We start from the raw sequence: 57,671 nt of genomic DNA, 5'->3' as shown, positions 1-57,671 counted from the left end.
GGCCTCGCGCCGGTCGAACCGGCGGTCGCGGGCGTAGATCGGTTCGGCGACGGCTTCGCCCACGGTCAGGTCCGGGCTGAGCCGGTCGGCGCCGTCCTGCGGCAGGTACCCGATCCGGCCGCTCAGCCGTTCGAGCTTGCGCGACGAGGGACGGAGGCCCCGGGTCTTCTGGCCGAGCACGGTCAGCTCGCCGCCGACGATGTGCCGACGGAGGGCGCCCTCGCCCTCGCCGTGGGATCCGAGCTGGCCGGCGATGGCGGCGGCGAAGGTCGACTTGCCCGATCCCGACTCACCGAGCAGGGCGAGGATCTCCCCCTGCCGGACCGTGAGGCTCAAGCCGTCGACGGCCCGGATGGACTCGCCCCCGCGTCCGCCCCGGTACTCGATCGACACGTCGTCCGCGACGACCGCCGGTCCGTTGACCGCGATCATGGGTCCCCTTCCACGCCGCCCCCTGGCGGCGGTTCGCGACGGGCCGCCCTGGCAGGTCCGTCGTGCGTGCAGCAGTGGAGACGACCGCCCTGGAGGCCCGGCGTGCGTCGACGACGCTGGCCGGGCCTCCAGGGCGGGTCACGTCGGGTCAGGACCCGACGTTCTCCAGTCGCTCCAGCGTACGCCGTCGCTCCGCCTGCTCCGCTGGGTCCGGCACCGGCAGCGACGCGAGGAGCCGCTGCGTGTAGGGGTGCTGCGGCGCACCGAGGACCTGCGCCGTCGTGCCCGTCTCGACCAGGTCACCGCGGTACAGCACCGCGATCCGGTCGGACAGCGCGCCGACGACCGCGAGGTCGTGGCTGATGAACAGCGAGGCGAAGCCGAGGTCCTGCTGGAGCTCGAGGAAGAGCTCGAGCACCCGGGCCTGCACGGAGACGTCCAGCGCACTCGTCGGCTCGTCGGCGATGAGCAGCTTCGGCCGGAGCGCGAGCGACCGGGCGAGCGATGCGCGCTGGCGCTGCCCGCCGGAGAGCTCGTGCGGGTAGCGGTCGCCGTACGCGGCCGGCAGCTGCACGGCCTCGAGCAGCTCGTCCACCCGCTTGCGCGCGGCACGGGGGCTCGAGACCTCCTTGTGCACGACCAGCGGCTCGGCGACGCACTCGGCGATCGTCAGCAGCGGGTTGAACGAGGTCGCCGGGTCCTGGAACACGAACCCGATGTCCTTGCGCAGGTGCTTGAAGTCGCGTTCGCGGTACCCGAGCATCTCGGCGCCGAGCACCTTGAGCGAGCCGCCGGTGACCTTCGTCAGGCCCGCCATGGCCCGGCCGATGGTGGTCTTGCCCGAGCCGGACTCCCCCACCAGGCCGAGGACCTCGCCCGGACGGATCGCCAGGTCGACGCCCTTGACGGCCTTGAACGCTGGCGAACCGAGCCGCCCGGGGTACTCGATCTCGAGCCCCTTCGCCTCCACCAGCGGTGTGACGTCCTCGGAGATCGCGGCGCGCCGGGCCACCCCGGTGGACGCCTCGAGCCGGGGCACCGCCGCGAGCAGCCGCTTGGTGTAGTCGGCCTGCGGCGTCGCGAACAGTGCCGTCGCCGTGGCCTCTTCGACGATCTCGCCCTGGTACATCACGGCGACGCGGTCGGCCAGGTCGGCGACGACGCCCATGTTGTGCGTGATGACGACGATCGCGGTGCCGAACTCGTCGCGGCAGCGACGCAGCAGGTCGAGGATCTCGGCCTGCACCGTGACGTCGAGTGCCGTTGTCGGCTCGTCCGCGATGATGACGCTCGGCTCGAGAGCCAGTGCGCTCGCGATGACCACGCGCTGCTTCTGCCCACCGGAGAACTGGTGCGGGTAGTGGTCGACGCGGGTCTCGGGGTCGGGGATGCCGACGCGGCCGAGGTAGTCGATGGCCTTCGCCCGTGCTTCCTTCTTGGACACGCCGCCGTGGGCACGGAGCCCCTCGGCGATCTGCCACCCGACGGTGAAGACCGGGTTGAGCGCGGTCGACGGCTCCTGGAACACCATCGCGCCGGCGGTCCCGCGGAGCTCGCGGAGCTTCTGCGAGCCGACCGACACGACGTCGGTGCCGTCGAGCAGCACCGCGCCGCCGAGTGTCGCCGTCTCCGGCATGAGCCGCAGCATGCTGCGGGCCGTGACGGACTTGCCGGAGCCGGACTCGCCGACCAGGGCGAGGACCTCGCCGGGGCGGACGTCGAGGCTGACGCCCTTGACCGCGTCGACGGCGCCGCCGTCGGTCGCGAAGGTGACGGTCAGGTCGTCGACGACGACGACCGGCTCGGTGGTGGTGTCGCCCGGTTGCAGGCGGGTGGTCGGGGTCATGCGCCCGTCCCTTCCGTGTCGTTCCCGGCGGTGCGCGGTGCCTCGGGGTTGCGCGTGTCGCGGGGTGTGCCGGCGTCGCGCGTTTCGCGCGTCTCGCGCGTGTCGCGCGTTTCTCTCGTGGACACGAGCTGCTTCAGGCGTCGGCGTGCCCGCAGGCGGGGGTCGGAGATGTCGTTCAGGCTCTCGCCGATGAAGGTCACGCCGAGCACGAGCACCACGATCGCGACACCCGGGTAGACACCGGTCCACCAGACGCCGCTCGCGACGTCCGAGAGCGCGCGGCTCAGGTCGTAGCCCCACTCGGCACCGGACGTCGGACCGATGCCGAACCCGAGGAAGCCGAGGCCGGCCAGGGTCAGGATCGCGTCGCTCGCGTTGAGCGTCAGGATGAGCGGCAGCGAACGGGTCGAGTTCCGCAGGACGTGCCGCGTCATGATGCGCCACGGGTTCGTGCCCATCACGCGCGCCGACTCGACGAACGCGTCGTTCTTCAGCCGGACGGCCTCGGCACGGACCACGCGGAAGTACTGCGGCACGTACACGACGGTGATCGAGATCGCCGCCGCGATGATGCCGCCCGAGTAGCTCGAGTTGCCGCCGGAGATGACGATGGACACGATGATCGCGAGCAGCAGCGACGGGAACGCGTAGATGGCGTCGGCCACGACCACCAGGACGCGGTCGAGCCAGCCGCCCAGGTACCCGGAGACCATGCCGAGCAGGACACCGACGATGATCGAGACGATCACGGCGACGATGACGACGAGCACGGCCGTGCGGGCGCCGTAGAGCACGCGACTGAACACGTCGAAGCCGCCGACCGTCGTGCCCCAGATGTGCTCGGCACTCGGTGCGCCGGTGCGCGGGAAGCTCTGCCCGTCCGCGCCCTGCAGCTGGCCGAAGCCGTACGGGGCGAGGAGCGGGGCGAACACCGCGACGAGCAGGTAGAGGGCACAGATGACCACGCCGACGATGAGCATGGCGCGCTGCCAGCCGGTGCTCCGGCGCAGCTGGACCACCACGGGGAGCCGCTTCCAGAGCGGCTCGTGGCGGTCGACGAGGGTGGTGTCGGCCATCGTCAGAACCTCACTCTCGGGTCGATCAGGGCGGCGACGACGTCGACCATGAAGTTGGTCACCGCGACGATCACCGCCAGCATCGCGACGATGCCCTGCACCGCGACGAAGTCACGGGCCGACAGGTACTGGTTGAGCTCGAAGCCCAGACCGCGCCACCCGAAGGTCGTCTCGGTGAGCACCGAGCCGCCCAGGAGCATCGCGATCTGCAGCCCCATCACGGTGATGATCGGCACGAGGGCCGGACGGAACGCGTGGGTGCGCACCAACCGCGACTCGCGCACACCGCGGGACCGGGCGGCGTCGACGTACTCGGAGCCGAGCGACCCGATCATGTTCGCGCGCACCAGGCGCAGGAAGATGCCGGCGGTGAGCAGGCCGAGCGTCAGCGCGGGCAGGACGGCGTGCTGGAGCACGTCGCCGATGACCTGGGCGTTGCCGGTGCGGAGCGCGTCGATGATGTAGATGCCGCTCGCGCCGGGGATGCCGTCGAGGATGAGCGACACCCGGGTCGAGGCCCGGTCGCCGAGGGGCAGCCAGCCGAGCCACACCGAGAAGACGAGCTTGAGCAGCAGACCGCCGAAGAACACCGGCGTGGCGTAGGTCAGGATCGCCAGCGCGCGGAGCAGCACGTCCGGCCACTTGTCACGCGTGTACGCGGCGAGCATGCCGAGGGGGATGCCGAGCACCAGCGCGACGATGAGCGCGTAGAACACGAGCTCCGCGGTCGCACCGCCGTACGTGACGATGATGTCGGTGATCGGACGGTTGTCCGTCGACGAGGTGCCGAAGTCGCCGCGCAGGATGTTGCCGAGGTACTCGAAGTACTGCACGAGCACCGGCCGGTCGTACCCGGCGGCGTGCAGGCGTTCCTGCAGCTGGCTCGGCGTGAGTCGACCGCCGACCGACGCGGTGATCGGGTTCCCGATGACGCGCATCAGGAAGAACACGAGCGTCACCAGGATGAAGACGGTCGGGATGATGAGGAGGAACCTGACGAGGATGTACCGGCCGAGTCCGCCACCACTGTTCTTGGCACTGCGTTGTGCCTGTGGCTTGGTGGGATCGGTGCCGTTCACGTCCTGCGTCGCCTCGGGAGTGCTGAGGGTCACGGGGTGTGTGCCTTTCGTCGCCGTTGCACAGGCACGCGGGCGTTCCTCGTGGGAACGCCCGCGGCCTGCACGTGGGGCTTGGTGCTACTTGCTCAGGGTGGCGTACCGGAACTTGAACGAGGCGTCGAGGGTCAGGCCCTTGACGTCCTTGCCGGCGACCGCGACGGACTTGCCCTGCAGCAGCGGCAGCGTCGAGATCTGGGTGGCCTCGCGCTCCTGGGCCTGCTCGATCAGGTCAGCACGCTTGTCCGGGTCGGACTCGGCCTGCTCCTTCGCGATGAGGTCCTGGATCTCCGGGTCGTCGTAGTGGTTCTGGACGAAGTTCTCCTTGGTGAAGAACGGCGACAGGTAGTTGTCGGCGTCGGAGAAGTCCGGGAACCAGCCGAGCTGGTACACGGGGTAGGCGTCCTTGGTGCGCTCCTGGGCGTAGGTCGTGTAGACCGTCGACTGGATGTTGACGGTGAACAGACCGGAGTCCTCGAGCTGCTGCTTGAGCAGCGCGTACTCGTCGTCCGAGGCCGAACCGTAGTGGTCGGGCGCGTACTGGATGTCGAGCTGCACCTTGCCCTTGACGCCGGCGTCAGACAGCGTCTTCTTCGCCTTGGACACGTCCGCGCCGCCGTCGCCGTCGCCGTACATCTCCTTGAACGGCTGGACCGCGCCGGTCAGGCCGTCCGGGACCATCGAGTACAGCGGGGTGAAGGTGTCGTTGTAGACCTCCTTCGCGAGCTGGGCGCGGTCGACCACGTCGGCGGCTGCCTGACGCACGGCCAGGGCCTTCGCCTCGTCGGCGTCGTCCTGCCCGGTGCCGAACGGCTGCGTCTTGAAGTTGAAGACCACGTAGCGGATCTCGCCGCCGGGGCCGTCGGTGACCTTGAGGGAGTCGTCCTTGCGCAGGTCCGAGATGTCGGTCGGCGTCAGGGAGCGGTACGCCACGTCGACGTCGCCCTTCTGCACGGCGAGCTTGAGGTCGGTCTCCTTGGTGTAGTAGCTGGCGGTGACCTCGTCGGTCTTCGCCTTGCCGAGGAGGCCGTCGTACTTCGGGTTCGTCTTGTACTGGATCGTGTCGTTCTCCTTGTAGGAGCTGATCTGGTACTGCCCGGCGAACGCCTTGCCCTTGACGATGTCGTCGGCGCTGGTGAGCTTCGTCGCGCTGAAGACGTCCTCGTCGACGATCGGACCCGCGGGGCTCGAGAGCACCTGCGGCCAGGTCTGGTCGGCGTGGTCGAGGTTGAACACCACGGTGGTGTCGTCCGGGGTGTCGATGCTCTTGAGGTTGGCCAGCAGCGACTGCGGACCGTTCTCGTTGTTGATCTTCAGCTCGCGGTCGAACGAGAACTTCACGTCGCTCGACGTGAGCTTGTTGCCGTTCGCGAACTCGAGCCCGTCCTTGAGGGTGACCTCGTAGGTGGTCGGGTTCGTGAACTCCGCCTTCGTGGCGATGTCCGGTTCGACGTCCGGGCTCCCCACGGGCGTGTTCATCAGGAACGGGAACACCTGGTTCTGCACGGCGAAGGAGCCGTTGTCGTAGGAACCGGCCGGGTCGAGGGACGTGATCTTGTCCGTCGTCCCGATGCTCAGGCCGTTCAGTTCGGTGTCACTCACGCTGCTGCTCGCGCAGCCGGTCAGCACCAGCGCCGTCGCTGCTGCACCGGCGCCGAGCGCGATGCCGCGCTTGCCCCACTTGGTCACGGATGCCATGTCCGCTGCCTCTCTGGTCATGATTGCAAGAGTCCTGAGCCGGAGGGTGGAACGTCTGTGTGCCCGGCCAGGAACGCTCATTGGTATCACCCTGTCACGGAACAGAACGAACCGGGGGCGATTTGTTTACACCGCTGTAATGCACGGGCCCGCCGCGTGATGCATGATTCCGCCGGAGTCGAGCGGCGCGTCACGCACGAAAGTTGCGTGGTGCAACCGGGGCAGTCTGGCGCTCGAGAGCGCCTGTCGAGCGACGGTTCGTGCGATCACGCCCGCCCGGCCAGGAGGCCCGCCCCGCGACCGCCGCGCCCCCTCGCCCCCGCCGACTGGTCACGACTCACCGCCCGCCCCACCACGCGCGGTCACGTCCCGTCGGCCGGACCCCGGCCAACCGACACCCTGCGACCACTCGAGGCCCGACAGACGGCACGTCCTGACCACTCACCCTCGCCGAGGTCGCACGAACTGCCGCTCGCAGCCCCACCGTGCGACAGTTCGTGCGACCTCGGCGCGCACGCGGCGCGTCGTGCGACCTCGCCCCCTCGGCCGGGAGGCCCGCCCCGCGTCCGCCGCGCCCCACACCCCGCCGACTGGTCACGACTCCCCGCCCGCCCCACCCCACGCGGTCACGTCCCGTCGGCCGGACCCCGGCCAACCGACACCCTGCGACCACTCGAGGCCCGACAGACGGCACGTCCTGACCACTCACCCTCGCCGAGGTCGCACGAACTGCCGCTCGCAGCCCCACCGTGCGACAGTTCGTGCGACCTCGGCGAAGCGCACGCGGCGCGTCGTGCGACCTCGCCCCCTCGGCCGGGAGGCCCGCCCCGCGTCCGCTGCGCCCCTCGCCCCCGCCGACTGGTCACGACTCACCGCCCGCCCCACCGCGCGCGGTCACGTCCCGTCGGCCGGACCCCGGCCAACCGACAATCTGCGACCACTCGACGCCCCACACGCGGCACGTCCTGACCACTCACGGACCGCCGAGGTCGCACGAACCGCCGCTCACGGGCCTGCCGCGCGACAGTCCGTGCGACCTCGACGACACGCACGCGGCGCGTCGTGCGACCGGGGCCGACCGGGGCGACCTCGCGCACGCCCGGCACCAGCCGCGCGAAGAGCCCTAGGACGCCTCGGCGTCGGCGCGCAACCGCATCCGCTGTCCGTCGATGTCGACGAGCTGCCGCTGGATCTCGGCGCGACGCTCGGCCTGCTCGTGCGGGTCGGCGCGCTGCAGCTGCCCGAGCAACGAGGCCTTGCGGGCGAGCAGGTCGCGCTCGACCAGGGCCACGACGATGCTCCGGCAGTAGGCCGCCAGGTCCTCCGCGTTGCGCGCGGGGATGGGTGCGAGGGCGAGTTCGTGCGTCAGGGTTCGCAGCGGCGCCGGCACGTCGGCGAGCAGCCGGTCGAGCCAGTCCCCCGCGCCGATGACGTCGACGTTGGCGACCACGGCGTCCCGCACCGCGGCGAGCATCGGCGTCGAGAACGTGGCCGACGCGGCGAGCCCGAGCATCGGTGCGCCGACGGACGTGGGCTGCTGCACCATCGCCATCACGGCGTCGCGCTCCATGCGGCTGATCGGGTCGTTCGGCAGCGAGCGGATGCCGGCGACGGGCTCGTCGGGGGTGTCGGCCCCGTCGGTGCCGTTCCCGTTGCGGCCGTCGCGCCCGGCGCCTCCGGACCGGTCGTCCTGCCCGGCAGAGCCCGCACGGCGCCTGGCCGTCTCGACCGACCGACGGACCTCGGGGATCTCCATGCCCAGCCAGCCGGCGAGTTCGCGGACGTAGCCCTGCGTCAGCGAGCGGTCGCGGATGCCGGCGAGCACGGGCGCGGCCGCACGCAGGGCACCGACGCGCCCCTCGACGGTCTCGAGGTCGTGGCCGTCGAGCGTGCGGCGGATCATGAACTCGAACATCGGGCGCTTGTTCGTGACCAGGCGGCGGATGGCGTCGTCGCCGCGGGCGAGCCGGAGGTCGCACGGGTCGAGCCCGCCGGGTGCCACGGCGACGTAGGTCTGCGCCGCGAAGCGCTGTTCCTCCGCGAACGCACGAGAGGCGGCACGCTGCCCGGCCTCGTCGGGGTCGAACGTGAACACGACCTCACCGTTGGCGTTCGGGTCGGCGCCAGCCAGGTCGCCGAGCATCGGGCGGAGCACCTTGATGTGGTCGACGCCGAACGACGTGCCACAGGTGGCGACCGCGGTCGTGACGCCCGCGACGTGACACGCCATCACGTCGGTGTAGCCCTCGACGATGACGACCTGCTTCTGCTTCGAGATGTCGCGGCGGGCCAGGTCGAGCCCGTAGAGCACCTGGCTCTTGTGGTAGATCGGGGTCTCGGGCGTGTTGAGGTACTTGGGACCCTTGTCGTCCTCGAGCAGGCGGCGCGCCCCGAAGCCGATGGTGGCCCCGGTGACGTCGCGGATCGGCCACATCAGGCGCCCGCGGAACCGGTCGTACGGCGAGCGGTCACCCTGGCTGACGAGGCCGGCGGACACGAGCTCTTCCATCGTGAAGCCGCGCCCGCGCAGGTGGTCCTTGAGCATGTCGTAGGACTTCGGCGCGAACCCGACGCCGAAGTGCTGGGCGGCCGAGGGGTCGAACCCGCGCTCCCCCAGGAACCGGCGGGCGGGGTCGGCGGCGGCCGTGGTGAGCTGCCCCGTGAAGTACTCGAGCGCGGCTTCGTTCGCCGCGATCAGCCGGGCACGGGTGTTGTAGTCGGTGCGCGGCCCGTCGCCCTCTTCGTAGTGCAGGGTGAAGCCGATCTTCGCGGCCATGCGCTCGACGGCCTCGGCGAAGGTGGTGTGGTCCTGCGCCATGATGAAGCTGAAGACGTCGCCGTCCTCGCCGCAGCCGAAGCAGTGGTAGCGGCCGACCTGGGGCCGGACGTGGAACGACGGGGAGCGCTCGTCGTGGAAGGGGCACAGGCCCTTCATCGACCCGACGCCCGCGTGCTTCAGCGTGACGTAGTCGCCCACGACGTCGGCGATGTTGACACGCGAGCGGACCTCGTCGATGTCGTTCCGCGCGATCCTGCCAGCCACCCCTCGATCCTAGTTCGTGGGACCGACGTCGGCGGACCGGTCAGACGGCGATGTGGACCGGGTCACGGTCACCCACCACCAGACGTCGGTGCCAGGCGAGTGCGCCCTGGTCGGTCAGGCTCGCGACCTGGTCGACGACGGCGCGCAGTCGGCCGGTGTCGTCGTCCGCAGCGTGCCAGTCGGCGGCGAAGCCCGGCTCGAGGTCGGACGCACCGGTCGCCGCCAGCGCGTCGAGCAGTTCGGTGAGCACGCGACGCTGGTCCTCGTACACGGGCTGACGGTCGCCCTGGGTCATCACGAAGGCCGCGACGATGCCCTTGAGCACCGCGATCTCGCCGATGATCTCGGGCGGGGTGACGACCGACGCGGCGAACCGCACGAGCGATCCCGAGGCGTAGGACTCGCGGGTGGCCGTCGTGGCGGTGCGCGCGAAGCGTCCGATCAGCTGCGACGTCAGGTTCTTCAGGCGTGCGGCGTCACGGCGGGAGCCGTCGTACGCGGTCATCCAGAGCGGCAACTCGCGCAGGCGGTCGAACGCCTCGAGCAGCTCGTCGCGGCTCAGGTCGTCGCCGACCCAGGCGTGCATGGCGGTCACGATGTCGTTCTCACCGACGCGGTCGCCCAGGGCCGCGACGTCGATGAACCCGGCGACGACGGCGTCCTCGAAGTCGTGCACCGAGTACGCGATGTCGTCGGCGAGGTCCATGACCTGCGCCTCGATGCACCGCTGGCGGCGCGGCGCGCCGGCACGGAGCCACTCGAAGGCGTCGTGGTCGTCGTCGTAGAAGCCGAACTTGGTGCGCCCGGACGACGACTCCGACACCCCCTGCGCAGCGGGCCACGGGTACTTGCAGCTGGCGTCCAACGACGCACGGGTCAGGTTGAGCCCGAACGGACGGTCGACGTCGGCGCCGGGCCGGACGCCGTAGACCTTCGGCTCGAGCCGCGTCAGCAGCCGGAGCGTCTGCGCGTTGCCCTCGAAGCCACCGATGCCGGTCGCCCAGGCGTTCACGGCCGTCTCGCCGTTGTGCCCGAACGGCGGGTGCCCGATGTCGTGCGCCAGGCACGCGGTGTCGACCACGTCCGGGTCGAGTCCGAGCGAGTCGGCGAGCTCGCGGCCGACCTGCGCGACCTCGAGCGAGTGGGTCAGCCGGTTGCGGGCGAAGTCGAGCCCCGCGGTCGGGCTGAGCACCTGGGTCTTCGCTGCCAGGCGCCGGAGCGCACTGGAGTGCAGTAGTCGGGCGCGGTCACGGGCGAAGTCCGAGCGGCGGTTGCCGTGCTCCTCGGGGAGCCAGCGCTCCGCGTCCGCCGGGCCGTACGAGGCGGTGGCGCTCATCCGCCGCTGTGGTGCAGCTCGGCGGCGGCCAGGACCTTGCGGAACTCGGAGTCGACGTCGCGGCTCTCGAGCCAGCGGTCGGGCAGGGCGGTGCGCTTCGGGTGCCCGGCACGACCGCGCGGCCCCTCGGCGTCGGCACCCGGGTACGGCGCGTCGTGGTCGAGCTGGCCGAGGAAGTCGTCGATCTCCTGCAGGCTCGACGCCATCGCCAGGCCGGCCCGGACGTCGCTGCCGATCGGGTACCCCTTGAAGTACCAGGCCACGTGCTTGCGGATGTCGCGGCAGGCGTGCTCTTCGTCGCCGAAGAACTCGACGAGCAGCTCGGCGTGCCGGCGGAACCCGTCGGCGACCTCGCCCAGGGACGGCATGTACCGCAGCCCCTCGCCGCGGAACGCCGCGGCCAGGTCACCGAACAGCCACGGACGGCCGAGGCAGCCACGGCCGACGACCACGCCGTCGGCACCGGTCTCGTCGATCATCCGGAGCGCGTCGGCGGCCGACCAGATGTCGCCGTTGCCGAGGATCGGGATGTCGGTGACGGTCTCCTTCAGCGCGGCGATCGCCGACCAGTCGGCGTGCCCGGAGTAGTGCTCGCTCGCGGTGCGGGCGTGCAGCGACACCGCGGCGACACCGGCGTCGCGCGCGATGCGGGCGGCGTCGAGGTAGGTCAGGTGGTCCTCGTCGATGCCCTTGCGCATCTTCACCGTGACGGGGACGGCACCGGCGGCGCGCACGGTCTTGGTGACGAGTTCGCGGAAGAGGTCGAGCTTCCAGGGCAGGGCCGCGCCGCCGCCCTTGCGGGTGACCTTGGGCACCGGGCACCCGAAGTTCAGGTCGATGTGGTCGGCACGGTCCTCGCCCACCAGGATCGACGCCGCCTCGGCCACGGTCTTCGGCTCGACGCCGTACAGCTGGATCGACCGCGGGGTCTCGGACTCGTGGTGCTGGATGAGCTGCATCGACACGGGGGTCCGTTCGACCAGCGCACGCGAGGTGATCATCTCGCACACGTAGAGCCCGGCGCCGTACTCGCGGCACAGCCGGCGGTACGCCATGTTGGTGATCCCGGCCATCGGCGCGAGCACGACCGGCACGTCGACCTCGATCGGGCCGATGCGCAGGGGGCCGCCGACTCGCGAGGCGGGTGCTTGTGTGATCGTCATACCTGTCCCATCTTCCCACGTCGGTGCGCGCCGGTAGCGTTCTCCACATGACGACCGACGCCAGCACCCGGTTCGACGCCGACGCCCAGGCCCGTGGCCTGCCGGTCGAGGTGGTCGAACGCCCGGCCGCGGACTCCCTGCACGAGGCCGCCGGACTGCTCGGCATCGAGCCCGGCGACATCGTCAAGACCCTGGTGGTGAAGCGCCACGACGGCGGGTTCCTGCTCGCCCTGGTGCCCGGCGGCCGCAGCATCGCCTGGAAGAAGCTCCGCACGGTCGTCGGCGTCAACAAGCTCTCGATGCCCGACGCCACCACCGCGCTCGGGGCGTCCGGCTACGAGCGCGGCACCATCACGCCGATCGGTGCCACGGGCGACCTGCCGGTGTACGCCGACGAGCGCATCGTCGGCCGCCGCGTCGCCCTGGGTGCGGGCCGGCACGGCGCGAGCGCCTTCGTCGACGCCGATGCGCTCGTCGCCGCCTACGGCGCGACCGTCGCCGACATCACCGACGAGGAACCGCAGCGCGACTGACGCAGCCGTCAGTCCGGCACCTCGGACCAGTCGCCCTCGGCCCCGGCGAACGAGCCGGCGTCGATCAGGCACGCGTCGCCCTCGCAGACCGGCGCACCGCCGGGCGTGACGAGCGTCAGCAACGCGGGACGGGCCTCCAGGCCGGGAACGCCGGGAACGCCGGAAGCGGCGGAGAAGGCGCGAACGCCCGGCAGCCCCGTGAGCGCGTCCGGCACGGACGGGACCGACGTCACGGCCTGGAGGCGCACCGCGCCCTGGTCGCTGATGGTCATGTCCGTCATCGGGTCACCGCCACGTCCGCGCTCGCGTCGTCCGCGGCGCGCTCGGCCGCCGACGCGACCTCCTCCGGCGTGGTCTCGCGGAGCGCGACCACCTGGCGGAGCACCTGCTCGAACGCCGTGGGGTCCTGGGCGCCGGAGACGCCGTACTTGCCGTCGATCACGAAGAACGGCACGCCGTTGATCCCGTACGCCTCGGCCTGGGCCTGGTCGGCGCGGACCGCGGCGAGCTGGGCGTCGTCGCGCAGGGTGCTGAGGACCTCGTCGCGGTCGAGACCGATCTCCGCCGCCAGGTCGGCGAGCGAGGACTCCTGTCCGACGTGCTCACCGCGCTCGAAGTAGGCGGTGAACAGGCGCTCGACCATCTCGAGCTGCTTGCCGTGCTGCTTGGCGAGGTGGATGACCTGGTGGGCCTTCACGGTGTTGGTGTGGTGCATGGCCTCGAAGTCGTACTCGAGGCCGACGCCCGCGGCGATGGCAGTGACCTGGTCGAGCATCTGCTGCGCCTGGTCGACGGGCATGCCCTTGTGGCCCGAGAGGAACTCGGCCTCGGTGCCCTCGAAGTCGACGGGGGTGTCCGGGCTGAGCTCGAAGGAGTGGTACTCGACCTCGACGGGGCGGCCCTCGCTCGAGGCGCCGAACGCGGCGACGCCGGCCTCGAACTTGCGCTTGCCGATGTAGCACCAGGGGCAGGCGATGTCCGACCAGACATCGACCTTCACGGAGTCGTTCATGCTGACCCCAACGCGCTTGTGCGGCGCGCATTCCCGTCGCTGGCAGCAAGACACCGGTGTTCGCAGGTCGAACACCCGATTGGGGGTGTGCAACGCACGAACACCGGTGTCTTGCGGAGCCGCCGAACCCCTACGCGCCGAGCAACCGCTGCGCCAGGTACCCCTGCAGCTGGTCGAGCGAGACGCGCTCCTGGCTCATCGTGTCGCGCTCGCGCACCGTGACGGCCTTGTCCTCGAGCGTGTCGAAGTCGACCGTGATGCAGAACGGCGTGCCGATCTCGTCGTGGCGACGGTAGCGACGGCCGATGGCACCGGCGTCGTCGAAGTCCACGTTCCAGTTCTTGCGCAGGTCGTCGGCCAGGCCGCGGGCGACGGGCGAGAGCTGCTCGTTGCGCGACAGCGGCAGGACGGCGGCCTTCACCGGGGCCAGGCGCGGGTCGAGGCGCAGGACGGTGCGCTTGTCGACGCCGCCCTTCGCGTTCGGGGCCTCGTCCTCGTGGTACGAGTCGAGCAGGAACGCCATGAGTGCACGGGTCAGCCCGAACGACGGCTCGATGACGTACGGCACGTACTTCTCGTTGGCGGCCTGGTCGAAGAACCGGAGGTCCTGGCCGGACGCCTCGATGTGGTTGTTCAGGTCGAAGTCGGTGCGGTTCGCGACGCCCATCAGCTCGCCCCACTCCGAGCCGGTGAAGCCGAAGCGGTACTCGATGTCGGCGGTGGCGTCGGAGTAGTGCGCCCGCTCGCCGTCGGGGACGTCGAAGCGACGCAGGTTCTCGGGGTCGATGCCGAGGTCGGTGTAGAACGCCACCGAGTCGGCGATCCACTGCTCGTAGTGCTCCTGGGCCGAGGCCGGCGGGACGAAGTACTCGATCTCCATCTGCTCGAACTCGCGCGTGCGGAAGATGAAGTTGCCGGGCGTGATCTCGTTGCGGAACGCCTTGCCGACCTGGCCGATGCCGAACGGGGGCTTCATGCGGCTGGTCGTGACGACCTGCGCGAAGTCGACGAAGATGCCCTGGGCCGTCTCGGGGCGCAGGAAGTTCAGGCCCTCTTCGGACTCGACCGGGCCGAGGTAGGTCTTGAGCATCCCGGAGAACTCGCGGGGCTCGGTCCACTCGCCGCGGGTGCCGCAGTTCGGGCAGGCGATCTCGGCCATGCGGCCTTCGGGATCGCGGCCCTTCTTGGCGACGAACGCCTCGATCAGGTGGTCCTCGCGGAACCGGTGGTGGCAGTGCAGGCACTCCACCAGCGGGTCGGTGAAGGTCGCGACGTGGCCGGAGGCCTCCCACACCTTGCGGGGCAGGATCACCGCGGAGTCGAGGCCGACCATGTCCCCGCGGCCGCGGACGAACCGCTGCCACCACTGGCGCTTGATGTTCTCCTTGAGCTCCACACCGAGGGGCCCGTAGTCCCATGCGGAGCGGGAGCCTCCGTAGATCTCACCCGACTGGAAGACGAAGCCGCGGCGCTTGGCCAGGGCGATGACGCTGTCGAGACGGGAGGGCTGTGCCAAAGGGTGCTCCAGAGGTCGCCGAGCTGGGTGCTCGGTGCGGAAACGGTCCGGGCAAGACTACCGGCGTTCGTGGCCCGGGAGGCCCGCCACGGGTCCGCCCGCCCCGCTCACCTGCCCGACGTGGTCGGCCCCACCCCGCCCAGTGCGGCCACGACGTCGGTCACGTCGGACTCGTCGTTCCACAGGTGGAACGCGATGCGCAGCCGCCCGACACGCCCCGAGGCGGTGAGCCCCGAGGCAGTGAGGGCCCGGAGGGCCGACCCGTCGGCGTCCGCGAACGTCACGATCGCCTGCCCGTCGCCCTGCCGAGGCGACCCGAGGGCGTCGCACAGCCGATCCGCGAGACCGGTGGCGTGCCTCCAGACCGCCTGCTGGTCGAGCGCGACCGCGTGCTCGAGCGCGGCCACGGCACCGGGCCACGCCTGCCAGGCCGGCGAGACGTCGAAGCGACGCGCGTCGTCGGCCAGGTGCATGGCGGGGCCGTAGCAGGAGGACCACACGTCCGCTCCCGCGTACCAACCGGCCTGCACCGGGCGGAGTCGGCCGAGGGCGGTGTCGGAGAGCGTCATGAAGGCGACGCCGCGCGGCGCGCAGAGCCACTTGTAGGTGTGCGTGAGCGTCACGTCGAACGGTGTGGCGTCGACGGGCAGGACGCCGGCGGCCTGCGTGAGGTCGCAGAGGGTCAGGGCGCCGACGCGTCGGGCGGCGGCCACGACCGGGTCGGGGTCGGTGACCACGCCGGTCGCGGACTGCACCGCGGACCACGCGACGAGGGCGGTCTCGGGCCCGACGGACGCCGCGAGCCGCTCGAGCGGGACGCTCCGGACCCGGACGCCGCGGTGTGCCTGGGCGAGGAACGGGAAGACGACCGAGCTGAAGTCCCCGTCGGGGACGACCACCTCGGCGCCGTCCGGCAGCGCGTCGGCGACGACCGCGGCCATCACCGAGGTCTGCGAGCCCGTCGCGACGCGCTCCGCCGGGACGCCGACCAGCGCGGCGAAGAGCGCACGTCCCTGCTCGACCAGCGCGCCGTACCGGGCGGGCGACGTCTCGGCCCGGGACCACGCGTCGAGGTCGGCGCGCTGGGCGGCGAGGGTGCCGCGGGTCGGCAGGCCCGCGGTGCACGCCGCCAGGTAGCCGCGGCCGGCGGGGAAGGAGTCCATGCGGACAGCGTCCCGGTTCCCGAGCCATCACACCAGAGCCGGTTCGTTGTGCCACCGATAACATCGGATGATGGACGAGATCGATCCCCAGTTGCTCCGGGTCCTCCGCGCCGTGGCCGACGGCGGGTCGATCACCCGCGCTGCCGCCGCAATCGGGTCGAGCCAGCCGGCCGTCAGCCAGCTGCTGGCCCGGGCCGAGCAGCGTCTCGGCCACGCGCTGGTGCTGCGCGGCGGACGGGGCGCGACCCTCACGCACGCGGGGCAGGTGCTCGCCGACCACGCCCTGCACGTGCAGGCCGCGCTGACCGCGGCGCGGGAGGACCTCGACGCCGTCGGCGGACTCAGCCGTGGCCGGGTGCGACTCGCCGGGTTCCCGAGCGCGTCCTCCGCCCTCGTGCCCGCCGTGCTCGCCCGGCTCGCCGCGACGGCGCCCGGCGTGACGACCTCGTACGTCGAGGTCGAGCCGCCCGAGGCACTCGACCTGCTGCGCGGTGGCGAGGTCGACGTCGCCCTGACCTTCACCTACGTCGGCGACGAGGTCGGGACCACCCCGGACCCGAGCCTCGTCACCCGGGCACTCGGGCGCGACCCGCTCGCGCTGGTGACGCCGGTCGAGCCGGGAGGCTCTGAGCGACTCCGCCCCGCCGGCTCCACCGTCGTGGACCTCGCGTCCCACCGCGACGCCCGGTGGATCGGGGGCTGCCCGCGGTGCCGAGGGCACCTGCTCGCCTCGTGCGCGAGCGCGGGGTTCACGCCGGACATCGTGCTCGAGACGGACAACGCGGCCGCGGTGGTGGGGCTCGTCGCCGCCGGGCTCGGGGTGGCGCTGCTCCCCCGGCTGGCACTCGCGACGACGGTCATCCCCGCCGGTGTCGCGATCGACCCCGTGGACGACGAGCTGGCCCGGCGTGTCGAGGTCGTCGTCGCCCGTGGCGCCGACCGGGTGCCGAGCGTCCGTGCGGCGCTCGACGCGGTGCGCTCCGCGGCCCACCTGCTCGAGGGGCCGCTGCCGGGCTGAGGGGCCGGGCTCGGGGGCTTGGGCTCGGGCTCTGGCTTGGGCTTGGGCTAGGCCGTCGGGGTGTCGACCGCGCCGCCGTAGCGTCGGTCGCGGCTGGCGTACTCCTCGATCGCACCCCACAGGTCGGTGCGACGGAAGTCCGGCCAGAGCCGGTCGAGGAACACCATCTCGGCGTAGGCGGACTGCCACAGCAGGAAGTTGCTGGTGCGCTGCTCCCCCGAGCTCCGGAGGAACAGGTCGACGTCGGGCATCTCGGGCACGTACAGCCGCTTCGCCAGGGCCTTCTCGGTGACCTGGCTCGGCTTCAAGCGCCCGGCTGCGACGTCCTCGGCCATGCCCCGCACGGCGTCGACGATCTCGTTCCGGCCGCCGTAGTTCACGCACATCGTCAGCGTGAGGACGTCGTTGCCCGCCGTCATCCGCTCGGCGGTCTCGAGCTCGTCGATGACGCTCCGCCACAGCCGCGGACGCCGGCCTGCCCACCGCACCTTGACGCCCCACTGGTGCAGCTGGTCACGGCGACGGCGGATGACGTCACGGTTGAAGCCCATCAGGAACCGGACCTCTTCCGGGGAGCGCTTCCAGTTCTCCGTCGAGAACGCGTACGCCGACACGTGCCCGACGCCGATCTGGATCGCGCCGGCGACGACGTCGAGCAGTGAGGCCTCGCCCGCTTTGTGCCCCTCGATCCGGGTCAAGCCGCGGCCGTTCGCCCACCGGCCGTTGCCGTCCATGACGATGGCCACGTGCTCCGGCACGAACCGGGCCGGGATCGCCGGGGGCGTCTCGCCGGTCCAGTCGATCGGGCGGAACGGTTCGACGTCGTCGGGGCGGCGGGGGCTCATGCGGTGGGGGCTCCTTCGACAGCGGGATCAGGGTCGGGCTCGGGCACGGCGGGTGCCGGGGTCGAGGCCACCGCACGTGCTGTCGCCTCGGGTCCGCCGTGGGTCTGCGGCACCGGCATCGGGTGTTCGGAGCGGTCGACGTGCGGCAGGGACCGGAGCGATCGTTCCAGGTGCCACTGGGCGTAGGCCGCGACCACGCCGGAGGCCCGCGAACGTGTCCGCTCGTCGGTGGCGTCGACCGTCGCCCAGTCGCCGGCGAGCAGGGAGCCGAGCACCTCGAGCGTCGCCGGGTCGAGCCGCGGGGTCCCCGGGGGTGCCGCACGGTCGGCGACGACACCACCGAGCTGCACCACGAACGCCGAGTGCGGGCCGGGCTCCCCCGTCACCGCACAGTCGCTGAACGAGGGCGCCCACCCCGCGATGCTCATCGCGCGGAGCAGGTACGAGTCGAGGGTCGCGCTGGACTGGTGCTCACCGCGCGACAACGAGCGGAGCGCCCCCACGAGCAACAGGTACTGCTGCAGCCCCGCGTCGGCCTCGCTCAGTCGGTCGGCGGTCTCCACCATGGCGCTGGCCGCGGTGTACGCGCCGTAGTCGGCGACGATCTGGGCCCCGTACGCGCCGAGGGACTCCGCCTGGGTGACGATGTCGAGCGACCGGCCCTCGTAGAACTGGGCGTCGACGACCATGAACGGTTCGAGCCGGCTGCCGAACTTCGACGCCGTTCGTCGCACGCCCTTGGCCACGGCACGGATCTTGCCGTGCTGCCGCGAGAGCATCGTGACGATGCGGTCGGCTTCACCGAGCTTGTGGGTGCGCAACACGACGCACTCGTCCCGGTACAGCGGCATGCCCCCAGTATCCCCCGCCCCGCCGACAGCCGCGTGCGGCGCGGTGCGGAGGCGCTGCGACAAGACGCCGTCGTCTTCGCCGGACGCCGCGCACTCGTCGAGACGCCGCGACTTTCGGAGGCGCCTCGGCAACACGACGGCGTCTTGCGTCAGGCAGTGAACGTGCGCACAGACGGGAGGCGCGGTGCGGGACGGACCCGCGCCGCGCCTCCCGGGCCGGTTGCGTCTCAGGCGGAGACGAGCTCCGGCGCGTCGGCACCGGCCGCGGCACCCGCACGCACCGCGCGGTTCACCGCGGACACGATCGCCTTGAGCGACGCCGTCGAGATGTCGGCGTCGATGCCGACGCCCCACAGACGCACGCCGTCGACGTCGAGCTCGACGTAGGACGCGGCCTTCGCGTCACCGGAGGCGCTCATCGTGTGCTCCGAGTAGTCGTACAGCGTGACCTGGACGCCCTGCTCGGCGAGCACCTTCAGGAACGCGTCGATGGGACCGGTGCCGACGGCCTCGGCCGTGACCGCACCCTCGTCGACCCGGAGCGCCACGGACAGCGAGGTCGTTCCCTCGAAGTCGCTCGACGTCGCCGTCTTGGTGAGCTCGTACCGGCCCCACTTCTCGTCGTCGATCGACGCGGGCAGGTACTCGTCCTGGAACACGTCCCAGATGCGCTGCGACGAGAACTCGCCGCCCTCGGTGTCGGTGTGCCGCTGCACGACGCCGGAGAACTCGATCTGCAGCTTGCGGGGCAGGTCGAGGGCGTGGTCGGTCTTGAGCAGGTAGGCGACGCCGCCCTTGCCGGACTGCGAGTTGACACGGATGACGGCCTCGTACGAGCGGCCGATGTCCTTCGGGTCGACGGGCAGGTACGGCACCGCCCACTCGATCTCGTCGATGTCCTTGCCCGCGGCGGCGGCCTTGGCCTTCATCGCCTCGAAGCCCTTGTTGATGGCGTCCTGGTGCGAGCCGCTGAACGCCGTGTACACGAGGTCGCCCGCCCACGGCTGGCGCTCGGGCACCGGCAGCTGGTTGCAGTACTCGACGGTGCGCTTCACCTGGTCGATGTCGGCGAACGAGATCTCCGGGTCGATCCCCTGCGTGAACAGGTTCATCCCGAGGGCGACCAGGTCCACGTTGCCGGTGCGCTCACCGTTGCCGAACAGGCAGCCCTCGATGCGGTCGGCACCGGCCATGTAGCCGAGCTCGGCGGCCGCCACCGCGGTGCCCCGGTCGTTGTGCGGGTGCAGCGACAGGATGACGTCCTCGCGGTGGGCGAGGCGGCGGGACATCCACTCGATCGAGTCGGCGTAGACGTTCGGCGTGGCCATCTCGACGGTCGCGGGCAGGTTGATGATGACCTTGCGCTCGGGCGTCGGCTCGAAGACCTCGAGGACGGCGTTGCAGATCTCCAGTGCGACCTCGAGCTCGGTGCCCGTGTAGGACTCCGGCGAGTACTCGTAGTAGATCGTCGTGTCGTGCTGCAGCGTGGCTTCGGCCGCCTTGCAGAGCTTCGCACCGGTGACGGCGATGTCCACCACGCCCTGCACGTCGGTGCGGAAGACGACCTCGCGCTGCACGATGCTCGTCGAGTTGTACAGGTGGACGATGGCCTGCTTCGCGCCGTCGATCGCCTCGTAGGTGCGCTGGATGAGGTGTTCGCGCGCCTGGGTCAGGACCTGGACGGTGACGTCGTCGGGGATCGCGCCCTCGTCGATCAGCGACCGGACGAAGTCGAAGTCGGTCTGCGAGGCGCTCGGGAACCCGACCTCGATCTCCTTGTAGCCCATCCGGACGAGGAGGTCGAACATCGCCCGCTTGCGCTCGGCGTCCATCGGGTCGATGAGTGCCTGGTTGCCGTCACGCAGGTCGACCGCACACCAGCGCGGTGCCTTGTCGATGCGCTTCGTGGGCCAGGTCCGGTCCGGCAGGTCGACGCTGATCTGCTCGTGGAACGGGACGTACTTGTGGATCGGCATCCCGGAGGGCTGCTGGCTGTTCTGCATCGTTCTTCGCTTTCGTCGCGTGTTCGTGAGCTGTTGTGGTGCGGCCACGACGGACTCCGCGACGAGGTGGGCCGGAGTGTCAGGCCTCGTCGCGGCAGCGAAGGAGGAGGAGTGCCGAGTACATCGGGACCCACGGTAGCACCGGAGCAGCGGGCTGGCGCAAGCGTGTGACGCAGGACTGCCCGGCGCCGTCGAACGGGGCGCCGAGTGGTCGAGACGTGCCGCGGGCCGGTCGCCGAGTGGTCACGTTGTGTCGCCCGGCCCGCGTCCAGACGACGGTTCGTGGCACCTCGGCGAACGTGAGCGGCGTGGCGGGGCCGGGCAGGGCACGTCGGCGCGACCCCACGACGGACGGGAGGCCCGGTGCCAGCTGGCACCGGGCCTCCCGTGTCGTCGCGTGGTGCGACCAGGGCGACGGGTCAGTCGACCGCGAGGGCCTCGGTCGGCGGGACGCGCATCGCGCGCCGCACCGGGGCGATGGTGGCGACGACCGCCAGGACCAGTGCGCCGATCACGACGATGCCGATGGTCAGCGGCGGCAGCACCGGCGCCACGGGCGTCCCGAGCGAGCCGAGGAGCGTCTGCCCGCCGACCCAGCCGTACAGCGTGCCGAGTGCGAGCCCCGCGACGACGGCCGCGACGACCATCTGCACGGCCTCGGTCACGATCATCCGTCGGACCTGCGCACCGGTCAGGCCGAGCACCCGCAGCAGCCCGAGCTCGCGTCGACGCTGGAGCACCCCGAGCGCCAGGGCGTTCACGACGCCGACGGCGGCGATCACGGCGGAGAACCCGACGATCACGCTGACGACGGCGTTGATCTGCACGAAGAGGTCGCGCTGCGCCTCGATCATCTGCGGGGTGGCGCTCCCCGCGCTCATGGCCCGCATCTCGGTCTCGAGCACGTGCTGCATGATGCCGAGCGCGACCGCGAAGGTGACGAGCAGGGTGACGCCGATGACGAGCCCGATGGTCGCCCGCGAGGACCTTCCCGGTGCCCGCATCGCGTTCCGTCCGGCGAGCAGGATGACGGGATCGTTCGAGCCGATGCGGCCGATCAGCTGCAGCACGGGCGGCATCACGATCGTCGCCCCCACGGCGACCCCCGCGAAGGACACGAATCCGCCGAGCGCCGCCGGCAGGACCGCGACCGGGGACAGCGAGCTCACCGCGAGCCCGAGCAGCATGAGCACCGCGCCGCCGGCCATGAGCACGATCGACCAGACCTTGCGGGCCGTACCGGACCGGACGTCGTCGTGGCTCGGCTCGACGGACGACGACAGCGCTTCGAGCGGGGTGACGGTGAGCACGCGGCGCGACCCTGCAGCGAAGGCCCCCCAGGTGGCGAGGACGACGGCCACGACCGGCAGGACGAGCTCCCACGGCACGTACGTGTACTCGGCGTCGGGCAGGACCCCGTTGCCCCGCAGGACGATGACGAACAGGGCCGAGAGCGCGGTGCCCACGACGGCGCCGACGACCCCGCCGAGCACGCCGACGACCAGGCCCGTGCGGGTGATCCGCGCCCGCAGGGTCGCACCGGTCGCGCCGACCAGCCGCTGCAGGGCGATGATCCGGGTCTGTCCGGCGATCAGGGTGGCGCAGGTGTTCGCGGTGACGATCGCGCCGACGTAGAGCGCGATGCCGAGGAACAGCCACCCGACCACCGACAGGATCGCCTTGATCGGGCCGAGGTCGGCGACCCCGGCGGCTCGGAGCGCCTCGGTCACGATCCCCGGCGCGATGACGAGGGCTGAACCGAACGTGGTGCCGAGGGCGGCGACCAGGACGGTGGGGGCGAAGGAGCGGACGCCGTTCACGCTGCTGCCTCCATCCCGAGCATCGTCGTGGAGATCGCGCCGGCGTCCATCGCGGGGCGGTCGGCGACGATCCGGCCGTCGGCCAGGAACAGGATCCGGTCGGCGTTCGCGGCCGCCACCGGGTCGTGCGTGACCATGACGACGCTCTGGCCCCACTCCTGGACGGCACCGCGGAGGATCGCGAGCACGTCGCGCCCCGTGCGGGAGTCGAGCGCGCCCGTCGGTTCGTCGGCGACGACCACCGCCGGCCGCGAAGCGAGTGCCCGTGCGATGGCGACGCGCTGCTGCTGCCCGCCAGAGAGCTGGTGCGGACGATGGGTCAGCCGGTTGCCGAGCCCGAGCATCTCGACCAGCCGGTCGATCCAGGCGGTCTCCTCACGCGAGGGCTTGTGCCCACCGAGCAGGAACGGCAGCCGGATGTTCTCGCTGACGTCCAGCGTCGGGACGAGGTTGAACGACTGGAACACGAAGCCCAGCCGACGACGACGCAGCTCGGTGAGGTCCTTGTCGCCCAGGGCCGTGATGTCGACGCCGTCGATCTGGATCCGGCCGGTGGACACGGCGTCGAGGCCGGCCGCGACGTGCATGAGCGTCGACTTGCCGGACCCGGACGGGCCCATCACCGCGGTGAACTCCCCCGCGCCGATGTCGACGCTGACGTCGTCGAGCGCGGTCACACGTCGGGCGTCGTCGCCGTAGTGCTTGGACACGTGGTCGAGGCGGATGATCGGGGCGTGGCTCGTGGTCATGCATCCACGATGGCGGTCAGCGGTCCTGTCCCGCGTCGCCCGTTCGGCTCCTGTGGATCGTCCGCTCGGCTCGGTTGTCTGTGGAGGGGTCATCCCCGCGGATGACCCGGCGTCAGTCGGCCTTGGTGACGAGCCCGTGTTCGTGGGCGAAGACGACGAGCCGCACCCGGTCGCGGAGCTCGAGCTTCGTCAGGACCCGCGAGATGTGCGTCTTCACGGTCGCCTCACTGACGTACTCGTGCTGGGCGATCTCGCTGTTGCTGAACCCCCGGGCGGCCAGGTCGAAGATCTCGCGCTCACGCGGGGTGAGGTCGGCGAAGGCCGCGGGGACGGCGGCGGCGCGGCCGACCGAGTCGTCGTACCGGCGCAGGAGCTCCCGCGTGGCCGACGCGGCGAACACCGCGGTGCCGGCGTGCACGGTCCGGACCGCCGCGAGCAGGAACTCGGGGTCGGCGTCCTTGAGCACGAACCCGCTCGCGCCTGCGCGGATGGCCTTGGCGGCGGCCTCGTCGAAGTCGAACGTGGTCAGCACGAGGACCTTGGCGCCGTCGGTGCCGGACTGCTCGACGATGTGACCGGTCGCCGTGATGCCGTCCATCACGGGCATCCGGACGTCCATCAGCACCACGTCGGGACGGGTGCGTCGGACGAGTTCGACCCCCTCGGCACCGTCGCCCGCCTCGCCGACGAACCGCAGGTCGGGCTGCGAGTCGATGAGCATCCGGATACCGGTGCGGAACAGCGCCTGGTCGTCGACGAGGGCGACGCGGATCGAGTGCTCGTCGGTCGGGATCGTGGTCATCGGGCGGTGCGCTCCTGCTCGGTCGGGGTGATCCGGCCCCGGGGCATCTGCCCGCTGGCCGGGACGGTCGGCATCCGGACGGCGACCGCGAAGTCGTCCCCTCGGGCCCCGGCGGTCATGGTGCCGCCGGTCATCACGGCGCGCTCGCGCATGCCGACCAGGCCGTGGCCCGTGCCGGGGCCGCGGACACCGTCATCGGCACGGCGGTTCACGACGGCGATCTCGACCGTGTCCGGCCGGTAGGTCAGAGCGGCACGCACCGGGCTGCCGGGCTCTCCGTGCTTGTAGGCGTTCGTCAGGCTCTCCTGCACGATCCGGTAGACCGCGAGCTGCGTGGTGGTCGGCAGCCCCGCGGGATCGCCCTCGCGCTCCACGCGCACGTCGAGCCCGAGCTGCCGCATCTCGTCGACGAGCCGGTCGATGTCGTCGATCTCGGGCGTCGGCGCGGTCCCCTGCTCGTGCCGGAGCGCGCCGAGGAGTTCGCGCACGTCACCGAGGGCTCGCCGGGCCGTGGCCGAGATGGTGCTGAGGGCCTGGTCGGCCACCGCGGGGTCGGCCTTCAGGGCGTACCGGGCGCCGTCGGACTGCGCGATGACCACCGCGAGCGAGTGCGCGACGATGTCGTGCATGTCGCGGGCGATCCGCACGCGCTCCTGCTCGACCGCGACGGCCCGGTCGGCCCGCGCGGCGTCACGTTCGGCGAGGAGCTGGGCCTCACGACTCATGCTCGCCGAGCGACGGGTCCGGACCACGAGTCCGGCGAGCCACGGCAGCAGCAGCAGGAGCAGGACGACGGCGAAGAACGAGAGCGTGACCTGCAGGGACTCCTGCAGTGGCGTGGAGGCGGTCTCGTAGGTGAGCCGGTTCTGGTAGTCGTCGAAGCCCATGTACGCCGCCGCAGCCACGGACCCGACGATCGCCGACACGAGCCCGGCCAGCCGCACACGGCGGCTGCCGTACGCACTCGTCGTGTACATGACGCCGGCGATGAACGCGTTCGACACGTCCGGTACCTGCAGGGTGACCATCTCGAAGACCGCGAACACCCACGCCACGGCCAGGGCGAGCCCGGGTGACAGGCGCCGGAGTGCCAGGGCGCCGGTCATCCCGACGACGGTGACCACGGACAGCGGCCCGTCGAGCCCGCGCCCGCTGGCGACCAGCACGAGGCCGCCGAGCAGCACGGCGATCAGCAGGTCGGTGATGACCTGCGCGCGCAACATGGGACGGAACACCCGTCCACGGTACGGCGGGCCACTCGTCCCCGCGTCCCTCGCCCGGATGACCCGGGGTGCGAACGGCGGACGGTCAGAAGCCGAGGCGTCCGAGCTGCTTCGGGTCACGCTGCCACTCCTTGGCCACCTTCACGCGGATGTTCAGGTAGACGTGCCGGCCGCCGAGCAGCGACTCGATCTCGACGCGGGCCCGCGAACCGACGTCCTTCAGGCGCTCGCCCTTGTGTCCGATGACGATCGCCTTCTGGCTGTCCCGCTCGACGAACAGGTTCGCGAAGATGCGCAGGGGGCCGTCGGCGTCCTCGTCGGCGTCGGGCTCGACGATGTCCTCGATGACCACGGCGAGCGAGTGCGGCAGCTCGTCGCGGACGCCCTCGAGCGCGGCTTCGCGGATGAGCTCCCCGATGCGCTCCTCGTCGGTCTCCTCGGTCACGGCGCTCGAGTCGTACAGCTGCGGCGACTCGGGCAGCAGGCTCGTGACGACGCCGAGCAGGTCTTCGAGCTGCATGCCCCGGGTGCCCGAGGTCGGCACCACAGCGTCCCAGTCGCGGAGCTTCGAGACGGCCAGCAGCTGCTCACCGACGCGGTCCTTGGAGGCGCTGTCGATCTTCGTGACGATCGCGATTTTCTTGGCGCGCGGGTACTGGTTGAGCGTGTCGTTGATGAACCGGTCACCGGGACCGACGGGCTCGTTCGCCGGCACGCAGAACCCGATCACGTCGACGTCGCCGAGGGTGGACTGCACGAGGTCGTTGAGCCGTTCGCCGAGCAGGGTGCGCGGACGGTGCACGCCCGGGGTGTCGACGATGATCACCTGGCCGTCGGGCCGGTGCACGATCCCGCGGATGGCGCGCCGGGTGGTCTGCGGCTTGGACGAGGTGATGGCGACCTTCTCGCCCACCAGGGCGTTGGTCAGCGTCGACTTGCCGACGTTCGGGCGGCCGACGAACGAGACGAAGCCCGCGCGGTAGGGCTTGTCCGAGCCGGCCTGGGTGGTGTCGGTGTCGGTCATGCGTGCGTGGTTCCCGTCGTGGTGGGTTCGGCGTCGTCGAAGGCGTCCTCGACGTCGGCCAGGGCATGGGTGCGCTCGGCGAGCACGGTGATGAGGTGGCGGCGCTTGCCCTCGACCCGGTCGGCGGTCAGGACGACCCCGGACACGGTGACGGTGTCGCCGGAGACCGCCAGGTGTCCGAGCTCCTTGGTGAGCAGGCCACCGGCGGTGTCGACGTCGTCGTCGTCGAGCTCGATGCCGAACAGGTCGCCGAGCTCGTCGATCGGCAGTCGGGCGGAGATCCGCCAGATGCCCGGTTCGACCTCGGTCCGGTCGACGACGGCGCGGTCGTACTCGTCGGAGATGTCCCCGACGAGCTCTTCGATGAGGTCCTCCATGGTCACGAGCCCGGCGACTCCGCCGTACTCGTCGACCACCAGCACCAGGTGGTTCTTGGCGACCTGCATGTGCCGCAGGGTGTCGTCGGCGTGCTTCGACTCCGGCACGAACTCGGCGGGCCGCAGCAGCCGGCTGACCCGCTCGCTGCGGGACGCCGGTCGTTCGTACAGCGACCGCGCGACGTCGCGCAGGTAGAGCACGCCCCGCACGTCGTCGCTGTCCTTGCCCGTCACCGGCATCCGGGACACTCCGGCGGCCAGGAACTGCTCCATGGCCGCGGCCAGCGTCTCTGCGCCGTCGACGGTGAGCATGTCCGTGCGGGGCACCATGACCTCGCGCACCAGGGTGTCGCTGAACTCGAACACCGAGTGGATGAGTTCGCGGTCCTCGTCCTCGAGCACGTTGCTCTCGGTGGCCTCGTCGACGAGCGAGAGCAGCTGCTCCTCGCTCGACACGGTGGAGGCGCTCCGGCCGCGGCCGGGGGTGACCCGGTCGCCGATCCGGACGAGCAGCCCGGCCAGCGGACCGAGCACGATGCGGACCCCACGGACGATGCCGCCGGTCGCACCGATCAGCCGCTCGGCGTGGGCGCGTCCGACGCTGCGCGGGCTCGACCCGACCAGCACGAACGACACCGCGGTCATGATCGCGGCGGAGAGCACGAGTGCGAGCCACCAGCTGTCGAAGGCGCGCACGAGGGCGATCGTCACGAGCACCGCGGCCGCGGTCTCGGCGAGGACGCGGAAGAAGTTCAGCGCGTTGACGTGCGCCCCGACGTCGTCCGCGATCGCCTCGATGGCGCGGCGGCGCTTGTTGCCCCTGGCGATCTCCTCGAGGTCGGCACGGGAGACCACCGAGAGCGCGGCGTCGCTCGCGGCGAGGAGTCCGCCGAGCACGACGAGCCCCAGCGCCACCGCGAGGAGTCCGGCGACGACGACCACCGGCTACCGCCCTCGGTGCTGGGCGGCGAAGGCGGTCAGGATCTCGCCCTGGATGCCGAACATCTCGGCCTTCTCGTCGGGCTCGGCGTGGTCGAAGCCGAGCAGGTGCAGGATGCCGTGGCAGGTGAGCAGCAGCATCTCGTCGGTGCTCGAGTGCCCGGCGGTCTTCGCCTGCTCCTCGGCCACCTGCGGGCAGAGCACGATGTCGCCCAGCAGCCCGGCCGGCGTGGGGTCGTCCTCGGTGCCGGGACGCAGCTCGTCCATCGGGAAGCTCAGGACGTCCGTCGGACCGGGCTCGTCCATCCACCGCACGTGCAGCTGCTCCATCGCGCCCTCGTCGACCAGCACGATCGCGAGCTCCGCATCGGCGTGGACGTGCATCGCGTCCAGGGCGAAGGCGGCGAGCCGCTGGATCGCGGCCTCGTCCACCTCGACGCCGGACTCGTTGTTGAGCTCGATGCTCACCGGGTGCCTCCTCGGGCGTCGTTCTGGGGGTACGGGGGTCGTGCGCGGTCCTGCGGCGGGCGCCCACGGCGTTCGGCGCGGTTGGCGCCGTCGGGGTTGCCGACCGGGGCGGTGCCACGGCCACCGGGGCGCTGCCCGGCCTGCTCGGCGAGGCGCTCCTCGTCGTAGACCGTGTAGGCGTCGACGATCCGGCCGACGAGGGTGTGGCGGACCACGTCCTCGCTGCCGAGACGGGCGAAGTGGATGTCATCGACCTCGTCGAGGATGCGGGTCACGAGCCGGAGACCGGAGACGTTGCCCGGCAGGTCGACCTGGGTGATGTCGCCCGTGATGACCATCTTCGAACCGAACCCGAGGCGGGTCAGGAACATCTTCATCTGCTCGGGCGTGGTGTTCTGCGCCTCGTCGAGCACCACGAAGGAGTCGTTGAGGGTCCGGCCACGCATGTACGCCAGCGGGGCCACCTCGACGGTGCCGGCCGCCAGGAGCTTCGGGACCAGCTCCGGGTCCATCATCTCGTTGAGGGCGTCGTACAGCGGGCGCAGGTACGGGTCGATCTTGTCGGTCAGCGTGCCCGGCAGGAAGCCGAGCCGCTCGCCGGCCTCGACCGCGGGACGGGTGAGGATGATCCGGTTGACCTCGCGCCGCTGCAGCGCCTGCACGGCCTTGGCCATCGCCAGGTACGTCTTGCCGGTACCGGCCGGCCCGATGCCGAACGTGATGGTGTGCTCGTCGATGGCGTCGACGTAGGCACGCTGCCCGTCGGTCTTCGGCCGCACGGACTTGCCGCGGCTCGACACGATCGGGGTGCCGAAGGTGTCGGACGGCTTGCGGTCGTCGTCGAGGATCCGTGCCGACATCGGGATGTCGGCCGGGCCGATCTCCTGCCCACGCCTGACCATGCCGACGAGCTCGTCGACGAGCGCCTTCGCGCGGGCGACGTCGCGCTCCGGCCCGGTCAGCGTGACCTCGTTGCCACGGACGACGACCCGGACGCCCGGGTACTGGCGCTCGACCGTCTTGAGCAGACGGTCCTGGGGGCCGAGCAGCTGCACCATGGCGATGCCGTCGACCTGGAGCGAGACCGAGACGGGCTCGTCGTCGGCGGCGGTGGGCTGTACTGGTTCGTTAACCGGCAAGGGTGCCTTCCTGCAGTTCACCTGCGAGTACGTGCGCGTGCACGTGGAACACGGTCTGACCGGCGGCTTCGCCGGTGTTGAAGACGAGTCGGAACTGGCCGTCGGCGCGCTCGTCGGCGATGCGCTGCGCGGTGGCGACGACGTGGGCCAGCAGGTCGGGGTCGCCCGCTGCGAGTTCGCCGACGTTCGCGTACTGCTCGGTCTTGGGGACGACGAGCACGTGGACGGGAGCCTTCGGGGCGATGTCCTCGATCGCGATCACGCGGTCGTCCTCGGCGACGATGGTCGCCGGGATCTCGCGCGCGATGATCTTGGAGAAGACGCTGGGCGTGCTGCTGCTCATGGCTCCATCGTAGGACGCGCCCGACGGCGTGGTCCGGCTCACCAGCGGCCCAGTCGCGCCTGCAGGACAGCGAGTGCCGCCGGTCCGGCGGTGGACGTGCGGAGCACGCTGTCGCCGAGTCGGACCCGCACGGCACCCGCGGCCTCGAGCCGGTCGAGCTCCGCGCCGTCGATGCCGCCTTCGGGGCCGACGACGAGTGCGATGTCCTCGGCCTCCGTCGGGGGTGCCCAGGTGGCGAGTCGCACGGTCGCGGTCGGGTCGAGCAGGACGAGGGCGGTCCCCTCCCCGAGCGCGGACACGAGCTGTCCGGTCGTCACCAGCGGCGCGACGACGGGCACGCGCGGTCGGATCGCCTGCTTCGCGGCCTCGTGCGCGATCGCTGCCCACCGGGCACGGCCCTTCTCGACCTTCGCGCCGTCCCACCGGGAGACGCTGCGCGCGGCTGACCACGGCACGACCCGGTCGACGCCGATCTCGGTCGCCGCCTGCACCGCCATCTCGTCACGGCCGCCCTTCGCCAGGGCCTGCACGAGGGTCAGCGACGGGCGCGGTGCATCCTGGTGCTCGACGGTCTCGACCGCGAGCTCCAGCGTGTCCTTGCCGAGCGTGGTGACCGGCCCGGACACCACGGTGCCCCGACCGTCGGCGATCCGCAGGACCTCACCGACCCGGACGCGCGCGACGGAGACCGCGTGCCGGCCCTCGGCGCCGTCGAGCGACACCGGGTCACCGACGGCGACGCCGTCCAGCGAGTCGACGAGGTACAGCGACGCCATCAGTGGTTGAAGAACCGGTCGCGGAGCTTGCCGAACATGCCCTGCTGGAACCGGGCGAGCTGCGGGGCGGTGGTCTTGTGCGACTTCGCGAGCTGCTCGACCAGCTGCCGTTCCTTGTGGGACAGCTTGGTCGGGGTGACGACCTGCACGCCGACCCGCAGGTCACCGCGGCCGTTCCCGCGCAGCTTCGTGATGCCGCGGTCCTTGATGACGAGGACGTCGGCGCTCTGCACGCCGGGACGGATCTCGAGCTCGACCGGACCGTCGAGGCCGTCGATCGTGGTGGTCGTGCCGAGGACGGCGTCGGTCATGCCGACCTCGAGCGTCGCCAGCAGGTCGTCGCCGTCACGGCTGAAGACGTCGTCGTGGCGTACACGGATCTCGAGGTACAGGTCGCCGGACGGGCCGCCGGCCGGGCCGACCTCACCCTGGCCGGGCATCTGCAGGCGCAGGCCGGAGTCGACGCCGGCGGGGACGTCCACCGGCACGGTGCGACGTGCGCGGACGCGGCCCTGACCCTGGCAGGTCGGGCAGGGGCTCGGGATGACGGTGCCGTACCCGCGGCACGTGCCGCACGGGGCGCTCGTCACGACGTTGCCCAGGAGCGAACGGACCTGGCGCTGGATGTGCCCGGAGCCGCCGCAGATGTCGCACGTGCGCGGGCTGGTGCCCGGTGCGCAGCAGGAACCGTGGCAGGTCTCGCACAGCACCGCCGTGTCGACCTCGACGTCCTTGTGGGTGCCGAAGACGACCTCGTCGAGGTCGACCTCGATGCGGAGCAGGGCGTCCTGACCGCGCTCGGCACGGCTGCGCGGGCCCGAGCCACGGCCGCCGCCACCGCCGCCGCCGAAGAAGGCGTCGAAGATGTCGCTGAAGCCGCCGGCGCCACCGCCGAAGGGGCTGTCGGCCTGCGGGCCGGCGTCGTACCGGCGTCGCTGCTCGGGGTCGCTCAGCACGTCGTACGCGTGCGTCACGTCCTTGAAGCGCTCGGCGGCGTCGGGTGCCGGGTTCACGTCCGGGTGGAGCTCACGCGCCAGGCGGCGGTAGGCCTTCTTGATGTCGGCATCGGAGGCGTCTCGCTGGACGCCGAGGACGTCGTAGTGGTCTGCCACGTATCCCTCAGTCGGTTGGGTTCGGTCGGTTGGTCAGTGTTCGCCCAGGAGCTTGGACAGGTAGCGGGCGACGGCGCGGACGGCGGCCATGTTCGTGCCGTAGTCCATGCGGGTCGGTCCGAGGACGCCCAGTCGGGCCACCTCGCCACCGGCCAGGTAGCCGCCGGCGACGATGCTCGTGGCGTCGAGTCCGTACTCGGCGTTCTCGACGCCGATGCTGGCCGCCACCGCGATGTCGTCCACCTGCATCTCCCCGAACAACCGGAGCAGGGTGACTTGTTCCTCGATCGCTTCGAGCACCGGGAAGAGGCCGCCGGAGAAGTCCTGCTCGCTCTTCGCCAGGTTGGCCGCACCGGCCATCAGCAGGCGGTCCTGCCGGTTCGCCGCGACCTGCTCGATGAGCGTGGCGACGACGACCCCGCCGAGCGTCTGGGCGTCGGGGCGGAGCTGCTGCGGCACGGCTCGGAGCGCGGTCGGGACGTCCTGCAGCAGGAGCCCCACCGTCGCGCCGTTCACCACGGTGCGGAGTTCGCCCAGCGAGTCCTCGTCGAGCGGGACGTCGGTCTCGACCACGCGCTGTTCGACGCGGGCGGTGTCGGTGATGAGCACCACCATCAACCGTGCGTCTCCGAGCCGGACGAGCTCGACGTGCTGCACCCGGGCGCGCACCATCGAGGGGTACTGCACCAGGGCGACCTGGTTGGTGAGCTGGCTGAGCAGCCGGACGGTGCGCCCGAGGACCTCGTCGAGGTCGTTCGGGGCGCCGAGGAAGGTCTCGATGGCGTGCCGCTGCGCGCTGGAGAGCGGACGGGCACCCGCCAGGTGGTCCACGAAGACGCGGTACCCCTTGTCGGTCGGTACCCGGCCGGACGAGGTGTGCGGTGCGGCGATCAGCTGCTCGTCCTCGAGCAGGGCCATGTCGTTGCGGATCGTGGCGGCACTGACCCCGAAGGCGTGCCGCTCGACGATGGTCTTCGACCCGACGGGTTCACGCGACGCCACGTAGTCGCGCACGATGGCCTTGAGGACCTCGAGGCTGCGTTCACTGACCACGAGCGCCTCCTTTCCCGATCGACCTGGCACTCGGACGTGTCGACTGCTGATCCTACGCCCGACCGCTGACGGCCCGGGACTTCCGGGCGGTCGGCCGATACGCTTCCGCCATGACCTACGGACAGCAGCCCGACGGCCCCGGACCCGAGCAGCCCGGCGGCCAGTACGGCCACGGCCCCGGTGGCCCCCAGCAGCCCGGCGGGACCCAGTACCCCGGCGGGCCGCAGTACCCCGCCGGCTACACCCCGCCCCAGCCGATGAGCCCGGAGGACCAGCGCCTGTGGGCCACGCTGACGCACATCGGTGGCATCTTCTTCACCGTCGTCGCGCCGCTCGTCGCCTACCTGGTCCTCCGCGATCGAGGCGGCTTCATCCGGGAGCACACCCGGGTCGCCCTGAACTTCCACATCACGATGGCGATCGCGTACTTCGTCGGTTCGCTCACCTCGGTGTTCGGCGTCGGGTTCCTGATCATCCTCGCCGCTGCGATCGTGTCGCTGATCTTCAGCATCATGGCGGCGGTCGCCGCGAACCAGGGCCAGTTCTACCGCTACCCGCTCTCGATCGAGTTCATCAAGCAGTAGCGGCAGCGGCACGCAGTGCGCACCAAGCAGTGCGCACGCCCCTCAGTCGAGCAGCTCCCGCACCACCGCGTCGGCGAGCAGGCGACCCTGCAGGGTCAGGTCGATCCGTCCCCGCACCGCGGCCGACCCGTCCACGAGTCCGCGTGCGATGAGGCCGGCGACCCGGCCACGGGCCTCCTGGCGGATCTCGCTCGTCGCGAGCTCCCCGCGGACCCGCGCCGCCAGCAGCAGCCGCTCGACGTACCGCGTCTCGTCGTCGATGGTCTCGCGGCCGGCGGCCGGCGACTCCCCCGACAGCACCCGGTTCGCGTACGCGGCCGGGTGCTTGACGTTCCACCAGCGCGTGCCGGCGACGGCGGAGTGCGCGCCGGGGCCGACGCCCCACCAGTCGTGGCCCTTCCAGTAGGACAGGTTGTGACGACTCGCGTGCGCGTCGCCGCGCGCCCAGTTCGACACCTCGTACCAGGAGTAGCCCGCGTCGCCGAGCACCTCGTCGGCGAGCTCGTACATGTCGGCGGCCAGGTCGTCGTCGGGGGCGGGGAGCTCACCGCGGGCGACCATGCGGCCCATCGCGGTGCCGTCCTCGACGATGAGCGAGTACGCCGACACGTGGTCGGGCTCGCAGGCGATCGCGGCGTCGAGCGAGGTCCGCCAGTCGGCGAGGGACTCCCCCGGCGTCGAGTAGATGAGGTCGAGCGAGACGTCGAGTCCCTGCTGCTTCGCGAGGTCGACGACGACGGCGACCCGGAGCGGGTCGTGCGTGCGGTCGAGCGTGGCGAGCACGTGCGGCACGGCGGACTGCATGCCGTAGCTGATCCGGTTGAAGCCGCCGGCCCGCAGGGTCTCGAGCGACGCGGCGTCGACGGAGTCCGGGTTCGCCTCGGTGGTGACCTCGGCCCCGGGCAGGATGCCCCAGGTGTCGTCGATCGCACGGAGGATCATCGCCAGGTCGGACGCCGGCAGCATGGTCGGGGTGCCGCCGCCGAAGAAGACGGTCGACACCGGGCGCCGCGGCACGCCGGAACGATCGAGCACGGTCGCGGCCCACTCGATCTCGCGCACGGCGTGCCCGGCGTAGTCGTCGCGACGGACGCCGCGGAGCTCCGACGCCGTGTAGGTGTTGAAGTCGCAGTAGCCGCAGCGCACGCGGCAGAACGGCACGTGCACGTACACGCCGAAGGGGACGTCACCGGCGGCAGGAGCAGCCCCCGGCCCGGCAGCGGAGCCCGCTGCCCCCCACGGCGTGATCAGGCCGTCCGCTGGTGCTGGATCGGCGATCGGGAGAGCACTCGGCATGGAGTCCATTGTCCGTCATGATGGGAGCCATGGAGCACCATCCCGTCCCCACCACGGTCCTGTGGGACATCGACGGCACCCTCGTGATGAACGCGTCGTCCCCGGGCAACCTCTACCACCTCGCCCTCGAGCGGGCGGTTGGCCGCGACCTCACCCTGAGGGTCGGACACCAGCACGGTCGGACCGACGCCGGGCTCATCGCCGAGCACGTGCGCGCCCACGCGTTCGAGGACACCCTGATCCCCTCGGTCAGCCGGCACCTGCACGACCTGACCGCCGAACGGCACGCCTCCGGCGACCACCGCAGCCCGGTCCCCGGGGCGAAGGCGCTCCTGACCCGTTTCGCCGAGCTCGGGTGGCGCAACGGCCTGCTCACCGGCAACTCCGAGTACCGCGCCCGGGTGAAGCTCACCGGCGCCGGGTTCGACCCCGACGTCTTCGACTGGGAGCACTCGTACTTCGGCGACACCGAGGTCGAGCGGGCCGGGGTCACCCTGCGCGCCGCCGCGGAACTGGTCGGCACCCGGGCGGTCATCGTCGGCGACACCCCGCGCGACGGCGAGGCCGCGGACGCCGCGGGCATCCCCTTCCTGGCCGTGGCGACGGGTGTCTACGACGTCGATGCGCTGCGGCACACGAACGCCGTGACCGTCGCACGCGACTGCCAGCAGGACGCCGCCCTCATCGAGGACGCGATCGCCGCGCTCCCACCGCTCCGCTGAGGAGCGGGCTCGGGCGGGAGCGGGCGGGGTCGCGAGACCGCGAGCGACCGCGACCGCGACCGAGCGACCGCGACGCCTAGTCGCCCCGCAGCGCCGCCAGGTACTTCTCCGCCATGACCTTCTGCTGCCGCCGCACGAACGGCGCCACGAAGCGCCACTTCCGGCTCGCCGGCTGCGAGAACTGCCGGACCTGCAGCCACACCGAGCCGTCCGGGGTGCGCTCGACGACGAACGACTCCTCGCCGGAGAGCGGGTGCCCCTCGAGCGTGCCGTAGGCGAACCCCTTGCGGTCGTGCTCGTCGATGATCGACACGACGCGCACCGGTGCCAGCACGGTCTGCCCGAACGCGTGGATCGTCAGCGTCGCGCTGGTGCCCGCCGTCAGCAGCGGGGTGCCGTCGGGGGCGAACTTCTCGACCCGGGGCGTCCCGATGGACGCCGGCGCGATCGGCACACCGTCGTCGTCGAAGGTGACCGGGTTGTACCGGACCTCGTCGTCGTCGGGCTGCTCCTCGACGCGCACGCGGACACCGCTGCGCTCCTGGATCTGCCACGTCAGCGCCTGCACGACGGCGGTCTCGAACCGCTGGTCGCCGTGTCCGATCCGCGCGCGCGACTCGGCCGGCGTGAAGCCGTCCGGCGGGTAGGTCATGAGGTCCGACGCCTGGGTCGCCCCCACCGCGCCGTACGTCAGGGCGGTCCGGTAGCTCCCGCGGATGCTCATGCCTCCATGGTACTTGGGCGGGCCGCCCCGGATCGAACCGATCCACGCTCACCTCCGTCGGATCGGCCCACCCGCCGTGCACCCCGAACTGGAGGCCCGACAACCGCCCGCCCCGCGGCTATCGTCAGCAGGTGCCCCGCCCCACCCCCGCCCGCCCGCGGTCCGTCGACCGCCGGACCGCCGTCCTCGCCGCGCTCACGCTCGTCGCGTTCGGCGTGGCGGCGACCGCCCGGGTGCTGGTGGACGTGACGACCTCTGCCGCAGCGTCGCCCGCCCGGTACGCCACCGCCGCGATCGCCCCCGAGTCGTGGAACGGCTTCGACACCGCGAACGTCATCGCCGCCGTCGGGGCGAGCTGCGCCGGCGCCGGGGTGCTGCTGTTCGGTGCTGCGCTGGTGTCGGCGGTGCGGCGTGATCGCGGCCGCCGGCTGGCGCTGGCCCTCGCGGCCGTGACCCTCGCGATGGTCGTCGGCGCCGTGGTCGCCGGGGTGGCCTCCGGCGAGCAGACCGACTTCGACGCGGCTGCTCACTGGGCCATCCTGCGGACCGCACTGGCGGGACTGGCCGCAGCGAGCCTCCCGGCCCTCTGCCTGGCCGCCCTGCGGGCCCGCGCCCGCCGGACCGGCTGACCGCGCACCGGGCTTTCGCGCTCACCGACAGATCACGGCGGTCACGGTGCGTGAGCTGTCGCTCAGCGCGAAACGCGCTGCGCGCCCGGCGCTACTTCTTCTTCTCTTCGACGTCGCCGGAGAGCGCCGCGATGAAGGCCTCCTGCGGGACCTCGACCCGACCGATGGTCTTCATGCGCTTCTTGCCCTCCTTCTGCTTCTCGAGGAGCTTGCGCTTGCGGGTGATGTCACCGCCGTAGCACTTCGCCAGGACGTCCTTGCGCATCGCGCGGATGCTCTCGCGGGCGATGATGCGGGCGCCGATGGCAGCCTGGATCGGCACCTCGAACTGCTGGCGCGGGATGAGCTTGCGCAGCCGCTCCGTCATGAGCGTGCCGTAGGCGTACGCCTTGTCGCGGTGCACGATCGCGCTGAAGGCGTCGACCTGGTCGCCCTGCAGCAGGATGTCGACCTTGACGAGGTCGGCGGCCTGGTCGCCGGTGGGCTCGTAGTCGAGCGACGCGTAGCCCTGGGTCTTGCTCTTCAGCTGGTCGAAGAAGTCGAAGACGATCTCGCCGAGGGGCATCTCGTAGCGGATCTCGACGCGGTCCTCGCCGAGGTACTCCATGCCGAGCAGGGAGCCGCGGCGCTGCTGGCAGAGCTCCATGATCGCGCCGACGTAGTCCTTCGGGGCCAGGATCGCGGCGCGGACCATCGGCTCGCGGACCTCGACGATGCGCCCGGTCGGGAACTCCGAGGGGTTCGTGACCTCGGTCACGGCGTTGTCCTCGGTCGTGACCTCGTAGATGACGCTCGGGGCCGTGGTGATGAGGTCGAGCCCGAACTCGCGGGACAGCCGCTCGGTGATGATCTCGAGGTGCAGCAGTCCGAGGAACCCGCAGCGGAACCCGAAGCCGAGCGCGACCGAGGTCTCCGGCTCGTAGACCAGTGCGGCGTCGGAGAGCTTGAGCTTGTCGAGCGCCTCGCGGAGCACCGGGTAGTCGCTGCCGTCGATCGGGTACAGGCCCGAGAACACCATCGGCTTCGGGTCCGTGTAGCCGGGCAGCGCCTGGGTCGCGGGCTTCTGCGCGCTCGTGACGGTGTCGCCGACCTTGGACTGGCGGACGTCCTTCACACCGGTGATCAGGTAGCCCACCTCGCCGACGGACAGCCCCTTCGTGGGCTTCGGCTCCGGGCTCGAGACCCCGATCTCCAGGATCTCGTGCGTCGACTTGGTCGACATCATCTGGACCTTCTCGCGGGGCGAGATGGTGCCGTCGATCATGCGGACGTAGGTGACGACGCCGCGGTAGCTGTCGTAGACCGAGTCGAAGATCATCGCGCGGGGCGCCGCTTCGGCGTCGCCGACCGGGGCCGGAACACGACGGACGACCAGGTCGAGGAGCTCGGGCACCCCGACGCCCGTCTTGCCGGACACCCGGAGGACGTCCTCGGGCTTGCCACCGATGAGCTGTGCGAGCTCGGCGGCGTACTTGTCCGGTTCGGCCGCCGGCAGGTCGATCTTGTTGAGGACCGGGATGATCTCGAGGTCGTTCTCGAGCGCCAGGTACAGGTTCGCGAGCGTCTGCGCCTCGATGCCCTGGGCGGCGTCGACGAGCAGGATCGCGCCCTCGCAGGCGGCCAGGGAGCGCGAGACCTCGTACGAGAAGTCGACGTGCCCGGGGGTGTCGATCATGTTCAGCGCGAAGGTCTCACCGTCGAGTTCCCACGGCATGCGCACGGCCTGCGACTTGATCGTGATGCCGCGCTCGCGCTCGATGTCCATGCGGTCGAGGTACTGCGCACGCATCGCGCGGTCCTCGACGATGCCGGTGATCGACAGCATGCGGTCGGCCAGCGTCGACTTGCCGTGGTCGATGTGCGCGATGATGCAGAAGTTGCGGATCGCGTCGGCCGGGGTCGCTGCGGGCTCCAGCGGTGCGGATGCTTGTGGGCTCACGGTTCCTCAGGTGGGTCGGACGGTCGCAACAGTCTCCCACGCTTCACCCGACCTGGAGGCACGGCGCGCGTCCGCCACGCACGGTGCGCGTTCGGAGCGCGTTCGGAGCGCGTTTGGTGCGCCCTCGCGCTGGCGTGCTGGACCTCGCACGGTGCGACGTCGGCGGGTCCGTGCGCAGTCGACCGCCCGGTGACCGGATGCTGCGCGGCACGGGGCGAGCAGCCTCGCACCAGGTGGAGGACCGCGCACCGTGCGCCGTCCTGCCGACCGGCACCGGGCCTCCTGGCCGTGTGGACCGCCCGTCAGACGGTCGCGTGCGCCGGAGCCGGCAGCGCGCCGAGGCCACGCCGGAGGTCGTCCGCGGTCGCTGCGAGGCAGACGCGGATCCAGCCCTCGCCGGTGCGTCCGAAGGCGCTGCCCGGCGCGACGGCGACCCGCTCACGCTGCAGGAACCCGAGCGCCCACTCGGCGATGTCCCCGTCGGAGGCGTGCGACATGTCGATCCACAGGTAGAACGCCCCGCGCGGGTCGAGGTACCGGATGCCGTCGGCGTCGAGCGTCTCCTTCGCGACCTCGAGGTTCGCGCGGTAGTGCTCCCGGGCGTCGCGCACCGCGGAGTGGTCCCCCACGATCGCCGCGAGGGCCGCGTACTGGTCGGGTTCGGCGACGCAGCTGATCATGGCCTCCTGCGTGGTCCGCATCGTCGCGCCGAGCCCCTTCGGCGTGACGAGGTAGCCGACGCGGACGCCGGTCATCGCGTACGTCTTGCTGAGCGAGAACGCCGAGAACACGCGGTCGTCCTCGTCGAGCGCCGCCAGGCTGACGTGCCGGGTGCCGTAGGTGAAGTACTCGTAGACCTCGTCGCTGATGACCCAGAGGTCGTGCCGCTTCGCGAAGGCCAGCAGCGCGCGCAGGGTCTCCTCGCCGAAGACCGAGCCGAGCGGGTTCGACGGCGAGTTGACGATCAGCACCCGGGTGCGTTCGGTGACGCTCGCCTCGAGGGCCTGCAGGTCGGGCTCGAACCCGTGCTGCGGCTCCAGCCGGTACGGCACCGGGGTCGCCCCGATGATGTGGGCGTTCATCGTGAAGGTCGTGTAGCCGGGGTCGGGCACGAGCACCTCGTCGCCCGGGCTCAGGGTCAGCGTCATCGCCTGGAACAACGCCTGCGTCGCACCGATCGTCATCCAGATCTGCTCGAGGTCGGCCTCGATCCGGTTCTCACGGCGGAGCTTGTCGCGGACGGCCTCGCGGAGGGGCGCGATCCCGCCGTTCGGGGTGTACCCGGTGCGGTCCTCGGTCCAGGCGCGACGGGCGGCCTCACCGATGTGCGGCGCCACCGGGACGTCCGGCTCGCCGATCACGAGCATCGTGACGTCCGTGCCGCTCGACTGCAGCAGGGCTGCCTGCTCGAAGACCCTCCGGATGCCGGAGGCGGGCACGGTGTCGATGCGCGGTGCGAGGGAGGGCATGTCCGTCACGGTATCCGGTGCGTGTTGCCGTGGGGTTTCGGCGCGGTCGGCCGCGGGCTTCCGCCGATCCGGCGGTGTTTCGTGCTTTGGTGGCAGCCCGCTTGCCTGGTAGTGTTGGTGGCTGGCTTCCGCGTTCCCCGCCCACGGGTGGAACGCGATGCGACCAAGGGCCCCTCTACCCTGCGGTCGCGCCCACCCGTACGAGACGAGCAGGAGCAATTCATGGCGAACATCAAGTCGCAGATCAAGCGCATCAAGACCAACCTCAAGGCCACCGAGCGCAACAAGGCCTACAAGTCGGAGCTCAAGACGCACATCCGTCGTGCCAACGACGCCGTCGCCGCCGGCGACAAGGACAAGGCCGTTGCCGCCCTGGCCCTCGCGTCGAAGAAGCTCGACAAGGCCGTGAGCAAGGGTGTCATCCACAAGAACCAGGCCGCGAACCGCAAGTCGGCCATCGCGAAGAAGGTCTCGTCGCTCTGACGTCCTGACCCTTCTGGTCCGAAGGCCCCGCACCGTTGGTGCGGGGCCTTCGTCGTGCGTGGGGCTTTGGGTTCGCTTCGTGAGCAGGAACGGTCGGGTCGCGAGGGCGCACTCGACCGTTTCTGCTCACGAAGTGCCGGCCGACCGGCGCGGGACAGCCGGGAGGCCCGACTCGCCTCAGCGGGGTTCGCCGCGTCGGGCGATGGTGCGGACCATGACCTCGAGCGCGTAGTGCGCGTCGCGCGAGCCACCCTTCACCGCGGTGTCGGCCTCGGCGATGCTGATGATGGCATTGGCCAGCCCGGACTCGCTCCAGCCGGCGACGTCACGCTGCGCGCGCTGCACCTGCCACGGCGCCATACCGAGCGCCGAGGCCGCCTGCCCGCTCGGGCCCCGGAACGCGCTGACCTTCGCCATCGTGCGGATCTTGCTCGCGAACGCGGCGACGATCGGCACGGGTGCCTCGCCGGTGGCCAGGGCGTGCCGCAGCTCGACGATCGCCGGTGCCGACCGACCCGCGAGGGCGATGTCGGCGACCTTGAACGCATTCGTCTCGACGCGACCGCCGTAGTACTTGTCGACGACCTTGTCGGTGATCTCCTCGGCCTCGTCCGCCAGGAGCTGTCGGCACGCGGCGGCGAGTTCGGCGAGGTCGTCGGCGAACGCGGTCACCAGGGTCCGGACGGCGGAGGGCGCGATCCGGCGGCGTGCGGCGCGGAACTCGGCGTTCACGAAGTCGATGCGGTCGGTCTCGCGCTTCAGTTCGTCGCACAGCACCTCGACCCCGCCGCCGACACCGCTGCGGATCGTGTCGAGGAGCTTCTTGCCGCGCACACCACCCCCGTGCCGGAGCACCAGGGTGACGTCGTCGGCCGGGGCCTGCAGGTACGAGATCGTCTCGGTGATGAAGGCGTCGGTGCACTTCTCGACGTTCGTGACCTGCACCAGTCGCGGCTCGCCGAACAGCGACGGGCTGGCGAGGGTGGCGAGGAGCCCGGGGGCGTACTGGTCGGCTTCGAGGTCGTGCACCTCGAGCGCGGGGTCCTCGCCCTGCAGCAGGTCCTTCAGCACACCGCGGGCGCGGTCGGCGAGGAACGCTTCGGGTCCGGTGATGAGCACGACGGGCGCCGGACGGATCCCCGACCAGGGCACCTGGTCGATCTTCGCTGCGGCGCGCGCGGGCTTCTTGGCGGCCATGTGGTCCTTCCGGTGGTGCAGGCCCGGACGGTGCCGGGTCGAGTGGTGCACCGTCGATCCTACGGGCGGCCGCCGACGACGAGCGCTCCGTCCACACACGCACCTCGTCGCTGCCGGACCGGGCGAGCACCACGGTGCCGAGCTCGTCGGTGCGGAGCGGCAGCGTGCCCGCGGCCTCGAGCATGCCGAGGGCCGATGCCGTCGGGTGTCCGTAGCTGTTGTCCGCGCCGACCCCGACGAGACCGACCCGCGCGGTGAGCTCCCGGTAGAGCTGCGGGTCCTGGTCCGCCGAGCCGTGGTGCGCCACCTTCACGACGTCGATCGGCCCCACCGGCAGCTCCCCGGCGTTCCGGAGCCGACGCTGCGACGACTCCCCCAGGTCGCCGAGGAAGACCCCGGTCAGGCACGCCGGACAGGAGTCTCCGTCGGCCGGCCCCGTGGCCAGCACGACGCTCGCGTCGTTGCCGGCGGCACGGTCGCCGACCAGCGGCCACACCACACGCCAGGCGAGCGGCCCGAGGGTTCCGGAGACACGGTCGTCGGCCGTCCGCACGTCGACACCGGCACGCCGGAGGTCGTCGACCACCCGCTCGTCCGACGCACGGCCCACGGGTCCGACCAGGGCGGTCTCGACGGTGCCGGCCACAGCGTCCACCGCACCGACGTGGTCGCGGTCGAAGTGCGTCAGGACGAGCAGGTCGATCCGGGTGACCCCGAGCAGGTCCAGGCACGCCCGGAGCCGTTCCTCGTCGTCGCCGGTGTCCACGAGCGCGACGGCGTCGTCACCGCGGAGCAGCACGGCGTCCCCCTGCCCGACGTCACACGCGGCGACCGACCAGTCCCCCGGCACCGATCCCCGGACGACGAGCACCGGGACGGTGACCGCTGCGACACCGACCACGACAACGACCCCCGCGGCGAGCAGCAGCCGGGAGCCGAGCTGCCCCCGGACCAGCACGGCGACCGCGATGCAGCCGCACACCAGCACGGCGGCGGCCACACCGAGCACACCGGCCGGCCAGGGTGCCGAGGCGTACGGCAGGGCGGCCGCGCCGTGCGCGATGCCCCCGACGGCTGCGGCCGGGACCCACGCGACGGCCGCGAGCCCCTGCGCGCCCACCGGCCACACCGGAGCGAGACCACACGCGGCGAGCCCGACCACAGTGACGACCGGCGCGAACGGCTCCGCCAGCAGGTTCGCCGGCACCGCGTAGGTCGGGAGCGCCGCCGACAGCGGGATCGTCACCGGCCAGCACGCCACCTGCGCCGCGACGGGGATCGCGAGAGCGGCGGCGACCGGCGGCCACACACGACGCGCCAGGAGCTCGGTGAGCGGCGGGCCGAGCACCACGATCCCGCTCGTGGCGAGCACGGACAGGGCGAACGCGAACGACCGGGCGAACCAGGGGTCGACGACGAGCATGCCGACCGCGGCGAGGGCGATGAGCGGGACGCCCCGCACCGGTCGACCAGCCAGGTGCACGACGAGCACCACGATCGCCATCACCGTCGCCCGGACGATCGAGGGGTCGGGCCGCACGAGCACGACGAACACCAGGAGCACGCCGACGGCCGCCGCCGCTCGGGGGCCTCTCGGGAGCCCGCAGGCACGGCCGAGGACCACGACGAGGCCGACCACCACCGCGCAGTTCGCCCCGGACACCGCCGTCAGGTGCGTCAGCGCCGAGGTCTCCATCGCCGCCTCGGTCGTCGGGTCGAGGCCGGAGCGGTCCCCGATCGCGAGTCCGCGCAGCAGTGCCGCTCCGGGCTGCGGCAGGTCGGCAGTGGCCCGCACGAAGGCCTGTCGCGCGGTGTCGGTGGCGCCGAGCAGTCCGTCGGGCGGCACCGACGACGGCGTCCCGCGCGCGAACGCCACGAACGCGGTCGCCGATCCGGGTTCGTCCGGCTGCACGGCGGCGGTCACGGTGACCCGGGCACCGGCTGCCAGCACGGCTCCCGGTGCACCGCCGTGCTGGTCGGGGACGAGCCGGATCGGCACGCGGAGCCCGTCGAGCTCGTCGGCGCGCACGAGCGACGCGGTGACGGAGCGGTCACCCGGCACGAGGTCGCGGGTCAACACCGCCTCGACGTCCACGCGCCCCGCCCCCGGACCGGCGACGAGCGTGCGGAGCGGTTCCGGAGCCCGCCGGGACTCTCCCACGGTGACCGACACCGCGAGCAGCGTCGTCAGGGCCCCCGCGACGAGCAGCAGCCCGGCGACGGCCGGTACGACGCCGGTGCCCCGACGCCACCGGAGAACGATCCCGCTGACGCCGGTCAGGAGCGCCACAGCGCCACCGACCACGGGTGCCACGTCGGGCACGCCGACGAGCAGGGCGGTCGCGATCCAGGCGACAGCCACCGGCACCGCGACCCGCAGGTCGGTCGCACTCGGCGCGAGCTGCACCGTCGCCCCTCAGACCCGCACACGATCGCGGAGCTCGGCGAACCGCACGTCGCCGATGCCGCTGACGTCGAGCAGGTCCTCGACCGCGGTGAACCGGCCGTGCTCGTCACGCCAGGCGATGATCCGCCCGGCCAGCCCCGGTCCGATGCCGGGCAGGGTCTCGAGCACGGCCTGGTCGGCGGTGTTCAGGTCGACGACGGCGGACTCCTCGCCCCCGGTGCCCGCCGAGCCACCGCCGCTCCCGGCCCCGGCCCCGGCAGTCGGCCCGGCGGAAGCACCGTCCGCCACCGGCCCGAGCGCCTCCGGCACCTCCTGTTGCCCGACCCGGGGCACGTACAACCGCTCGCCGTCCGTCAGCACCCGGGCCAGGTTCAGGCGGTCGAGGTCGGCGTCGTCGGTGGCCCCACCAGCACGTTCGAGCGCGTCACCGACCCGGCTCGATGCCGGCAGCTCGACGACACCGCCCCGCCGCACCGCCCCGAGCACGTGCACCACGACGCGCCCCGCACCCGTGACCGCGCCGACACCCGGAGCAGACGAAGCCCCGAAGCCGGCACCAGCACCAGCACCAGCACCAGCAGGGGCCGACGGCGACGGGCCCGACGCCGCACCGGCCGTCGGCGCCCCACGCACGACGACCCCGCCCGTTCCTCCAGCACCCTCGCCACCACCCGACACCAGCGCCCCGACGAGCACCACGACGACGGCGACCACCACCACGACCGCCGCCAGCACCACGGCGGCCCGCGGTGACAGCGCGAGACGGGACCACCAGGGTCCGGGAGACGACGGGGACGACATGCCCCGAACGCTACGGAGCCCGGCCGATCGGCCGGGCTCCGTAGTTCACACCCGTGGACGGGTGCCGCGAACGCCCCTGCTGTGAGGGACGACGCCAGCGACGGTCGCTACCCCTTGATGGCGATGTTCACGAGCTTCGGCGCCCGGACGATCACCTTCACGATCTCGCGGTCACCGATGTACCGCTGCACGTTCGCCGACGACCGTGCGAGCTGCTCGAGCTCGTCCGCCTCGATCGACTTCGACACCTCGAACGAGTCACGCACCTTGCCGTTGACCTGCACGACGGCCGTCAGGGTCTCCTGCACGAGCAGCGTCGGGTCGGCCTTCCGCCAGCCGTACGTGGCGACGGTGGCCTCGTAGCCCAGCCGCTCCCACATCTCCTCGCCGGTGTACGGCGCGAAGACGCTCAGCCCGAGCGCGATGGTCTCGACGGCCTCGCGCACGGCGGGGTCACCGGCACCGGGGCCGCTGTCGATCGCCTTGCGGGTGACGTTGACCAGGTCCATCAGTCGCGCGATCACGACGTTGAACTTGAACGACTCCATCATCCCGGGGGCGTCGGCGAGGAACCGGTGCGTGACCTGGCGGAGAGCCCGGTCGCCGTCGGCCCACACGACGTCGCGTGCGGACGTGACGTCGAGCGCCAGGCGGTACGCCCGCGCCAGGAACCGTGCGGAGGCGGACGGGGAGACGTCCTCCCAGTTGATGTCGTCCTCCGGTGGGCCGGCGAAGCCCATCACCAGGCGGATCGCATCGACGCCGTTCGCGTCGAGCTCGTCGCCGAGCGAGACGCCGCCCTTCGACTTCGACATCTTCGAGCCACCGGACAGCACCATGCCCTGGTTGAGCAGCGCCGAGAACGGCTCGGTGAAGTCGAGGTACCCGAGGTCGAACAGCACCTTCGTCACGAAGCGGGCGTAGAGCAGGTGCAGGATCGCGTGCTCGATGCCGCCGATGTACTGGTCGACCGGAGCCCAGCGGCGCGCGGCTGCCGGATCGAACGCCTGGGTGTCGTCGTTCGCCGACAGGAACCGCAGGAAGTACCACGACGAGTCGACGAAGGTGTCCATCGTGTCGGTGTCGCGGAGCGCGGGCGTGCCGTCGACGGGGTTCGGGACGTTCACCCAGTCGGTCGCGCCACCGAGCGGGGACGTGCCCTTCGGCTTGAGGTCGAGCCCCTCGGTGTCGGGCAGCACGATCGGCAGCTGGTCCTCGGGCACCGGGTGCTCGGTGCCGTCGGCGCCGTGGATGATCGGGATCGGGGTGCCCCAGAAGCGCTGGCGCGAGATGAGCCAGTCGCGCAGGCGGTAGGTCTTGGCGGCACGGCCGGTGCCGCGCTCTTCGAGCAGCGCGATGGCAGCGGTGATGGCGTGCTGCTTCGACATGCCGTCGAGCGGCCCGGAGTTGATCATCCGGCCCTGACCGGTCAGCGCTTCGCCGGTGGCGACCGGGTCGAGGGTCGGCACGTCGAAGTCGTCGAGCGTCGCGCCCTCGGGGATGACCGGGATCGCGCCGGTGACGGCGGCGTTCGTGTCGACGACCACCTTGACGGGCAGGTCGAACGCCCGCGCGAAGTCGAGGTCGCGCTGGTCGTGCGCGGGCACGGCCATCACGGCGCCGTGCCCGTAGTCGGCGAGCACGTAGTCGGCGGCCCAGATCGGCAGGCGCTCCCCCGTCAGCGGGTGGATCGCGGAACGGCTGAGCGGCACACCGGTCTTCGGGCGGTCGGCGTTCTGCCGGTCGATCTCGGACGTCTTCTGCGTCGCCGTCAGGTAGGCGTCGAAGTCGTCACGGACCGAGGCCGGCACCGACGGGTCGGCGACGAGCTCAGCCGCCAGGTCGGAGTCCGGCGCGACGATCAGGAACGTCGCCCCGTGGATCGTGTCCGGGCGGGTGGTGAAGACCGTGACGGGCTCGTCGCGGCCCTCGATCACGAAGTCGACGTCGGCACCGACCGAGCGGCCGATCCAGTTGCGCTGCTGCGCGATGACCTTCGCCGGCCACCGCCCCTCGAGCTGGTTCAGGTCGTCGAGCAGCCGGTCGGCGTACTCGGTGATCTTGAAGTACCACTGCGTGAGCTTCTTCTTCACGACGACGGCGCCGGAGCGGTCCGAGGTGCCGTCGGGCAGGACCTGCTCGTTCGCGAGCACGGTTTGGTCCACCGGGTCCCAGTTGACCCAGCTGTCCTTGCGGTACGCCAGGCCCTTCTCGTACATCTTCAGGAACAGCCACTGGTTCCACTTGTAGTACTCCGGGTCCGAGGTGTGGATCTCGGTGGTCCAGTCGAACGACGGCGCGTAGCGCTTGAAGGACGCCTTCTGCTGCTCGATGTTCGCGTAGGTCCAGTCCTTCGGGTCCACCCCGCGCTTGATCGCCGCGTTCTCGGCGGGCAGCCCGAAGGAGTCCCAACCGATCGGGTGCAGCACGTTGAAGCCCTGCTGACGCCAGTAGCGCGCGACGAAGTCCCCGAGCGCCCAGTTCTCGGCGTGCCCCATGTGCAGGTCGCCGGACGGGTACGGGAACATCTCGAGGATGTACTTGCGCGGACGGGTGTCGTCGAGGTCGGTGGTGAAGAGCCCGAGCTCTTCCCAGCGGGGCTGCCACTTCTCCTGGATACGACGGAAGTCGTAGGCGTTCGGGTCCTCGGCGTGCTGCTCGGTGGTCACGGTCGTCAACGATACAAGCCGGGAGGCCCGTCCCGCGTCCGCCTGTCGGCTCACCCGGCGAGCAGGCGTCCGTCCCGCATCCGCAGGGTGCGGTCGACCAGGTCCGGCGCCACCGGGACGTGCGAGACGATGACGACCGTCCGGCCCGCTGCGCGGGCCGTGGTGACGAGGTCACGCAGCACGGTGTCACCGAGGTCCGGGTCGACGTCTGCGGTCGGTTCGTCGAGCACCAGCACCGGGAACGCGTGCAGCAGTGCGCGGGCGAGCGCGAGCCGGTGCGCCTGGCCGCCGGACACGAGCACGCCGCGTTCCCCGACCGAGGCGTCCAGCCCGCCCCGCCGGACGACCCACTCCCCCAGGCCGACCCGGTCGAGCACGGCGAGCAGTTCCTCGTCGGTCGCTGTCTCGCGGGCGAAGAGCAGGTTCTGCCGCACCGACTGGTCGAACACGAACGGGTCCTGTTCGATCAGGCCGACCCGGGCCCGCACCGCGTCGGGGTGCATCGCCCTCGCCTCGACGCCGTCGAGCGTGTAGGAACCCTCGTGCTCCACGAACCGGACGAGCGCGTCGACCAGGGTCGACTTGCCGGCACCGCTCGGCCCCTCGAGCACGACGACCTCGCCGGGGGCGAGCGTGAACGAGACCCCGTCGACTGCACGCTCGGCAGCACCAGGCCAGCGGACGGTCAGGTCCTGCACGGCGAGCGTGACCGGCCCCTCGACCACGAGCGACGCCGGGTCGGCGTCCTCGTCGGGCTCGGGGACGATGCCGACGGGCACCTCGGCGGGCACGACCTGCTCGACCCGTTCGGCCGCAGCACGCACCCGGCGGAGCGTCAGGACGGCGAGCGGGACGGTCCCGACGACCTCGAAGAGCGCCAGCGGCACGAAGACCGCCAGTGCCCAGAGCGGACCGTCGAGCGCACCGGACACCACGGCGGGGGCACCGACGGCGAGGATCCCGATCACCGCACCGCCACCGACCAGGCCGACCAGGGCACCGACGAGCGACTCGACCGTGCCACGGCGCCGGACGGCCCGGGTGACACCCGCGTCGAGCCGGGCGATGTGCGCGAGCCGCTCGTCGAGGGTGCCGTACGCGGCGAAGACGTCGAGCGTCCGGACGGTGTCGAGCACCAGGTCCGCGACGCGACCCCGGTCGGCGGCGGTCTCGCGGTCCGAGCGCTCGGCGATGGCCCGGGTGACGATCGTGCCGACCAGGGCCGCGACCGCCAGCGCGAGGACGAGCACGAGCGCCGCCGGCACCGACACGAGCGCCACGGCGACGACCGACAGCACCGCGACGACCCCGGCGGAGACGAGCGGCCCGACGACGCGGATCGGCAGGTCCTGCAGCCGGTCGGTGTCGGTCACCAGGCGCGTCATGAGGTCGCCGCGTCCGGTCCGGCCGAGTCCGGCGGGAGCGATCGACGCCAGCCGCCGGTACATCTCCGTCCGCACCACGGCTAGTTGCCGGAAGGACGCGTCGTGCCCGGCGAGCCGGTCGACGTACCGGAGCACGGCACGCCCCAGCGCGAACGCACGCACGCCGACCATCACGAGCGTCAGGTACAGGATCGGCGGGTGCTCGGCGGCACGGGTGATCAGGTAGCCGCTCGCGGCGAGGAGCGCGACCGCGCAGACCGCGCTGAGCGACCCGGCGGCGACCGCCTTCGCCCAACCCGACCCGTGCGGCATCGCGAGCCGCAGGACGGAGCCGCCACGGGCCTCCCGGCTCATGCGCGCACCCCCTTGCGGACCGTCACGGACCCGCCGGCGCGGACGTCCACGCGGACGTCGGCCGCGGCGACGACCGCGGGTCGGTGGCTGGCGACCACGACGACGGCGCCGTCGGCCGCCAGGCCTCGGGCTGCCGCGATGACGCGTTCCTCGGACTCGGCGTCCAGCGCGGACGTCGGCTCGTCGAGCAGCACGAGGGGCGTGGCGGCGCGTCGCGCGCGGTACAGCGCGCGGGCGACGGCGACGCGCTGTGCCTGGCCGCCGGACAGTCCGCTGCCACCGGCGCCGACCGGGAGGCCCGGGTCGAGTCCCAGCCCCGCGTCGCCCAGCGCGGTGCGCACGTCGGCGTCGTCGGGGGTCGCGCTGAGCGCGACGTTCTCGGCGATCGTCCCGCGGACGAGACGCGGGCGCTGGTCGGCCCACGTGGTGCGCTCGGCGACGGACGCGCCGGCCGGGCCGGGCACGGTGACGGCACCGTCGTGCGGCAGGACACCGCGGAGTGCGGCGATGATGCTCGACTTGCCGGAACCGCTCGGGCCGGCCAGCACGACGACGGTGCCGGGCTCGGCGTGCAGGTCGAACGGTCCGATCACGACGTCGGGTCGGCGGACGGTGAGTCCGCGGACGTCCAGGGCGGATGCGGGTGCTGCGGGGTCCGTGTCGGTCCCGCTGCCGCCGCTGCTGCCGGTCGCGGACGGTGATGCGGTCTCGTCGTCGGCCAGCACGTCGAGCACCGCGGCCGAGGCCTCGACGCCGTCCTGGGCGGCGTGGAAGTCGGCGCCGACTTGGCGGATCGGGGCGAAGGCCTCCGGTGCCAGCACGAGCACGAACATCGCGGCCCCGAGGCCGAGCGAGCCGTCCACCAGGCGGATGCCGATCGAGACGGCGACCAGTGCGACGGACAGGCTCGCGGCGAGCTCGAGCGCGAAGCCGCTCACGAAGGACAGCCGGAGGACGCCGATCGTGCCGCGACGGTACTCGTCGGTGACCACCCCGATGCGACCGACCTGGCGGCGCGCACGGCCGAAGACCTTGAGCGTGGCGAGCCCTTCGACGGCCTCGGTGAAGGCGCCACCCAGCTTCGCGAGGGCGTCCGACTGCTTCCGCTGCAGCGACTGCGTGGCCAGGCCGATCAGGATCATGAAGACCGGGATCACGGGCAGGGCGAACAGGATGATCAGCCCGCTCGTCAGGTCGCCCAGGCCGATCGCGACCAGGAGCATCGGCGTCGCGATCGCGGTGAGCGCGAGCTGCGGCAGGTACCGGCCGAAGTAGGCGTCGAGTGCGTCGAGCCCGGGGCCAAGCGTGGTGGCGAAGCCGGCGCTCGACCGGCCCGCGAGCCACGACGGACCGCGCTCGGCGGCGCGGGCGAGCACCGTCGTGCGCATCTCGCTCTTCACCTTCGCAGCAGCGCGCGCCGCCAGGTCGTCCGTCGCCCACGCGGCCACCGTACGCAGGACGAACGCCCCGCCGAGCAGCGCGAGCGCCTGCCCGAACGCCGCCGGCACCCTGCCGTCGCCGACGGCGTCGACCCCGAGGGTGACGGCCGCCGCGATCCCCCACGCGATCGCGATGGTCGCGAGCGTGCGGAGGACACCGGTGCCGGCGGCGGCGACGATGAAGCCGCGCGCCGTCCGGGACAACCGCAGGAGTCGGGGGTCGAGGGGCTTCATCGTCGTCCGCCTAGTGCGCGGCCGCGGTGACGTGGGCGCGGGAGACGCGCTTGCGGAACACCCAGTAGGTCCAGGCCTGGTACGCGAAGACCAGGGGCACGAAGATCAGCGCGACCCAGCTCATCACGGTCAGCGTGTACGACCCGGACGAGGCGTTGTACACGTTCAGGCTGTTCGCGACGTCGTTCGAGGCCGGCATGACGTCGGGGAAGATCGCCGTGAACATCGCGAGCACGATCGCGGCGATGGTGACCGCCATCAGCGTGAAGGCGCGCCCCTCCTTGCCCCAGGCGTTGCAGAGCACGGCGAGCACCAGGGCCAGGGCGGCGACCACGGAGAGCACCAGCGAGGCCGGGGTGGCCCGGACGAAGGCCATCGACACCAGGAACGCGGCGCCGACGACGATCGTGACGATGCCGGCGCGGGTCGCCAGGCGCTTGGCGCGGACGCGGATGTCGCCCTCGGTCTTCAGCGCAACGAAGACGACCCCGTGGGTGAAGAACACCAGCAGCGTCGCGGCACCGGTCAGCAGCGCGAACGGGTTGAGCAGGTCGAAGATCGTGCCGGTGTAGTTGTGCCCGGCGTCCATCGGGATGCCACGGACGACGTTGCCGAACGCGACGCCCCACAGGAACGACGGCACGGCACTGCCGACGATGATCATCAGGTCGAAGCGGCGCTTCCACTCGAGGTGCTTGTTCTGGTGCCGGTACTCGAACGACACCCCTCGCAGGATGAGTGCAGCGAGGATGAGCAGCAGCGCCAGGTAGAAGCCGGAGAACATCGTGGCGTACCACTCCGGGAACGCCGCGAACAGGCACGCCCCGGCGACGATGACCCAGGTCTCGTTGAGGTCCCAGACCGGGCCGATGGTGTTGATCAGGACCCGACGGTCGGTGTCGTCCTTGCCGAGGAACGGCAGGGACATGCCGACACCGAAGTCGAATCCGTCGAGGACGAAGTAGCCGACGAAGAAGACGCCGACGATCGCGAACCAGAGAACGGGGAGATCCATCAGGCAGCGTCCATTTCTAGTAGACCGTCACTTCGTGCTTGACCTCGCCGGTCTCCTCGTCGACCTCGTCCGGGTCGGCGGGCCCCTCTTGCGCGACCTTCTTGATGAGCTTGAACTCGACGACGGCCAGCGAGCCGTAGATCAGGGTGAAGACCAGCAGCGAGATGAGGACCTCGAGTCCGGTCACGTTCGGCGACACACCGTCCTTCGTCTGGAGCAGCCCGAACACGAGCCACGGCTGGCGGCCCATCTCGGTGAAGACCCAGCCGACGATCATCGCGGCCATCGGCAGCGGCACCGTCCAGGTGGCGATGCGCCACACCCAGCGCTGCGTCGGGAACCGGCCCTTGCGGGTCAGCCACAGCCCGACCAGCGAGACCATGACCGCGCCGACACCGAGGGCGATCATCCAGCGGAACGACCAGTAGGTGACCCAGATGATCGGCTTGTAGTCGCCGGGGCCGTACACCTGCGTGTACTGCGCCTGCAGGTCGTTGATGCCCTCGACCGTGCCGTTGAACGTGTGCGTCGACAGGAACGACAGCAGGTAAGGCACCCGGATCGAGAACAGCTCGTGCACGCCGTCGGGCGTGCCGAGCGTGAAGATCGAGAACGAGGCGTCCTTGCCGGTCGCGGTGTTGTACAGCGCCTCGGCCGCCGCCATCTTCATCGGCTGCGTGTCGACCATCGTCAGGCCGAGCTGGTCGCCGGTCAGGACGGTCAGCGCGCCGGCAGCGAGCATGGTCCACATGCCGAACTTGAGCGCCGGCAGCATCGTCTCGAGGTTCTGGTTGCGGGCCAGGTGGTAGGCCGCGACCGAGATGATGACCGCCGCGGCGACCATGAAGCAGGCGAAGAGCGTGTGCGGGAACGCGGCCAGGGCGACCTTGTTGCCGAGCACCGCCCAGATGTCGGTGAGCTCCGCACGGCCCTTGGCCTCGTTCATCGCGAAGCCGACCGGGTGCTGCATGAACGCGTTCGCGGCGATGATGAAGTACGCCGACATGATCGTGCCGGCGCTCACGCACCAGATGCTCGCCAGGTGCAACCCCTTGGGCAGGCGGTCCCAGCCGAAGATCCAGATGCCGATGAAGGCCGCTTCGAAGAAGAACGCCAGGATGCCCTCGAGCGCGAGCGGTGCGCCGAAGACGTCACCGACGAAGCGCGAGTAGTTCGACCAGTTCATGCCGAACTGGAACTCCTGCACGATGCCCGTCACGACACCCATCGCGAAGTTGATCAGGAAGATCCGCCCGAAGAACCGCGTCAGCTGCAGGTAGTGCGCGCGGCCGGTCCGGTACCAGGCGGTCTGGAACACGGCCACAACGGCTGCCATGCCGATCGTCAGCGGGACGAAGAGGAAGTGGTAGATGGTCGTCAGACCGAACTGCCACCGCGACAGGAGGAGCGGATCGAGGAGGTCGTTCATGCGGCGATTCCGAGACGGGTGGCCGCGCGCTGTTCGTGCACGTCAGTTGCTTCCTGTGGAACGGATACATCAGGTGTCACAGCCCTTGGGACACCCCAACGCTATCGCGCTGGATCACACTTCGACAAGTTGTAGAACGACTCCGTGCACAAACGTGCACAGCCCTTGCACGGCACAACCGTGCGGCACGGATGTTCGCGCTGCCTGCTCCACGAACGACGACAGGCGCCGGGTGGATACCCGACGCCTGTCGTTTTGTTCGTGAACCTCTGGCTACAGCAGACCCTCGGCCTTGAGCCAGTCCTCGGCGATGGTGGACGCCTTCTCCTTGTCGGCCGTGCTCTTGGTGTTGAGCTCGATCAGGGCCTCGGTCGTGAGCTTCTCGTTGACCGAGTCGATCGCGTCCGCAGCCTTCTCGTTGACCTTCTTCGAGACGACCGGCACGACGTTCTGCGGCAGGATCAGGTTCTCCGGGTCCTTCAGCGTGACGAAGCCGTTCGCCTTGATGCTCGGGTCGGCGGTGTAGATGTCGGCCAGCTGGACGGTGTCGTCCTTGAGCGCCTTGACGGTCAGGGCCCCGCCGCCGTCCTCGATCGCCTTGAAGTCGACGTCGACGCCGTAGACCGACTTGAGCCCCTTCGGGCCGTACGGCCGCGTCTGGTTCTCGGAGTTGGCGCCCACGGTGAGCTTCTCGTCGACGTTCTTCAGGTCGGCCAGGCTCGTGACGTCGTTGTCCTCGGAGAACTTCTTCGTGACGGTGTAGCTGTCCTGGTCGGTCGCGTCGGCTTCGTCGAGGACCCGGAGGCCCTTCGGCAGGGCCGTGTCGAGCCCGTCGTCGATCTGGTCGGCGGTCTTCGCGTCCGAGTCCTTGTCGAAGTACTGCAGCAGGTTGCCGCTGTACTCGGGCATGACGTCGATGGCGCCCTTCTCGAGCTGCGGGATGTAGACCTCACGCTGCCCGATGTTGAAGTTGCGCTTCACGTCGAAGCCGTCCTTCTCGAGGACCTGGGCGTACAGCTCGGCGATGATCTCGTTCGAGTAGTACTGCTGCGAACCGACGACGATGGTCTTCGAGTCGGACGAGTCGCTGGAACCGCTGTCGAGCGGGTCGCTCGACGCGCAGCCGGCGAGGGCGGCGACGACGCCGACCGCCATCGCGGCGGCGACACCGGCGCGGATCTTGGGTGCTGTGATCACGAGGGATTTCCTTCCGGGAGTGGATTGCGGGCTCGCTCACGCGACCCCTGACGCTGTCGGGCCGACGGGTCCGCGGTGCCCTTCGGCACCGCCGCCCGCTGCAGCACGGCGAACACGATCTCGAACGCGATCGCGAGGGCGATCACGAGGATGGAGGCGCCGAGCATCTCGGCGTAGTCCTGGGTCTTCAGGCCGAGGAAGAAGTACCCGCCGAGGCCACCGGCCCCGACGTACGCGGCGAGCGTGGCCGTCGCGACGACCTGCAGCACCGCGGCGCGGATGCCACCTATCAGCAGCGGGAGCCCGAGCGGGATCTCGACCTTCCACAGGATCTGCCAGCCGGTCATGCCCTGGGCCTTCGCGGCGTCGACGACCCCCGGTTCGACGGACTCGATGCCGGAGTACGCACCGGCGAGCACCGACGGGATCGCCAGGATGACGAGGGCGAGCAAGGGGGCCTGCAGCCCGATGCCGAGCAGCAGCCCGAACAGCGAGAGCACGCCGAGCGTCGGGAGCGCCCGCACCCCGCCGGACACCGCGATCGAGAAGCCACGAGCGCGGCGGGTGTGGCCGATCGCGTACCCGACCGGCACAGCGATGACCGCGGCGATGAGCACCGCGAGCAGGGTGATCCAGACGTGCTCCCAGAGGCGCGTGGGGATGCCGTTGTACCCGCCGTAGTTCGTGGGGTCGAACACCCACGCGAAGGCCTGACCGATGATCACGAGGAGACCTCCGCTGCTTGCAGGACTCGGCGAGCCTGTCGGCGTGACACCGAGTTCGTCCGGGTCCACGGCATGACCAGGCGCCCGAGCAGCACGAGGAGGCCGTCGAGGGCGAAGGCGAGCACGAGCACCATCACGATGCCGGAGAGGATCTCCTCGTAGATCCCGCGCCCCAGGCCGTCGGTGAACAGCAGGCCGAGACTCGGGATGCCGAGGACCGCGCCGACCGTGGTCAGCGAGATCGTGGAGACCGAGACCACCCGGAGGCCGGCCAGCAGGACCGGACCGGCGAGCGGGAGCTCAACACGGAAGAACCGCTGCGCTGGCGAGTAACCCATGGCGGTCGACGCGGACTTGGTCTCGGAGTCGACCGAGGTCAGCCCGTCGACCGTGGAACGGACCATCAGCGCGAGGCCGTACAGCGTCAGACCGATGACGACGTTGATCGGGCTCTGCAGGCCGGTGCCGATGATGCTCGGGAGCGCCACGAACAGGGCGAGCGACGGGATTGCGTAGAGCAGACCGGCGAGGGTCACGATGCTGCTGCCCACACCCGATGCGAAGCGCGACCCACCGGGGCGCTGCAGCCGGACCACCAGCCACCCGATCGGGATCGACAGCAGGAACGCGACGATGATCGGCGGGATCGCGATCGCGAGGTGGGAGACCGTGTTGTCCCAGATCGTGTCGAGGTTCGCCAGCACCCACTTCACCGGGTGCCCCCACCCTGCGCCGGGGCACCCGGTGCGTCGTGGGACGCTCCGGCCTCTGCTGCTCGGGAGTCGGACTGCGGAACGGCCTCGGCGGCGTCGACGACCCCGACGGGGCCCGTCAGCACGCCGGCTGCGCGGCCTTCACCGTCGACGACGATCGGACCGGTCGGGGTCTGCTCGACGCGGAGCGCGCGGCGCCCGCGGCCGGCGCCGATGAACGTGGCGACGAAGTCGTCGGCGGGTGCGGCGAGGATCTCGGCCGGCGTCCCCTGCTGGGCGATCTCGCCGCCCTTCTTGAGGATGACGACCTGGTCGCCGAGCTTGAACGCCTCGTCGATGTCGTGCGTCACGAACACGACGGTCTTGCCGAGTTCGCGCTGCAGGCGGATGAGCTCGTCCTGCAGGTCGTTGCGCACCAGCGGGTCCACCGCACCGAACGGCTCGTCCATGAGCAGGATGTTCGGGTCGACGGCCAGCCCGCGGGCCACACCGACGCGCTGCTGCTGGCCGCCGGAGAGCTGTGACGGGTAGCGGTCGGCGAAGGCACGGTCGAGTCCGACGGTGTCCATGAGCTCGAGGGCGCGCTTGCGGGCGTCGGCCTTGGAGACGCCGGTCAGCAGCGGGACGGTCGCGATGTTGTCGACGACCTTGCGGTGCGGCAGCAGCCCGGAGTTCTGCATGACGTAGCCGATGTGGCGACGGAGCTCGACGGGGTTGATCCCGGCGACGTCCGAGCCGTCGATCTCGACGGTTCCGGAAGTGGGGTCGACCATGCGGTTGATCATGCGGAGCAGCGTGGTCTTGCCACAGCCGCTGGATCCGACGAAGACGGTGGTGGTCCGGGACGGGATGACCAGATCGAAGTGCTCGACCGCAGTCGTGCCGTCCGGGTAGGTCTTGCGCACCGAGCGGAACTCGATCATGGGGTGCCCTTCTGTTCGGAGGTAGCCCGACTCCGGATGAGAGTACCCGGGGGTGCCGACATCGGTTCGCTGTGACGATCCGTGACGGACCCGCGGCGGTGCACAGGTCGGTGGGGATGCCGACGGGAACCACGGGATCGGCGGGGACGACGACGCCCGCGCCTCGGTGTTCGGAGGCGCGGGCGGGTCGGTTCGGTCTCCGGCGTGTCGCGCCGGTTCGACGGGACGGTCAGGAAGCGGCGATCACCGATTCCAGGTGCGCACGGTTCATCCGGCGGTACTCCTCGATCAGCTCCGTGTCGGGGTGCTCGCGGTCGCGGTGTGCCCGTGCCAGCACCGCGTGACCGGACTCGGCGAGGACGACCCAGGCGCGGGTGATGCGCTCGTCGTCCGGCAGGCCGAAGCGGTCGCGCATGATCTGGCCGACGGCCGCGCCGAGCGCACCCATGCGGTCCTCCGCGTCGCCCGTTCCGGTGTCCGCCGGGTCGCCGAAGCGGATGGCCCGGAAGCCGGGCTCGGTGCGGTACATCTCTGCGGTCATGTCGATGAGCGCGTCGTTGGCGTCCTGCCAGGTCACGGCGCCACTGGCGTCGAGCGCCTCGACGAAGCGGGCGGCGAGCCGCTGGGTGCAGCGGATCGCGAGTGCCTCGACCACGGCGATGCGGTCCGGGAAGTACCGGTAGACGGTGCCGATCGACGCCCCCGCGCGCTCGGCGACCATGGCGGTCGTGAGCCGTTCGAACCCGATCTCGTCGATCACCGCGGCTGCGGCGTCGAGGAGGCCGGCGAGGCGCGCCGAACTGCGGGCTTGGACCGGCTCGTTCCTGAGCAGTGATGATCCCCCCGGCAGAGCGTTCGTTAC

General features: G+C 71.3%; 49 protein-coding genes and 1 pseudogene (2 of these 50 running past the window's edge). 6 read left to right on the top strand and 44 right to left on the bottom strand.

The features are described from left to right. From DEJ08_RS07830 to dusB, 8 genes are all read right to left on the bottom strand, one after another. Positions 1-432 carry the 5' end (the start) of an ATP-binding cassette domain-containing protein gene (locus DEJ08_RS07830; RefSeq protein WP_111055382.1) on the bottom strand. The gene continues 498 nt to the left of window position 1, outside the view, so 432 of the gene's 930 nt are visible here — the first part of the coding sequence; its start codon is at positions 430-432; its stop codon lies beyond the left edge, outside the window. A gap of 148 nt (positions 433-580) precedes the next feature. Further along, the gene (locus tag DEJ08_RS07825) at positions 581-2,278 is read right to left on the bottom strand and encodes an ABC transporter ATP-binding protein (RefSeq protein ID WP_110864663.1); all 1,698 of its coding nucleotides are present in this window, start codon (positions 2,276-2,278) and stop codon (positions 581-583) included. Continuing rightward, positions 2,275-3,354 carry an ABC transporter permease gene (locus DEJ08_RS07820; protein WP_111055383.1) on the bottom strand — a complete coding sequence of 360 codons (1,080 nt, stop codon included), beginning with the start codon at positions 3,352-3,354 and terminating at the stop codon, positions 2,275-2,277. Before DEJ08_RS07820 ends, DEJ08_RS07825 begins: the two co-directional genes overlap by 4 nt. Positions 3,355-3,356: 2 nt before the next feature. After that, the gene (locus DEJ08_RS07815; protein ID WP_502869455.1) at positions 3,357-4,466 is read right to left on the bottom strand and encodes an ABC transporter permease; all 1,110 of its coding nucleotides are present in this window, start codon (positions 4,464-4,466) and stop codon (positions 3,357-3,359) included. 84 nt (positions 4,467-4,550) lie between these two features. Continuing rightward, on the bottom strand, positions 4,551-6,167 hold the full coding sequence (locus DEJ08_RS07810; protein ID WP_071405356.1) for an ABC transporter substrate-binding protein: 1,617 nt from the start codon (positions 6,165-6,167) through the stop codon (positions 4,551-4,553). Between the two features lie 1,123 nt (positions 6,168-7,290). Next, entirely contained in the window at positions 7,291-9,210 is a 1,920-nt protein-coding gene (dnaG, locus tag DEJ08_RS07805; protein ID WP_111055591.1) for a DNA primase, read from the bottom strand. A 40-nt stretch (positions 9,211-9,250) separates the two neighbouring features. Further along, on the bottom strand, positions 9,251-10,546 hold the full coding sequence (locus tag DEJ08_RS07800) for a deoxyguanosinetriphosphate triphosphohydrolase (RefSeq protein WP_111055590.1): 1,296 nt from the start codon (positions 10,544-10,546) through the stop codon (positions 9,251-9,253). Beyond that, a complete protein-coding gene (gene dusB, locus DEJ08_RS07795) occupies positions 10,543-11,709 on the bottom strand; it encodes a tRNA dihydrouridine synthase DusB (RefSeq protein WP_111055589.1) in 1,167 nt (388 codons plus the stop codon). Before dusB ends, DEJ08_RS07800 begins: the two co-directional genes overlap by 4 nt. Positions 11,710-11,756: 47 nt before the next feature. Between dusB and DEJ08_RS07790 the strand changes: the two genes are divergently transcribed. Continuing rightward, entirely contained in the window at positions 11,757-12,242 is a 486-nt protein-coding gene (locus DEJ08_RS07790; protein WP_111055588.1) for an aminoacyl-tRNA deacylase, read from the top strand. Between the two features lie 8 nt (positions 12,243-12,250). On the opposite strand, the gene DEJ08_RS07785 is transcribed toward DEJ08_RS07790, so the two are convergent. The 4 genes from DEJ08_RS07785 to DEJ08_RS07770 all read right to left on the bottom strand — a co-directional run bounded on the left by DEJ08_RS07785 (position 12,251) and on the right by DEJ08_RS07770 (position 15,933). Beyond that, entirely contained in the window at positions 12,251-12,514 is a 264-nt protein-coding gene (locus DEJ08_RS07785) for a hypothetical protein (protein WP_146248572.1), read from the bottom strand. A gap of 5 nt (positions 12,515-12,519) precedes the next feature. Then, positions 12,520-13,254, bottom strand: a complete 735-nt coding sequence (locus tag DEJ08_RS07780) for a DsbA family oxidoreductase (RefSeq protein WP_111055586.1) — start codon at positions 13,252-13,254, stop codon at positions 12,520-12,522. 130 nt (positions 13,255-13,384) lie between these two features. Beyond that, positions 13,385-14,770, bottom strand: a complete 1,386-nt coding sequence (locus tag DEJ08_RS07775) for a glycine--tRNA ligase (protein ID WP_071405363.1) — start codon at positions 14,768-14,770, stop codon at positions 13,385-13,387. A 107-nt stretch (positions 14,771-14,877) separates the two neighbouring features. Beyond that, positions 14,878-15,933 carry an aminotransferase class V-fold PLP-dependent enzyme gene (locus tag DEJ08_RS07770; RefSeq protein ID WP_111055585.1) on the bottom strand — a complete coding sequence of 352 codons (1,056 nt, stop codon included), beginning with the start codon at positions 15,931-15,933 and terminating at the stop codon, positions 14,878-14,880. A gap of 70 nt (positions 15,934-16,003) precedes the next feature. On the opposite strand from DEJ08_RS07770, the gene DEJ08_RS07765 reads away from it, so the two are divergent. Next, a complete protein-coding gene (locus DEJ08_RS07765) occupies positions 16,004-16,951 on the top strand; it encodes a LysR family transcriptional regulator (protein ID WP_258367305.1) in 948 nt (315 codons plus the stop codon). Positions 16,952-16,998: 47 nt separating this feature from the next. Here the strand turns inward: DEJ08_RS07765 and DEJ08_RS07760 are convergent, their stop codons facing one another. From DEJ08_RS07760 to hrcA, 15 genes are all read right to left on the bottom strand, one after another. Then, the gene (locus DEJ08_RS07760; RefSeq protein ID WP_071251399.1) at positions 16,999-17,796 is read right to left on the bottom strand and encodes an isoprenyl transferase; all 798 of its coding nucleotides are present in this window, start codon (positions 17,794-17,796) and stop codon (positions 16,999-17,001) included. Further along, positions 17,793-18,647 carry a DNA repair protein RecO gene (recO, locus tag DEJ08_RS07755; protein WP_111055583.1) on the bottom strand — a complete coding sequence of 285 codons (855 nt, stop codon included), beginning with the start codon at positions 18,645-18,647 and terminating at the stop codon, positions 17,793-17,795. Before recO ends, DEJ08_RS07760 begins: the two co-directional genes overlap by 4 nt. Before the next feature lie 227 nt (positions 18,648-18,874). Next, positions 18,875-20,650 (bottom strand): 2-isopropylmalate synthase, encoded by a 1,776-nt coding sequence (gene leuA / locus DEJ08_RS07750; protein ID WP_111055582.1) that lies wholly within the window; start codon positions 20,648-20,650, stop codon positions 18,875-18,877. A gap of 419 nt (positions 20,651-21,069) precedes the next feature. Beyond that, on the bottom strand, positions 21,070-22,470 hold the full coding sequence (locus DEJ08_RS07745) for an ABC transporter permease (protein ID WP_111055581.1): 1,401 nt from the start codon (positions 22,468-22,470) through the stop codon (positions 21,070-21,072). Then, positions 22,467-23,219, bottom strand: coding sequence for an ABC transporter ATP-binding protein (locus DEJ08_RS07740; protein WP_111023148.1), 753 nt, complete (start codon positions 23,217-23,219; stop codon positions 22,467-22,469). Before DEJ08_RS07740 ends, DEJ08_RS07745 begins: the two co-directional genes overlap by 4 nt. Before the next feature lie 112 nt (positions 23,220-23,331). Then, the gene (locus DEJ08_RS07735; RefSeq protein WP_035808237.1) at positions 23,332-24,021 is read right to left on the bottom strand and encodes a response regulator; all 690 of its coding nucleotides are present in this window, start codon (positions 24,019-24,021) and stop codon (positions 23,332-23,334) included. Further along, the gene (locus DEJ08_RS07730; RefSeq protein ID WP_220035478.1) at positions 24,018-25,256 is read right to left on the bottom strand and encodes a sensor histidine kinase; all 1,239 of its coding nucleotides are present in this window, start codon (positions 25,254-25,256) and stop codon (positions 24,018-24,020) included. Before DEJ08_RS07730 ends, DEJ08_RS07735 begins: the two co-directional genes overlap by 4 nt. Before the next feature lie 73 nt (positions 25,257-25,329). Further along, positions 25,330-26,268 carry a GTPase Era gene (era, locus tag DEJ08_RS07725; protein WP_111055579.1) on the bottom strand — a complete coding sequence of 313 codons (939 nt, stop codon included), beginning with the start codon at positions 26,266-26,268 and terminating at the stop codon, positions 25,330-25,332. After that, entirely contained in the window at positions 26,265-27,587 is a 1,323-nt protein-coding gene (locus tag DEJ08_RS07720; protein WP_110864648.1) for a hemolysin family protein, read from the bottom strand. Before DEJ08_RS07720 ends, era begins: the two co-directional genes overlap by 4 nt. 3 nt (positions 27,588-27,590) lie before the next feature. Next, a complete protein-coding gene (ybeY, locus tag DEJ08_RS07715; RefSeq protein ID WP_017886675.1) occupies positions 27,591-28,052 on the bottom strand; it encodes an rRNA maturation RNase YbeY in 462 nt (153 codons plus the stop codon). Then, on the bottom strand, positions 28,049-29,191 hold the full coding sequence (locus DEJ08_RS07710) for a PhoH family protein (RefSeq protein WP_111055578.1): 1,143 nt from the start codon (positions 29,189-29,191) through the stop codon (positions 28,049-28,051). Before DEJ08_RS07710 ends, ybeY begins: the two co-directional genes overlap by 4 nt. Beyond that, positions 29,181-29,534 (bottom strand): histidine triad nucleotide-binding protein, encoded by a 354-nt coding sequence (locus DEJ08_RS07705; RefSeq protein WP_027465310.1) that lies wholly within the window; start codon positions 29,532-29,534, stop codon positions 29,181-29,183. Before DEJ08_RS07705 ends, DEJ08_RS07710 begins: the two co-directional genes overlap by 11 nt. A 38-nt stretch (positions 29,535-29,572) precedes the next feature. Beyond that, positions 29,573-30,310 (bottom strand): 16S rRNA (uracil(1498)-N(3))-methyltransferase, encoded by a 738-nt coding sequence (locus DEJ08_RS07700; RefSeq protein WP_111047134.1) that lies wholly within the window; start codon positions 30,308-30,310, stop codon positions 29,573-29,575. After that, positions 30,310-31,422 (bottom strand): molecular chaperone DnaJ, encoded by a 1,113-nt coding sequence (dnaJ, locus tag DEJ08_RS07695; protein ID WP_017886671.1) that lies wholly within the window; start codon positions 31,420-31,422, stop codon positions 30,310-30,312. The genes DEJ08_RS07700 and dnaJ overlap by 1 nt, the downstream gene beginning before the upstream one ends. A gap of 33 nt (positions 31,423-31,455) precedes the next feature. Beyond that, entirely contained in the window at positions 31,456-32,475 is a 1,020-nt protein-coding gene (gene hrcA, locus DEJ08_RS07690; RefSeq protein WP_027465308.1) for a heat-inducible transcriptional repressor HrcA, read from the bottom strand. A 110-nt stretch (positions 32,476-32,585) separates the two neighbouring features. On the opposite strand from hrcA, the gene DEJ08_RS07685 reads away from it, so the two are divergent. Continuing rightward, entirely contained in the window at positions 32,586-33,059 is a 474-nt protein-coding gene (locus DEJ08_RS07685; RefSeq protein WP_309146953.1) for a DUF4870 domain-containing protein, read from the top strand. A 42-nt stretch (positions 33,060-33,101) separates the two neighbouring features. Here the strand turns inward: DEJ08_RS07685 and hemW are convergent, their stop codons facing one another. After that, entirely contained in the window at positions 33,102-34,355 is a 1,254-nt protein-coding gene (hemW, locus tag DEJ08_RS07680; RefSeq protein ID WP_111055592.1) for a radical SAM family heme chaperone HemW, read from the bottom strand. Between the two features lie 29 nt (positions 34,356-34,384). Here hemW and DEJ08_RS07675 point away from each other — a divergent pair, with 29 nt between their 5' ends. Then, a complete protein-coding gene (locus tag DEJ08_RS07675) occupies positions 34,385-35,077 on the top strand; it encodes an HAD family hydrolase (protein WP_071405708.1) in 693 nt (230 codons plus the stop codon). A gap of 76 nt (positions 35,078-35,153) precedes the next feature. Here the strand turns inward: DEJ08_RS07675 and DEJ08_RS07670 are convergent, their stop codons facing one another. Next, positions 35,154-35,801 carry a DUF1990 domain-containing protein gene (locus tag DEJ08_RS07670; protein ID WP_035808235.1) on the bottom strand — a complete coding sequence of 216 codons (648 nt, stop codon included), beginning with the start codon at positions 35,799-35,801 and terminating at the stop codon, positions 35,154-35,156. 131 nt (positions 35,802-35,932) lie between these two features. On the opposite strand from DEJ08_RS07670, the gene DEJ08_RS07665 reads away from it, so the two are divergent. After that, positions 35,933-36,430 carry a hypothetical protein gene (locus tag DEJ08_RS07665; RefSeq protein ID WP_284180521.1) on the top strand — a complete coding sequence of 166 codons (498 nt, stop codon included), beginning with the start codon at positions 35,933-35,935 and terminating at the stop codon, positions 36,428-36,430. 91 nt (positions 36,431-36,521) lie between these two features. Here DEJ08_RS07665 and lepA read toward each other — a convergent pair whose 3' ends face one another. Together lepA and DEJ08_RS07655 are read right to left on the bottom strand one after the other, a co-directional pair. Next, positions 36,522-38,369 carry a translation elongation factor 4 gene (lepA, locus tag DEJ08_RS07660; RefSeq protein ID WP_017886664.1) on the bottom strand — a complete coding sequence of 616 codons (1,848 nt, stop codon included), beginning with the start codon at positions 38,367-38,369 and terminating at the stop codon, positions 36,522-36,524. 302 nt (positions 38,370-38,671) lie between these two features. Further along, positions 38,672-39,838 (bottom strand): pyridoxal phosphate-dependent aminotransferase, encoded by a 1,167-nt coding sequence (locus DEJ08_RS07655; protein ID WP_111054982.1) that lies wholly within the window; start codon positions 39,836-39,838, stop codon positions 38,672-38,674. A gap of 222 nt (positions 39,839-40,060) precedes the next feature. Between DEJ08_RS07655 and rpsT the strand changes: the two genes are divergently transcribed. Next, entirely contained in the window at positions 40,061-40,321 is a 261-nt protein-coding gene (gene rpsT, locus DEJ08_RS07650; RefSeq protein WP_017886662.1) for a 30S ribosomal protein S20, read from the top strand. A 177-nt stretch (positions 40,322-40,498) separates the two neighbouring features. Here the strand turns inward: rpsT and holA are convergent, their stop codons facing one another. The 13 genes and pseudogenes from holA to DEJ08_RS07590 form a co-directional block, all read right to left on the bottom strand. Continuing rightward, positions 40,499-41,518 carry a DNA polymerase III subunit delta gene (gene holA / locus DEJ08_RS07645; protein ID WP_027465301.1) on the bottom strand — a complete coding sequence of 340 codons (1,020 nt, stop codon included), beginning with the start codon at positions 41,516-41,518 and terminating at the stop codon, positions 40,499-40,501. A gap of 622 nt (positions 41,519-42,140) precedes the next feature. Continuing rightward, a pseudogene (locus tag DEJ08_RS18960) lies at positions 42,141-43,313 on the bottom strand (ComEC/Rec2 family competence protein); the annotation flags it as partial. 621 nt (positions 43,314-43,934) lie between these two features. Then, positions 43,935-44,726 (bottom strand): ComEA family DNA-binding protein, encoded by a 792-nt coding sequence (locus tag DEJ08_RS07640; protein ID WP_111054953.1) that lies wholly within the window; start codon positions 44,724-44,726, stop codon positions 43,935-43,937. 107 nt (positions 44,727-44,833) lie between these two features. Further along, positions 44,834-47,395, bottom strand: a complete 2,562-nt coding sequence (leuS, locus tag DEJ08_RS07635; protein WP_111054954.1) for a leucine--tRNA ligase — start codon at positions 47,393-47,395, stop codon at positions 44,834-44,836. A gap of 50 nt (positions 47,396-47,445) precedes the next feature. After that, positions 47,446-49,134, bottom strand: a complete 1,689-nt coding sequence (gene cydC / locus DEJ08_RS07630) for a thiol reductant ABC exporter subunit CydC (protein WP_111054955.1) — start codon at positions 49,132-49,134, stop codon at positions 47,446-47,448. Further along, complete coding sequence (gene cydD / locus DEJ08_RS07625; protein ID WP_111054956.1) at positions 49,131-50,807, bottom strand: thiol reductant ABC exporter subunit CydD; 1,677 nt, start codon at positions 50,805-50,807, stop codon at positions 49,131-49,133. The genes cydC and cydD overlap by 4 nt, the downstream gene beginning before the upstream one ends. Positions 50,808-50,817: 10 nt before the next feature. Further along, positions 50,818-51,822 carry a cytochrome d ubiquinol oxidase subunit II gene (gene cydB / locus DEJ08_RS07620; RefSeq protein ID WP_110864636.1) on the bottom strand — a complete coding sequence of 335 codons (1,005 nt, stop codon included), beginning with the start codon at positions 51,820-51,822 and terminating at the stop codon, positions 50,818-50,820. 16 nt (positions 51,823-51,838) lie between these two features. Then, complete coding sequence (locus DEJ08_RS07615) at positions 51,839-53,251, bottom strand: cytochrome ubiquinol oxidase subunit I (RefSeq protein ID WP_071405716.1); 1,413 nt, start codon at positions 53,249-53,251, stop codon at positions 51,839-51,841. A gap of 273 nt (positions 53,252-53,524) precedes the next feature. Further along, entirely contained in the window at positions 53,525-54,448 is a 924-nt protein-coding gene (locus DEJ08_RS07610) for an ABC transporter substrate-binding protein (RefSeq protein ID WP_110864635.1), read from the bottom strand. Beyond that, a complete protein-coding gene (locus DEJ08_RS07605; protein ID WP_111054957.1) occupies positions 54,445-55,173 on the bottom strand; it encodes an ABC transporter permease in 729 nt (242 codons plus the stop codon). Before DEJ08_RS07605 ends, DEJ08_RS07610 begins: the two co-directional genes overlap by 4 nt. Beyond that, complete coding sequence (locus DEJ08_RS07600) at positions 55,170-55,886, bottom strand: ABC transporter permease (RefSeq protein WP_110864634.1); 717 nt, start codon at positions 55,884-55,886, stop codon at positions 55,170-55,172. Before DEJ08_RS07600 ends, DEJ08_RS07605 begins: the two co-directional genes overlap by 4 nt. Beyond that, on the bottom strand, positions 55,883-56,809 hold the full coding sequence (locus DEJ08_RS07595) for an ABC transporter ATP-binding protein (protein WP_027465271.1): 927 nt from the start codon (positions 56,807-56,809) through the stop codon (positions 55,883-55,885). The genes DEJ08_RS07600 and DEJ08_RS07595 overlap by 4 nt, the downstream gene beginning before the upstream one ends. A gap of 229 nt (positions 56,810-57,038) precedes the next feature. Continuing rightward, on the bottom strand, positions 57,039-57,671 hold the 3' portion of the coding sequence (locus DEJ08_RS07590) for a TetR/AcrR family transcriptional regulator (protein WP_111039135.1). It continues 15 nt past the right edge of the window; only the last 633 of its 648 coding nucleotides appear in the window; its start codon lies off the right edge, out of view; the stop codon is at positions 57,039-57,041.

Origin of the sequence: Curtobacterium sp. MCLR17_054 (assembly GCF_003234335.2) — a bacterium.
GTDB classification, from domain to species: domain Bacteria; phylum Actinomycetota; class Actinomycetes; order Actinomycetales; family Microbacteriaceae; genus Curtobacterium; species Curtobacterium flaccumfaciens.
Note: the sequence above shows the minus strand (reverse complement) of the source record. Positions and strands in the feature narration are given on the sequence as shown.

Excerpts from the sequence above, each read along its gene's own strand:
- dusB (WP_111055589.1), bottom strand. The coding sequence starts at position 11,709 with ATGACGATCACACAAGCACCCGCCTCGCGAGTCGGCGGCCCCCTGCGC.
- DEJ08_RS07785 (WP_146248572.1), bottom strand. The coding sequence starts at position 12,514 with ATGACCATCAGCGACCAGGGCGCGGTGCGCCTCCAGGCCGTGACGTCG.
- DEJ08_RS07685 (WP_309146953.1), top strand. The coding sequence starts at position 32,586 with ATGACCTACGGACAGCAGCCCGACGGCCCCGGACCCGAGCAGCCCGGC.
- DEJ08_RS07790 (WP_111055588.1), top strand. The coding sequence starts at position 11,757 with ATGACGACCGACGCCAGCACCCGGTTCGACGCCGACGCCCAGGCCCGT.
- DEJ08_RS07820 (WP_111055383.1), bottom strand. The coding sequence starts at position 3,354 with ATGGCCGACACCACCCTCGTCGACCGCCACGAGCCGCTCTGGAAGCGG.
- DEJ08_RS07670 (WP_035808235.1), bottom strand. The coding sequence starts at position 35,801 with ATGAGCATCCGCGGGAGCTACCGGACCGCCCTGACGTACGGCGCGGTG.
- DEJ08_RS07615 (WP_071405716.1), bottom strand. The coding sequence starts at position 53,251 with ATGAACGACCTCCTCGATCCGCTCCTCCTGTCGCGGTGGCAGTTCGGT.
- DEJ08_RS07770 (WP_111055585.1), bottom strand. The coding sequence starts at position 15,933 with ATGGACTCCTTCCCCGCCGGCCGCGGCTACCTGGCGGCGTGCACCGCG.
- DEJ08_RS07740 (WP_111023148.1), bottom strand. The coding sequence starts at position 23,219 with ATGACCACGAGCCACGCCCCGATCATCCGCCTCGACCACGTGTCCAAG.
- DEJ08_RS07675 (WP_071405708.1), top strand. The coding sequence starts at position 34,385 with ATGGAGCACCATCCCGTCCCCACCACGGTCCTGTGGGACATCGACGGC.
- DEJ08_RS07760 (WP_071251399.1), bottom strand. The coding sequence starts at position 17,796 with ATGAGCCCCCGCCGCCCCGACGACGTCGAACCGTTCCGCCCGATCGAC.
- era (WP_111055579.1), bottom strand. The coding sequence starts at position 26,268 with ATGACCGACACCGACACCACCCAGGCCGGCTCGGACAAGCCCTACCGC.
- DEJ08_RS07595 (WP_027465271.1), bottom strand. The coding sequence starts at position 56,809 with ATGATCGAGTTCCGCTCGGTGCGCAAGACCTACCCGGACGGCACGACT.
- cydC (WP_111054955.1), bottom strand. The coding sequence starts at position 49,134 with ATGAGCCGGGAGGCCCGTGGCGGCTCCGTCCTGCGGCTCGCGATGCCG.
- hemW (WP_111055592.1), bottom strand. The coding sequence starts at position 34,355 with ATGCCGAGTGCTCTCCCGATCGCCGATCCAGCACCAGCGGACGGCCTG.
- leuA (WP_111055582.1), bottom strand. The coding sequence starts at position 20,650 with ATGCAGAACAGCCAGCAGCCCTCCGGGATGCCGATCCACAAGTACGTC.
- holA (WP_027465301.1), bottom strand. The coding sequence starts at position 41,518 with ATGGCCGCCAAGAAGCCCGCGCGCGCCGCAGCGAAGATCGACCAGGTG.
- DEJ08_RS07735 (WP_035808237.1), bottom strand. The coding sequence starts at position 24,021 with ATGACCACGATCCCGACCGACGAGCACTCGATCCGCGTCGCCCTCGTC.
- cydD (WP_111054956.1), bottom strand. The coding sequence starts at position 50,807 with ATGAAGCCCCTCGACCCCCGACTCCTGCGGTTGTCCCGGACGGCGCGC.
- DEJ08_RS07800 (WP_111055590.1), bottom strand. The coding sequence starts at position 10,546 with ATGAGCGCCACCGCCTCGTACGGCCCGGCGGACGCGGAGCGCTGGCTC.
- rpsT (WP_017886662.1), top strand. The coding sequence starts at position 40,061 with ATGGCGAACATCAAGTCGCAGATCAAGCGCATCAAGACCAACCTCAAG.
- DEJ08_RS07765 (WP_258367305.1), top strand. The coding sequence starts at position 16,004 with ATGGACGAGATCGATCCCCAGTTGCTCCGGGTCCTCCGCGCCGTGGCC.
- DEJ08_RS07780 (WP_111055586.1), bottom strand. The coding sequence starts at position 13,254 with ATGAACGACTCCGTGAAGGTCGATGTCTGGTCGGACATCGCCTGCCCC.
- DEJ08_RS07700 (WP_111047134.1), bottom strand. The coding sequence starts at position 30,310 with ATGGCGTCGCTGTACCTCGTCGACTCGCTGGACGGCGTCGCCGTCGGT.
- DEJ08_RS07705 (WP_027465310.1), bottom strand. The coding sequence starts at position 29,534 with ATGAGCAGCAGCACGCCCAGCGTCTTCTCCAAGATCATCGCGCGCGAG.
- DEJ08_RS07640 (WP_111054953.1), bottom strand. The coding sequence starts at position 44,726 with ATGTCGTCCCCGTCGTCTCCCGGACCCTGGTGGTCCCGTCTCGCGCTG.
- cydB (WP_110864636.1), bottom strand. The coding sequence starts at position 51,822 with ATGGATCTCCCCGTTCTCTGGTTCGCGATCGTCGGCGTCTTCTTCGTC.
- DEJ08_RS07655 (WP_111054982.1), bottom strand. The coding sequence starts at position 39,838 with ATGCCCTCCCTCGCACCGCGCATCGACACCGTGCCCGCCTCCGGCATC.
- recO (WP_111055583.1), bottom strand. The coding sequence starts at position 18,647 with ATGCCGCTGTACCGGGACGAGTGCGTCGTGTTGCGCACCCACAAGCTC.
- DEJ08_RS07810 (WP_071405356.1), bottom strand. The coding sequence starts at position 6,167 with ATGGCATCCGTGACCAAGTGGGGCAAGCGCGGCATCGCGCTCGGCGCC.
- DEJ08_RS07825 (WP_110864663.1), bottom strand. The coding sequence starts at position 2,278 with ATGACCCCGACCACCCGCCTGCAACCGGGCGACACCACCACCGAGCCG.